40 protein-coding genes (1 of these 40 cut by a window edge) are annotated in these 57,671 nt (G+C 28.2%); 2 read left to right on the top strand and 38 right to left on the bottom strand.

Annotation, left to right across the window (positions count from 1 at the left end; genetic code table 11):
- The 6 genes from ABNT14_RS07570 to ABNT14_RS07545 form a co-directional block, all read right to left on the bottom strand.
- A protein-coding gene (locus ABNT14_RS07570) for a DUF4917 family protein (RefSeq protein ID WP_101902432.1) crosses the window boundary here: on the bottom strand, window positions 1–763 show its 5' portion. 293 nt of this gene lie to the left of the window's left edge; 763 of the gene's 1,056 nt are visible here — the first part of the coding sequence; the start codon lies at window positions 761–763; its stop codon lies beyond the left edge, outside the window.
- 1,129 nt (window positions 764–1,892) lie between these two features.
- Window positions 1,893–2,549 carry a hypothetical protein gene (locus ABNT14_RS07565; protein WP_101902733.1) on the bottom strand — a complete coding sequence of 219 codons (657 nt, stop codon included), beginning with the start codon at window positions 2,547–2,549 and terminating at the stop codon, window positions 1,893–1,895.
- A 137-nt stretch (window positions 2,550–2,686) separates the two neighbouring features.
- Complete coding sequence (locus ABNT14_RS07560; RefSeq protein WP_101902732.1) at window positions 2,687–4,516, bottom strand: AAA family ATPase; 1,830 nt, start codon at window positions 4,514–4,516, stop codon at window positions 2,687–2,689.
- Window positions 4,517–4,725: 209 nt separating this feature from the next.
- On the bottom strand, window positions 4,726–5,307 hold the full coding sequence (locus tag ABNT14_RS07555) for a cysteine hydrolase family protein (RefSeq protein WP_348719373.1): 582 nt from the start codon (window positions 5,305–5,307) through the stop codon (window positions 4,726–4,728).
- A 1,243-nt stretch (window positions 5,308–6,550) separates the two neighbouring features.
- On the bottom strand, window positions 6,551–6,907 hold the full coding sequence (locus ABNT14_RS07550; RefSeq protein ID WP_145993594.1) for a hypothetical protein: 357 nt from the start codon (window positions 6,905–6,907) through the stop codon (window positions 6,551–6,553).
- 1,885 nt (window positions 6,908–8,792) lie between these two features.
- Entirely contained in the window at window positions 8,793–9,719 is a 927-nt protein-coding gene (locus ABNT14_RS07545) for a restriction endonuclease (protein ID WP_101902170.1), read from the bottom strand.
- A gap of 158 nt (window positions 9,720–9,877) precedes the next feature.
- Here ABNT14_RS07545 and ABNT14_RS07540 point away from each other — a divergent pair, with 158 nt between their 5' ends.
- Window positions 9,878–10,057 carry a hypothetical protein gene (locus ABNT14_RS07540; protein WP_145993564.1) on the top strand — a complete coding sequence of 60 codons (180 nt, stop codon included), beginning with the start codon at window positions 9,878–9,880 and terminating at the stop codon, window positions 10,055–10,057.
- Here ABNT14_RS07540 and ABNT14_RS07535 read toward each other — a convergent pair.
- Complete coding sequence (locus tag ABNT14_RS07535; protein WP_101902172.1) at window positions 10,054–10,347, bottom strand: hypothetical protein; 294 nt, start codon at window positions 10,345–10,347, stop codon at window positions 10,054–10,056. The genes ABNT14_RS07540 and ABNT14_RS07535 overlap by 4 nt on opposite strands.
- Window positions 10,348–11,003: 656 nt before the next feature.
- Between ABNT14_RS07535 and ABNT14_RS07530 the strand changes: the two genes are divergently transcribed.
- Window positions 11,004–11,147: a hypothetical protein gene (locus ABNT14_RS07530; protein ID WP_159459519.1), complete on the top strand. Its 144-nt coding sequence runs from the start codon at window positions 11,004–11,006 to the stop codon at window positions 11,145–11,147.
- On the opposite strand, the gene ABNT14_RS07525 is transcribed toward ABNT14_RS07530, so the two are convergent.
- The 31 genes from ABNT14_RS07525 to ABNT14_RS07375 all read right to left on the bottom strand — a co-directional run bounded on the left by ABNT14_RS07525 (window position 11,144) and on the right by ABNT14_RS07375 (window position 56,891).
- A complete protein-coding gene (locus ABNT14_RS07525; protein ID WP_145993562.1) occupies window positions 11,144–11,791 on the bottom strand; it encodes a hypothetical protein in 648 nt (215 codons plus the stop codon). The two genes, ABNT14_RS07530 and ABNT14_RS07525, sit on opposite strands and share 4 nt — an antisense overlap.
- Window positions 11,792–13,339: 1,548 nt before the next feature.
- A complete protein-coding gene (locus tag ABNT14_RS07520) occupies window positions 13,340–14,047 on the bottom strand; it encodes a hypothetical protein (RefSeq protein WP_101903693.1) in 708 nt (235 codons plus the stop codon).
- Window positions 14,048–15,800: 1,753 nt separating this feature from the next.
- Entirely contained in the window at window positions 15,801–16,355 is a 555-nt protein-coding gene (locus tag ABNT14_RS07515) for a hypothetical protein (RefSeq protein ID WP_101902428.1), read from the bottom strand.
- 1,569 nt (window positions 16,356–17,924) lie between these two features.
- Window positions 17,925–18,596, bottom strand: coding sequence for a hypothetical protein (locus tag ABNT14_RS07510; protein ID WP_348719372.1), 672 nt, complete (start codon window positions 18,594–18,596; stop codon window positions 17,925–17,927).
- Between the two features lie 168 nt (window positions 18,597–18,764).
- Window positions 18,765–20,864, bottom strand: a complete 2,100-nt coding sequence (locus ABNT14_RS07505; RefSeq protein ID WP_101907599.1) for a WG repeat-containing protein — start codon at window positions 20,862–20,864, stop codon at window positions 18,765–18,767.
- Window positions 20,865–22,001: 1,137 nt separating this feature from the next.
- Window positions 22,002–23,021 (bottom strand): DUF2971 domain-containing protein, encoded by a 1,020-nt coding sequence (locus tag ABNT14_RS07500; RefSeq protein WP_101902718.1) that lies wholly within the window; start codon window positions 23,019–23,021, stop codon window positions 22,002–22,004.
- A gap of 166 nt (window positions 23,022–23,187) precedes the next feature.
- Entirely contained in the window at window positions 23,188–23,577 is a 390-nt protein-coding gene (locus tag ABNT14_RS07495; protein ID WP_200809375.1) for a hypothetical protein, read from the bottom strand.
- Window positions 23,578–24,329: 752 nt separating this feature from the next.
- Window positions 24,330–24,626 carry a hypothetical protein gene (locus tag ABNT14_RS07490; protein WP_145993563.1) on the bottom strand — a complete coding sequence of 99 codons (297 nt, stop codon included), beginning with the start codon at window positions 24,624–24,626 and terminating at the stop codon, window positions 24,330–24,332.
- Window positions 24,610–25,143 carry an HD domain-containing protein gene (locus tag ABNT14_RS07485; protein WP_101902168.1) on the bottom strand — a complete coding sequence of 178 codons (534 nt, stop codon included), beginning with the start codon at window positions 25,141–25,143 and terminating at the stop codon, window positions 24,610–24,612. Before ABNT14_RS07485 ends, ABNT14_RS07490 begins: the two co-directional genes overlap by 17 nt.
- A 159-nt stretch (window positions 25,144–25,302) precedes the next feature.
- Complete coding sequence (locus ABNT14_RS07480; RefSeq protein ID WP_101902167.1) at window positions 25,303–26,199, bottom strand: hypothetical protein; 897 nt, start codon at window positions 26,197–26,199, stop codon at window positions 25,303–25,305.
- A 1,627-nt stretch (window positions 26,200–27,826) separates the two neighbouring features.
- A complete protein-coding gene (locus ABNT14_RS07475) occupies window positions 27,827–29,476 on the bottom strand; it encodes a hypothetical protein (protein WP_101902803.1) in 1,650 nt (549 codons plus the stop codon).
- Window positions 29,477–29,777: 301 nt separating this feature from the next.
- The gene (locus ABNT14_RS07470; protein WP_145993578.1) at window positions 29,778–30,449 is read right to left on the bottom strand and encodes a hypothetical protein; all 672 of its coding nucleotides are present in this window, start codon (window positions 30,447–30,449) and stop codon (window positions 29,778–29,780) included.
- A gap of 36 nt (window positions 30,450–30,485) precedes the next feature.
- Complete coding sequence (locus ABNT14_RS07465; RefSeq protein WP_101902801.1) at window positions 30,486–31,538, bottom strand: ComEC/Rec2 family competence protein; 1,053 nt, start codon at window positions 31,536–31,538, stop codon at window positions 30,486–30,488.
- Window positions 31,539–31,693: 155 nt separating this feature from the next.
- The gene (locus ABNT14_RS07460; RefSeq protein WP_101902800.1) at window positions 31,694–32,695 is read right to left on the bottom strand and encodes a TIR domain-containing protein; all 1,002 of its coding nucleotides are present in this window, start codon (window positions 32,693–32,695) and stop codon (window positions 31,694–31,696) included.
- A gap of 1,173 nt (window positions 32,696–33,868) precedes the next feature.
- Window positions 33,869–34,381: a hypothetical protein gene (locus ABNT14_RS07455; RefSeq protein WP_348719371.1), complete on the bottom strand. Its 513-nt coding sequence runs from the start codon at window positions 34,379–34,381 to the stop codon at window positions 33,869–33,871.
- A gap of 1,052 nt (window positions 34,382–35,433) precedes the next feature.
- Entirely contained in the window at window positions 35,434–36,237 is an 804-nt protein-coding gene (locus ABNT14_RS07450) for a hypothetical protein (RefSeq protein ID WP_101902730.1), read from the bottom strand.
- 1,637 nt (window positions 36,238–37,874) lie between these two features.
- Complete coding sequence (locus ABNT14_RS07445) at window positions 37,875–38,318, bottom strand: hypothetical protein (RefSeq protein ID WP_101902161.1); 444 nt, start codon at window positions 38,316–38,318, stop codon at window positions 37,875–37,877.
- A complete protein-coding gene (locus ABNT14_RS07440; RefSeq protein WP_101902162.1) occupies window positions 38,308–38,889 on the bottom strand; it encodes a Panacea domain-containing protein in 582 nt (193 codons plus the stop codon). Before ABNT14_RS07440 ends, ABNT14_RS07445 begins: the two co-directional genes overlap by 11 nt.
- A gap of 889 nt (window positions 38,890–39,778) precedes the next feature.
- On the bottom strand, window positions 39,779–41,062 hold the full coding sequence (locus tag ABNT14_RS07435; protein ID WP_101902163.1) for a hypothetical protein: 1,284 nt from the start codon (window positions 41,060–41,062) through the stop codon (window positions 39,779–39,781).
- Window positions 41,063–41,106: 44 nt separating this feature from the next.
- A complete protein-coding gene (locus ABNT14_RS07430; RefSeq protein ID WP_101902164.1) occupies window positions 41,107–41,334 on the bottom strand; it encodes a hypothetical protein in 228 nt (75 codons plus the stop codon).
- A gap of 191 nt (window positions 41,335–41,525) precedes the next feature.
- Entirely contained in the window at window positions 41,526–42,452 is a 927-nt protein-coding gene (locus ABNT14_RS07425) for a hypothetical protein (protein ID WP_145993561.1), read from the bottom strand.
- 592 nt (window positions 42,453–43,044) lie between these two features.
- A complete protein-coding gene (locus ABNT14_RS07420) occupies window positions 43,045–43,686 on the bottom strand; it encodes a hypothetical protein (protein ID WP_348719370.1) in 642 nt (213 codons plus the stop codon).
- A 547-nt stretch (window positions 43,687–44,233) separates the two neighbouring features.
- Window positions 44,234–44,809: a hypothetical protein gene (locus ABNT14_RS07415; protein WP_214988126.1), complete on the bottom strand. Its 576-nt coding sequence runs from the start codon at window positions 44,807–44,809 to the stop codon at window positions 44,234–44,236.
- A 665-nt stretch (window positions 44,810–45,474) separates the two neighbouring features.
- On the bottom strand, window positions 45,475–47,076 hold the full coding sequence (locus ABNT14_RS07410) for a DUF4041 domain-containing protein (RefSeq protein WP_101902717.1): 1,602 nt from the start codon (window positions 47,074–47,076) through the stop codon (window positions 45,475–45,477).
- Between the two features lie 160 nt (window positions 47,077–47,236).
- Window positions 47,237–48,214, bottom strand: a complete 978-nt coding sequence (locus ABNT14_RS07405; protein ID WP_101902716.1) for a DUF3644 domain-containing protein — start codon at window positions 48,212–48,214, stop codon at window positions 47,237–47,239.
- Window positions 48,215–48,454: 240 nt separating this feature from the next.
- Window positions 48,455–48,601 (bottom strand): hypothetical protein, encoded by a 147-nt coding sequence (locus tag ABNT14_RS07400; protein ID WP_348719363.1) that lies wholly within the window; start codon window positions 48,599–48,601, stop codon window positions 48,455–48,457.
- A 2,129-nt stretch (window positions 48,602–50,730) separates the two neighbouring features.
- Window positions 50,731–51,372 (bottom strand): hypothetical protein, encoded by a 642-nt coding sequence (locus tag ABNT14_RS07395; protein WP_145993574.1) that lies wholly within the window; start codon window positions 51,370–51,372, stop codon window positions 50,731–50,733.
- Between the two features lie 330 nt (window positions 51,373–51,702).
- Complete coding sequence (locus tag ABNT14_RS07390) at window positions 51,703–51,891, bottom strand: hypothetical protein (protein WP_145993575.1); 189 nt, start codon at window positions 51,889–51,891, stop codon at window positions 51,703–51,705.
- A 627-nt stretch (window positions 51,892–52,518) separates the two neighbouring features.
- Complete coding sequence (locus tag ABNT14_RS07385) at window positions 52,519–53,451, bottom strand: hypothetical protein (protein ID WP_101902715.1); 933 nt, start codon at window positions 53,449–53,451, stop codon at window positions 52,519–52,521.
- A 1,104-nt stretch (window positions 53,452–54,555) separates the two neighbouring features.
- Window positions 54,556–55,419 (bottom strand): GIY-YIG nuclease family protein, encoded by an 864-nt coding sequence (locus ABNT14_RS07380; RefSeq protein WP_101903698.1) that lies wholly within the window; start codon window positions 55,417–55,419, stop codon window positions 54,556–54,558.
- Window positions 55,420–56,021: 602 nt separating this feature from the next.
- The gene (locus tag ABNT14_RS07375) at window positions 56,022–56,891 is read right to left on the bottom strand and encodes a hypothetical protein (RefSeq protein WP_101902754.1); all 870 of its coding nucleotides are present in this window, start codon (window positions 56,889–56,891) and stop codon (window positions 56,022–56,024) included.
- Window positions 56,892–57,671: the final 780 nt, after the last annotated feature.

The raw sequence follows: 57,671 nt of genomic DNA, 5'->3' as shown, positions 1-57,671 counted from the left end.
TTAATTTTTCTTTTCCATTTCCAGCTGTAACAAAAATAGGATAATGCTTATTATCTAATCTCTTCTTAATATTTTCAAGTAAGTATGTATTATTACTATAAACTTCTTTAATAATATCGATTCCAGAGTCAAATAGGTGTAAAGCTCCATGAACATAAAATACACTTTGTTTAGATTTATTTGCTCCCCAAGTTAATTCTGAAAATTCAGGTTCTTCACCTCTTTTAACATCTTCTTCATTTTCAAGCTCTTTTCCAAATCCGTCAATTGCATTTTTAGACGAATTTCTCATTAAAACCCAATAAAGTAACAAATCGTAATTAGTTGAAAAGACCTTTCCAGAATTATCAAGAAAGTCAGATAAATATTTAAAACAAGATTCACTTTTTTCATCTGGAACTTCGAATACGTGTTCAGGATGAAGTTCTTTAATTGCATTAATTAAACTTTCTTGTAATTCTTTGTTTGCAATTCTTAATTTTTCAGCAAATGATTTATCTGAACTAAAAGCTTCTGCCATTTGGATGAAGTTGTCAATCTGTTGCATTACAAGTTCAAAATTCTTTGTATTTATGATATTGAATAGTTTTGTTAGCACTTCATTATCTAAATTTTCTATAAAAGAGTATAATGCGTTGTATGAAAAAATTTCCGAATCGTAAGACATACTAAATCCATTTCCAAGTAGTAAATGTTTCGTTCTCTTCTTTTCTTCTAAATATTTACAAACATCTTTATATGATGGTAATTCTTCAATTTTCATTTCTTTTTCGAAGTTTTTTTGGTAATGGTATATAACGCCTAGTGTATGTGGCGTATTTTTCCGCCAGGAAAATATGCGCTCATACACTTTGTTAACGTGCGTTTTTTCTTTTTTAATTAAAATACCGTTATAAAATCACACATTTTTCAGCGTTTTTATTCGGCGTTTAACTTGTCTAAATTTTCATATAAATTTACGCTAAAAAATCTAACATCGGGGATATTCCGAACATTTTTTCATTTTTATTTTCGATTGCGTAAACGAGCTAAAAAGTCCGCCATTTTCATTTCGGAATTATAAGCAAAATCTTACGTGATATTTGTCAAAATCTACTGTTTTACGATTCCGTTTCTATTGCGTAAACGAGCTAGAAAGTCGGCTATTTTCATTACAAATAGATTCACGTAATCTTTGTCAGGATTTTACTTTTCGAAAACGCTTAATTCCGTTAATATTCCGTGTAATTTGGCTTAATGCAGGTTAACGGTTTATATATGGTTTGTTGTGTTTTTCGAGCAACTAATTTAGTAAATAAAAACGAAATAGAAAATCCCCTAAGGATTTTCGTAGGTAGGCGAGCACTAGCAATAAATTATATATTTTGTTAGCTTTTCGTTTATTTTTCCTTTTTTACAATTAAAATACCGATATAAAACTACATATTTTTCAGCATTTTTATTCGGCGTTTAACTTGTCTAAATTTTCATTCCTAATTTCGTAAACAGGCTAAAAGTCCGCCATTTTTATTTCAGAATTACAGACAGATTCTTGCGTAATATTTGTCAGAATCCCACAGTTTTTCATTTCCGATTGTATAAACAGGCTAAAGTCTGCCGTTTCCATTTCAGAATTACAGACAGATTCTTGCGTAATATTTTTCAAAATCTTCTGTGTTAAAATTCCATTTCTAATTGCGTAATATTTATCAGGATTCTACTTTAGGAAAACGCTTTATTTTTCCAATTTCACGCATTTTTTTTGTTAATGAAAGCTAACGTTTTGTATATGGTTTGTTGCGTTTTTGAAGCACTAAATTTAGTAAATAAAAACGGAATAGAAAATCCCCTAAGGATTTTCGTAAGTAGGTTAGTACTAGCAATAAATTATATACGCTGTTAGCAAATCGTTTTTATTTGTTTTTCCAAGCTCTTACAGATTCAATAATCAAATTACAATATTCTTGTTGTTTTATAGTTCTATTGTTAGGGTGGTATGCTGACAGTAAAAGTTTCTCTTTGTTTTCGTAGATGTGTAATGATTTGTTACTTTTATCTATTCTAATTTCTCCAAACATTTCAAAAAAGTCATTGTCCAAAAAATTCATTGTATTACCAAAAATAATTATGTCTGGGTTTATGAGCTGTATTTGTTCATGAATTGCATTTTTATTTTCGTTATAATAACTCTTAATTTTATTCCAGTCGGCATTGCTGTCTCCAGGGACTTTTTTTAAATTTATATAAGCAACTTTATTAAGGATTTCAATAATTGATTGGTCATTATATACACTTCCCATATCTTCCCAATTTAAATCATTCAAAATTCCATATGTTGTATATATAATTGGTGTAAAGGTATTAGCCCACCCAGATTTTATTCCTTGACCACTTTCATTTTTAAGGTCTTTTAAAGCATCTCTAAAATCCCAATCATAATCATCAATACTATTAGCTTCTTTTAAAATCCATAATATTTTGGGATTAGTCGAATTATATTCTGATATATTTACAATTCCATCAGCTACAAATTTTCCTTTAAATTTCTCTATATTTTCTTTAAATTTCATTTTTTAATGTTTGCTAACGGTTTTTGGTATGGAAAGTTGCGTTTTTGAAAACGTAATTTTCCGATGTTTAAATTTAAGTTATTTATGTTTTAGAAACATTCTATTTTATTGAATTTAGCAATTTTTTATACCAGTTGTTATGCCCTGTTAATTTTATTGTCAATTTGGTTGAATATATCTTCAAAGTTGTAAAAATCTGAATTAAGTTTTCGTGTTTCTAAAATATAAGTTTCAAATTCTCTCTTTTTTAGCTTTCTATTTCGAGATTTAACTACTCCATTTTTTAAATGCTCATCAATATCAAATATTAGGTTCTCATCTAGTTCTTCAAATATATTATCATCAAATAAATTTTCAATTCCAGAATGAATTTCTTTAATCGTATTATTCGGATTTTGTTTAAATATAAATGGAATTAATGAAGCTGTTTTATTTGTATTACAATCAGTAAAAGAACCTCTTGCATCACAATCAAATATGAAAAATATTTTGAATCTGTCAAAACCTGTTTTCACAAACAATTTAAATAACTTTTGAAGTTCATTTTTTCCTCCAGCATCCTTAATTTCAATTTCTAGTTCTGGAAAAAAGATTTCTTTAGCTCTCTCCAGATATAGATAATTAAAACCTTCTGAATAAATAATTGGTTTATCAATAGTTTCTATTTTCTCTTTAATTTTTTTTAATTGATTTCTCTTTTCTTCAAAGAGTTGATTAAGTTCTTGATTTAAATAAAAAAATCCAAGTTCTTCTTGTAGCAATTCCCAGTCAGAGTTTAAATTTGAAGAATCAAATTTGATTTTTCCGTTTGTAGTGAATTTTAATTTAGAGATTTTAGAACTTTTGGTGTATGTGTCTTTCCAAACTCTAAATAGTCCGATGTGTCTAGCTCTTAAAGATAAAAAATTGAAAGAATGTGTAGTTATAAATATTTGTGCATTATTTGAATATACATCTCTAAATTTTTCTGATAAAATTTGAGCATTTTTATACTCATATGAGTTTTCAGGTTCTTCAAAACCCCAAATGAAATATTTTTTAGCTTTATATTCTTTTTTTATACTGTTATTTGTAAACGATAATTCTTTTATAGCAATGAAATTAAGTATTTCTGGAATTAGTTTCGCTTGAAAGCCATCTCCTCTTAATGTTAAGTCTACTTTTCCAGTTTGTACAATCAATGCTTTAAATAGATTAATTAAATCCGATGGAAGTTGAAATACAGGTTCAATTGGATTCAAGTTCGTTGACCCTATAGAATTTTTGAATTCGGACATTAAAATATTTGTTTCTTCTTGTATAGCTTTTTCAAATTTATTTTTACTTCCTTCTACGTTAGAAATTTTAGTTTTCCATAGAGTTTGTTGAAGTTCTCCGTATAAATGAGAGAAATAATTAGTGTCTTTTATTGCAGGAATATAATGATATTGAATTGAATTTATTAAATCAGTTAATTGCTTTTGTAGGCTTGCCCTAGCATTTGATTTTAATGTTTTAACTCCTGTACTGTTTTCTTCTAAAAAAGAATCAAACAAATCTTTCTTTTCAGTTTCAAAATCTTTTTCTATGCTTGAAAGTTGATCAAATAAACTATATTCTGAAGTTTTTTTCCATTTTCTACTTACCCAAAATTTTTCAGGAAGATAAATATTTGATTCTTTCTCTTGATTTTTACCTTTATTTTTCGGGTTATTGAACCAAACTTTTATTGTAACAAGTTCTTCCTTAATTTCTAAATCGTCTATTGATTCTCGTTTGAAAAAATCTTTGTCAAAATCAAAGAAATTTATCAAATCTGTTTTTTTATTGAAAAATAAATTTAATGCTCTTAAAATATTCGATTTACCAGAGTCATTTGCTCCAGAAATTATATTTAGAGGTTGACATTTAGTTACCTTATATGATTCTTTTTTTCTATTTCCGAATGAACGAAAATTCTTGATTTCTATCTGTTCAATTATATTCATTAGGAGCAGTAATTTTCTTTTTCATAATATGGCATAACGGTTTATATATGGTTTGTTGCGTTTTTAAAGTACTAAATTTAGTAAATAAAAACGGAATAGAAAATCCCCTAAGGATTTTCGTAGGTAGGCGAGTACTAGCAATGAATTATATATGTTGTTGTGTGTAGTGTTTATTCAGTCAGAAATTTTTCAGATGTTAGAATAGTTGATTAATAGTAATTTAGTGCTCCTAAAAAGGCTTTTTGAACTTCTTTTGCTTTAACAGTTTCGTTATTAATTTCAATATTTTTTGTAGCACAAGCATCACTTATTACTGTACATTCAAATCCGAAATCTTTCGCAGCTCTCGTTGTAGCATCTACACACATATGTGTCATCATTCCGCATATTACTAGTTTTTCAACTCCTATTTTATTTAAATATTCTAGAAGGTCAGTCTCTCTAAAGCTATTAGGGTAGTTTTTTGTAATTACTTTCTCATTTTTATTAGGTTTAACACTTTCGTGGATTTTTACACCAAAAGTATTAGGAATAAAAAATGTTGAATTTGTTCTAGTCGAAAGGTGTTCTATATGAATAACTGGCATTTTTTTGTCTCTAAAATTCTGTAAAATTAATTGAGCTTTTTCTCCTGCTTTTTCAGGTTCAGAAAGTTCCATTTTTCCTCCTTTAAAATAATCATTTTGAATGTCAATAAGTATTAATGCTGTTTTCATTGTATCAGTATCGGTTTGAGCTTTTGCTATATTTGTTATTAAAATTAGAGTTAAAATCAATAATATTTTTTTCATTTCATTTCGTTTTTTGCATTACACACAACGCCTAGTGTATGTGGCGTATTTTTCCGCCAGGAAAATATGCGCTCATACACTTTGTTAACGTGCGTTTTTTCTTTTTTAATTAAAATACCGTTATAAAATCACACATTTTTCAGCGTTTTTATTCGGCGTTTAACTTGTCTAAATTTTCATATAAACTTACGCTAAAAAATCTAACATCGGGGATATTCCGAACATTTTTTCATTTTTATTTTCGATTGCGTAAACGAGCTAAAAAGTCCGCCATTTTCATTTCGGAATTATAAGCAAAATCTTACGTGATATTTTTCAAAACCTACTGTTTTACGATTCCGTTTCTATTGCGCAAACGAGCTAGAAAGTCCGCTATTTTCATTACAAACAGATTCACGTAATCTTTGTCAGGATTTTACTTTTCGAAAACGCTTAATTCCGTTAATATTCCGTGTAATTTGGCTTAATGCAGGTTAACGGTTTTATATATGGTTTGTTGCGTATTTCAAGTTCTAAATATATTAAATAAAAACGGAATAGAAAATCCCCTAAGGATTTTCGTAAGTAGATAAGTACTAGCAATAAATTATATATGTTGTTGCAAGTAGTGATTTTCTAACTAAATTTTTCATTTCGATATTCCTTTTGTAAATCTGTATGTTTATTAGGTTTCATATATAGTCTTATTATTATACTTAAATGTTAATAATTGAGGTACCTCAAAAGTCGGGGACCCCTATAGTTATATAAGAAAGAAAAGAGGTCCCCGACTTTTTAACCCTATTCTTGGGTTATTTTAAGGCTTTTTCTCAAGATTTAAAATCAACACGTCTGTGAAGGGTGTTTTAAGTCCTTTTAATAGGTTTTAGCTTCTCTATAGTAGAGTACTCATTTTGAGAACTTTTAAACGTTTTAAACGCCGATATTATATTATTCCTAAAAATAGAGTAGTAGTCATTTTCAATTTTTCCAGTGTAATATTATTCAATATTAATTTCTAGAAAAGATAAATCACTAATTAGGAATTTCAGGCTGAAATTCCGCCATTACTTGCAACGGTGGCGGTATGAAACCGTTGGGGATTGCGGGCTACTTTCCTGTCAAGTTACACCGAACTTGATGCGTGGCAGAATGTTTGAATAACCACTTAAACCCCAGTGTTTTATACCGCGTGTTGTGTGCCGTAATTTGTCTTTATCCTATTTCAATATCTGTCGATATAGTAGTTTATGCTTAGTCGTAATTATTGATATTGACTATTTTCTAGTGAACAACTACTGATATTTGCTTTCAACGTATCTTGTCCATTGAATACCATTATGATTGTATTTGCTGTGACATACTCCTCAGATGATGGCGATGAAGTGAAAAATATTCCGAATTTTTGATTAAATTCTTTATTGTTATTTAATTCAATTTTAGCATCATAAATTAATCCGTCTCCATAAGTCCTTATAGAAGCACTATCACCTTGGATTGTTCCTACAATAGTAACTCCTACATCAACTCCACCAATACCATTTTCTTTCAAATTCCATTTCTGACTAGTTAAATTCAATACCGCTCCATTGTCGTTATTATAAATTTCCGCACTTTTCATGCAAGTAATTTCTTTGGGAGAATCGTCCTCTTTACTACAAGAAAATAAAATAGTTAGTCCAACTAATAACACTGTGATTTTTTTCATTTCATTATATTTTTATTGTTATTAAAACTTTCAATAGAGATGCTTTTTTCTAATAATGGTTGCGTCTGCCTATTATGGCACACAACGGTTTATATATGGTTTGTTGCGTTTTTCGAGCAACTAATTTAGTAAATAAAAACGAAATAGAAAATCCCCTAAGGATTTTCGTAGGTAGGCGAGCACTAGCAATAAATTATATATTTTGTTAGCTTTTCGTTTATTTTTCCTTTTTTACAATTAAAATACCGATATAAAACCACATATTTTTCAGCGTTTTTATTCGGCGTTTAACTTGTCTAAATTTTCATTCCTAATTTCGCAAACAGGCTAAAAGTCCGCCATTTTCATTTCAGAATTACAGACAGATTCTTGCGTAATATTTGTCAGAATCCCACAGTTTTTCATTTCTGATTGCGTAAACAGGCTAAAAGTCCGCCATTTTCATTTCAGAATTACAGACAGATTCTTGCGTAATATTTGTCAGAATCCCACATTTTTTCATTTCCGATTGCATAAACAGGATAAAGTCTGCCGTTTCTATTTCATAATTGCGGACAGATTCTTACGTAATATTTATCAGGATTCTACTTTAGGAAAACGCTTTATTTTTCCAATTTCACGCATTTTTTTTGTTAATGAAAGCTAACGGTTTTATATATGGTTTGTTGCGTGTTTCAAGTTCTAAATATATTAAATAAAAACGGAATAGAAAATCCCCTAAGGATTTTCGTAAGTAGATAAGTATTAGCAATAAATTATATATGTTGTTGTAATTAGTGATTTTCTAACTAAATTTCTCATTTCTTAATTTTCAATTTTTCCGTTTTATTTCTCTTTCTTTTTTTACGTTTCTACTTAAAACTCCGCCTTAATTAATTTCCACCTATTTATTCACGCTTTATTTTCTGCGTTAAATTCTGCTTTTTTCACGTTTCCGCTTAAAACTCAGCGCTAATTAATTTCTGCCTATTTATTTACGCTTTATTTTTAAGCGTTCAATTCTGTTTTTTCTCTTTTTTAGGGTTTACTTTCTAAAAATAGAGTATAAGTCATTTTCAATTTTTCCAGCGCAATATTATTCAATATTAATTTCTAGAAAAGATAAATCACTAATTAGGAATTTCAGGCTGAAATTCCGCCATTAATTACAACGGTTTATATATGGTTTGTTGTGTTTTTCGAGCAACTAATTTAGTAAATAAAAACGAAATAGAAAATCCCCTAAGGATTTTCGTAGGTAGGCGAGCACTAGCAATAAATTATATATTTTGTTAGCTTTTCGTTTATTTTTCCTTTTTTACAATTAAAATACCGATATAAAACCACATATTTTTCAGCGTTTTTATTCGGCGTTTAACTTGTCTAAATTTTCATTCCTAATTTCGCAAACAGGCTAAAAGTCCGCCATTTTCATTTCAGAATTACAGACAGATTCTTGCGTAATATTTGTCAGAATCCCACAGTTTTTCATTTCCGATTGCATAAACAGGATAAAATTCCACCGTTTCTATTTCATAATTGCGGACAGATTCTTACGTAATATTTTTCAAAATCTTCTGCGTTAAAATTCCATTTCTAATTGCGTAATATTTATCAGGATTCTACTTTAGGAAAACGCTTTATTTTTCCAATTTCACGCATTTTTTTTGTTAATGAAAGCTAACGTTTTTGTATATTATTTGTTGCGTTTTTCGAGCAACTAATTTAGTAAATAAAAGCGGAATAGAAAATCCCCTAAGGATTTTCGTAAGTAGGCTAGTACTAGCAATAAATTATATACGATGTTACCCAACGTTTTTTAATCATTATCTTTTAATGAATCCCAATAATCGGCATCAAGTTTTTTTATTTCAATTGTTTGTTCAATTTGCATTCCTAAACCAAAATTATAGATATATTCAGCCAGTTGTTTTCCATCAATTAATACGAGAGTTGTTGAACCATTTAAGTTGTTTGCATATTCAATAGCTCCTTTTGTATAATAAGAAGTTGTTATAAAAACTCCTTTATTTGATTGTGCAACAGCTAATGCTCCAACAAATTTTTGTATTTCTTCTCTTCCAATTGAAATATCTGTTTTATACCTTTTAGCTTGAATATGAATTCTACCAAGTCCTAAAACATCTTCTTTTATTATTCCATCAATTCCTCCATCATTTGAAGCTTTAGTGACTAATCCAGAATTTTGAATTTCTCCACCATATCCCATTCTCTGCAATAAGCTAACAACTAATTTCTCAAATGCAATTGGTGTTTTAGTTAAAATCGTATTTATTATATCAGTATAAACAGATTTTTTAATATTTGAAAAAGAATTGTAAAGCTTTTCTTGAGGAGTTAATTCTGAAAAAGTGTCATCAAATTCAACTTGTTCTTCGAATTTATTTTTTTGTTTTTTAGGCTCTCTTTTTTCAATTTCGTTATTTATAAACTTATCTATTTGTTCAGGTTTTTCGATTAATTCGATTCCTTTTGTATTAATTTCATAAGTTCCTCTTTTGGGTTTATCAACAAGTCCTCCCATATTTAAATAACTTAAAGCCCAAGAAACTCTATCATAAAATATTGGTCCGTTTCCAGATTTGTACATTTGATTTAAATCCTCGTCAGTTAATTTAAAATGTTCTCCAAGTGGTTGAATAAATTCTCCAAGTTTTATTTTTCCTTTCGCCTTTAATAATTTTAAAGCTGGTAATCTTATTTCATCGTGTTTTGGTAATGTCATTAGCAATTTTTGTTAATGTTGGGTAACGCCATGTGTATGTGGCGTATTTTTCCGCCAGGAAAATATGCGCGCATACACTTTGTTGTGCCACGTTTATTCGGTAAATGGTTTTTCATTCCGCCGATTTTAAAGTGAATGAGTTATTAAATTATAATATTATGTCATTAAAAAATTCAGAAAAATTAGCAAATCGTTATGGAGAGGTTAAAATACCCGCAATTATTTCTTCCGCTCACGCATTCAATTTAATTCGCATTATTACTGAACCAAGTAAGTGTCACATGGATAAATTACCACGGATAAAAGAATTATTAAAACTTATGGATTCTGGATATTAAATTCTGGTTAGTACAAATTCAGTTTTCGAACCATCAGTATCAAAATCATCATAAATTATTTCATTAATGGAAAGCGACCTTATAATTCCAATTCCGACCGCTAAAGTAGGTATCATTATTTGTATATCGTCATATTTATTTTTATGGCTGAAAAATTTTTCTTTTTCAGAATGTGTTTCTCCAGAAGCGTCAGTAAATAAAAAATCCTCTTTTGTAGAGAAATCCAATATTCGACCATCGTCGAGTTTCCATTTTCCTATAATTATTTTGTTAAATTGTTCTATATTCATATTTTCAATTTTTCAGAGTTTGATTGGTAATGTGGTACAACGCTATGTGTATGTGGCGTATTTTTCCGCCAGGAAAATATGCGCTCATACACTTTGTTAACGTGCGTTTTTTCTTTTTTAATTAAAACACCGTTATAAAATCACATATTTTTCAGCGTTTTTATTGGGCGTTTAACTTGTCTAAATTTTGATATAAACTTACGTGAAAAAATCTAAAATCGGGGATATTCCGAACATTTTTTCATTTTTATTTTCGATTGCGTAAACGAGCTAAAAAGTCCGCCATTTTCATTTCGGAATTATAAGTAAAATCTTACGTAATATTTTTCAAAATCTGCTGTTTTACGATTCCGTTTCTATTGCGCAAAGGAGCTAGAAAGTCCGCTATTCTCATTACAAACAGATTCACGTAATCTTTGTCAGAATTTTACTTTTAGAAAACGCTTAATTACGTTAATATTCCGTGTAATTTGGCTTAATGCAGGTTAACGTTTTTGTATATTATTTGTTGCGTATTTCGAGCAACTAATTTAGTAAATAAAAACGAAATAGAAAATCCCTAAGGATTTTCGTAAGTAGACGAGTGCTAGCAATAAATTATATACAGTGTTACCACACGTTTTTTAATCAAATTATTAATTTAAAAACTAAATATTATGAAAGTCTCAATTTTAGCAATTCTCGGGATATTAGGTTCTATTATCTCTTTAATTCTATCCGTTTTTACTCTTTTTGAAGCAGGTGTAATAATTTTACTTACCTCAATACTAGATGAATTAATTTATCAAAGAAATAGTTAAATTATGCCTATATTAATTTTAACAAAATTCTTTTCTTGGAATACTCTCAGACCTTTAAAAGTTTTAGAAAACATGCCTTGGCTAAAATCTGAAATAGTAAACCCTTTTTTTTTGAGAAATTCTTCTATTAATTCTGCAAGTTGTATTGAACGAGCGTTTCCAAGCATTGCTGTGATTTTAATTTCTTTTTTAATTCGGTTGGGAATTTCATCAAATGTACTATTTACTACTAATAATATGTTTTTCTTATCTAATTCATTCAGTTTAATAGGTTTTTCATTTATATTATTAATAGTATTGTTATTTCCTAATATTCCGTTATTTGTTCCTGTGTTTATGTTGGCGGGTTTGTTATTAACTAGTACTTCTGTTTCTAAATTTTTTACTTTTATAGATTTATCTTTTTTAGGAACCTCAATATATTTAGTAACTATTTTTTCCTTATATATTGTATCAGCAGGAATTTTAATTTTTTTTTCTATAAATAAAGTATCAGGTACTCTACCTATTTTAAAATATGGAGTTTCAATTGAATATCCTTTAAATAAAATAAATATTAATGGAAATAATATAATAACTAAAAGAATATATTTAATTTTGTATAAGAACATCCATATATTCATGGGGTTTGTTTCTTTATTCATTTTTCAAATGTGTGGTAACGGTTTATATATGGTTTGTTGTGTTTTTCGGGCAACTAATTTAGTAAATAAAAACGAAATAGAAAATCCCCTAAGGATTTTCGTAGGTAGGCGAGCACTAGCAATAAATTATATATTTTGTTAGCTTTTCGTTTATTTTTCCTTTTTTACAATTAAAATACCGATATAAAACCACATATTTTTCAGCGTTTTTATTCGGCGTTTAACTTGTCTAAATTTTCATTCCTAATTTCGCAAACAGGCTAAAAGTCCGCCATTTTCATTTCAGAATTACAGACAGATTCTTGCGTAATATTTGTCAGAATCCCACAGATTTTCATTTCCGATTGCATAAACAGGATAAAGTCTGCCGTTTCTATTTCATAATTGCGGACAGATTCTTACGTAATATTTTTCAAAATCTTCTGCGTTAAAATTCCATTTCTAATTGCGTAATATTTATCAGGATTCTACTTTAGGAAAACGCTTTATTTTTCCAATTTCACGCATTTTTTTTGTTAATGAAAGCTAACGCCATGTGTATGTGGCGTATTTTTCCGCCAGGAAAATATGCGCTCATACACTTTGTTAACGTGCGTTTTTTCTTTTTTAATTAAAATACCGTTATAAAATCACACATTTTTCAGCGTTTTTATTCGGCGTTTAACTTGTCTAAATTTTCATATAAACTTACGTGAAAAAATCTAAAATCGGGAATATTCCGAACATTTTTTCATTTTTATTTTCGATTGCGTAAACGAGCTAAAAAGTCCGCCATTTTCATTTCGGAATTATAAGCAAAATCTTACGTAATATTTTTTAAAATCTGCTGTTTTACGATTCCGTTTCTATTGCGCAAACGAGCTAGAAAGTCCGCTATTTTCATTACAAACAGATTCACGTAATCTTTGTCAGGATTTTACTTTTCGAAAACGCTTAATTCCGTTAATATTCCGTGTAATTTGGCTTAATGCAGGTTAACGCCTAGTGTATGTGGCGTATTTTTCCGCCAGGAAAATATGCGCTCATACACTTTGTTAACGTGCGTTTTTTTCTTTTTTAATTAAAATACCGTTATAAAATCACATATTTTTCAGCGTTTTTATTCGGCGTTTAACTTGTCTAAATTTTCATATAAACTTACGCTAAAAAATCTAAAATTGGGAATATTCCGAACATTTTTTCATTTTTATTTTCGATTGCGTAAACGAGCTAAAAAGTCCACCATTTTCATTTCGGAATTATAAGCAAAATCTTACGTAATATTTGTCAAAATCTGCTGTTTTACGATTCCGTTTCTACTGCGTAAACGAGCTAGAAAGTCGGCTATTTTCATTACAAACAGATTCACGTAATCTTTGTCAGAATTTTACTTTTCGAAAACGCTTAATTACGTTAATATTCCGTGTAACTTGGCTTAATGCAGGTTAACGGTTTGTATATGGTTTGTTGCGTATTTAAAGCACTAAATTTAGTAAATAAAAACGGAATAGAAAATCCCCAAAGGATTTTCGTAAGTAGGCGAGTACTAGCAATAAATTATATACGGTGTTAGCAATTGTATTTTAATTCTTTTCCTAATAGTTTATTAAAAAAATCTTCTGTTACTTTTAATAAATCGTCAATCAGTAACCTGTTCTTAATTATCAATTTTGGCTCTTCTACTAATTCTCCTTTTGGACTGAAGTCAAAATATTTTAATTTATTATTAAAATCATTAAATACTTTCCAATCCTTTTCTGTTTTCTTTACAAATCCTTGAGAATGGACTAATTTATTCCTAATTCGTTTTATTTTCAAAATAAATTGCCACTCTTTATCCAAGTTTCGGAAATTTACGTTGCAAGATTTCTCCAGAAACTGTTTTGCTTTCTCAATATCATTAGTTCCTTTCAAGTCGTTAATAGAATATTTCGTTTGTTTTTCAAATTCGTAATGTTCACAAATTAATTTCAATTCGTGTTCAATAAAAGTTATTATTTGTACTAAAAACGATGCTCTGAAATTATGAGGAAATAAAGTTGCAATATCTCCACTTCTATAATAATAGTCTTTTGCTATTTGATTATATTTTTTATACTCATCTTGGTCTAATTCCGCCAGACTTTTATTATACGATTTGTCCAATGACTTTTTCTCTTTGTCTAAAAAACTCTCAATTGTAGTTTGATATTTTTTAAAATCAACCAAAGAAAATTCAATTCCGAATAATAGAAATTCTGCATAATCAATAATCGGTATTTCTGTTGGTTTGGTCATATAATTGCTAACGCCATGTGTATGTGGCGTATTTTTCCGCCAGGAAAATATGCGCTCATACACTTTGTTAACGTGCGTTTTTTCTTTTTTAATTAAAATACCGTTATAAAATCACACATTTTTCAGCGTTTTTATTCGGCGTTTAACTTGTCTAAATTTGCATATAAACTTACGCTAAAAAATCTAACATCGGGGATATTCCGAACATTTTTTCATTTTTATTTTCGATTGCGTAAACGAGCTAAAAAGTCCGCCATTTTCATTTCGGAATTATAAGCAAAATCTTACGTGATATTTTTCAAAACCTACTGTTTTACGATTCCGTTTCTATTGCGCAAACGAGCTAGAAAGTCCGCTATTTTCATTACAAACAGATTCACGTAATCTTTGTCAGGATTTTACTTTTCGAAAACGCTTAATTCCGTTAATATTCCGTGTAATTTGGCTTAATGCAGGTTAACGGTTTTATATATGGTTTGTTGCGTGTTTCAAGTTCTAAATATATTAAATAAAAACGGAATAGAAAATCCCTAAGGATTTTCGTAAGTAGATAAGCACTAGCAATAAATTATATATGTTGTTGCAAGTAGTGATTTTCTAACTAAATTTCTCATTTCTTAATTTTCAATTTTTCCGTTTTATTTCTCTCTTTTTTTACGTTTCTGCTTAAAATTCCGCTTTAATTAATTTCCGCCTATTTATTCACGCTTTATTTTCAGCGTTCAATTCTGCCTTTTTTCACGTTTCAGCTTAAAACTCCGCCTTAATTAATTTCCGCTTATTTATTCACGCTTCATTTTTCAGCATTCAATTCTGTTTTTTCTCTTTTTTAGGATTTATTTTCTAAAAATAGAGTAGTAGTCATTTTCAATTTTTCCAGCACAATATTAATTTCTAGAAAAGATAAATCACTAATTAGGAATTTCAGGCTGAAATTCCGCCATTACTTGCAACGTTTTTGTGCATGGTTTCGTTGCGGAATTATAGCACTAATATAGTTTAAAAAACTCAAACTTCTACGTGCGCGAGAATTTTCCGAAGGAAAATGAACAAGCAATGAACTATGCACGTTGTTGTAAAATGCGATTTTTTGTTTAAATACTCTTTTAAATTTTTTCTAAATTACTTTTTTTGAGTAAAACTTTAATTCGTCGTTTTAAATTCCGCGATATTTATTTTCAGTTTTATAAAACTCTAAATTTTCAATATTTTTTAAATTATTAAATTTGAAGAAAACTTTAATTCAGTGTTTTCAATTCCACGATATTTATTTTCAGCTTTTATAAAACTTCTAAATTTTCAATTTTTTCTAAATTTTTCAATTTGAGAAAAATTTTAATTCTACGTTTTCAATTCCGCGATATTTATTTCTCTATATTTAGGTAATTCTAAATTATTAAATTTGAAGAAAACTTGAATTCCACGTTTTCAATTCTGCCATATCTATTTCTCTATATTTTGGGCAATTCTGAATTTTGATTAGAAATGAGATTAATCAATTTTTCTAAAAACTTTAATTCGTATTTTAAAAACTCCGCCAGATTTTTTTTTCATATTTAAGGAAATTTCAAATATTTTCTTAAATTTTAAATTCTACCGAAATTTTTGAGTTTTTTACAACGGTTTTGTATATGGTTTGTTGCGTGTTTCAAGCAACTAATTTAGTAAATAATTACCGACCAAGAAAGTCCGCGAGGACTTTCGTAAGTAGGCGAGAAGCCAGCAATAAATTATATACGTTGTTGTACGTAGTTTATTCAATGTAAGTGTAATGTTTTGTTGATTTTTTCCATAAGTTATTTTCATTTTTTTTCATAAAATAATTGAATTCTTTATAGAAAGTAAGGTTTTTATTTTCTTTTATCTTTTCAAGATAACTTGTCCACTTGTACAAAGTATTCATTATTTGACCATATTCAAACCAGATTAATTCATAATTTAAATTTTCCAATTTGGGAGATATTAAATTAAATAACTCAATTAAATTATGAATATCTCCATTTCCACAGCCACCTTCAGAAAACATATACTCAACTGTATCTGTGTAACCATTTGAAAATTTAAATTCATTTTCTTTAACTCCTGTCAAAAAATTATTTGCTTGAAATAATTCAATAAACCTATCAATTTGCTTTTGAGTAATATGGTTTCGTAGAAAATCAATTGTTTTATATGTATTTTCTAATTTGCGTTGTTTTAAGGTGTTTTTAAAAGTCAAAATGGAAATAATTCCACCAATAAGACCAAAGATTAAAATTATCCAATATCTAATTTCTTGATAGTCTATTTCGCAAATAATTTCATTCATTATGTTCGGTATATTTTGGAATTACGTACAACGCCATGTGTATGTGGCGTATTTTTCCGCCAGGAAAATATGCGCTCATACACTTTGTTAACGTGCGTTTTTTTCTTTTTTAATTAAAATACCGTTATAAAATCACATATTTTTCAGCGTTTTTATTCGGCATTTAACTTGTCTAAATTTTCATATAAACTTACGCTAAAAAATCTAACATCGGGAATATTCCGAACATTTTTTCATTTTTATTTTCGATTGCGTAAACGAGCTAAAAAGTCCGCCATTTTCATTTCGGAATTATAAGCAAAATCTTACGTGATATTTGTCAAAATTTACTGTTTTACGATTCCGTTTCGATTGCGTAAACGAGCTAGAAAGTCGGCTATTTTCATTACAAACAGATTCACGTAATCTTTGTCAGGATTTTACTTTTCGAAAACGCTTAATTACGTTAATATTCTATGTAATTTGGCTTAATGCAGGTTAACGGTTTATATATGGTTTGTTGTGTTTTTCGAGCAACTAATTTAGTAAATAAAAACGAAATAGAAAATCCCCTAAGGATTTTCGTAGGTAGGCGAGCACTAGCAATAAATTATATATTTTGTTAGCTTTTCGTTTATTTTTCCTTTTTTACAATTAAAATACCGATATAAAACCACATATTTTTCAGCGTTTTTATTCGGCGTTTAACTTGTCTAAATTTTCATTCCTAATTTCGCAAACAGGCTAAAAGTCCGCCATTTTCATTTCAGAATTACAGACAGATTCTTGCGTAATATTTGTCAGAATCCCACAGTTTTTCATTTCCGATTGCATAAACAGGATAAAATTCCACCGTTTCTATTTCATAATTGCGGACAGATTCTTACGTAATATTTTTCAAAATCTTCTGCGTTAAAATTCCATTTCTAATTGCGTAATATTTATCAGGATTCTACTTTAGGAAAACGCTTTATTTTTCCAATTTCACGCATTTTTTTTGTTAATGAAAGCTAACGCCATGTGTATGTGGCGTATTTTTCCGCCAGGAAAATATGCGCTCATACACTTTGTTAACGTGCGTTTTTTCTTTTTTAATTAAAATACCGTTATAAAATCACATATTTTTCAGCGTTTTTATTCGGCATTTAATTTGTCTAAATTTTCATATAAACTTACGCTAAAAAATCTAACATCGGGAATATTCCGAACATTTTTTCATTTTTATTTTCTATTGCGTAAACGAACTAAAAAGTCCGCCATTTTTATTTCAGAATTATAGACAAATTCTTGCGTAATATTTTTCAAAATCTGCTATTTTACGATTCCGTTTCTATTGCGTAAACGAGCTAGAAAGTCGGCTATTTTCATTACAAACAGATTCACGTAATCTTTGTCAGGATTTTACTTTTCGAAAACGCTTAATTACGTTAATATTCCGTGTAATTTGGCTTAATGCAGGTTAACGTTTTTGTATATTATTTGTTGCGTATTTTGAGCAACTAATTTAGTAAATAAAAGCGGAATAGAAAATCCCCTAAGGATTTTCGTAAGTAGGTTAGTACTAGTAATAAATTATATACCTTGTTGCCATTAGTTTTTCTTATAAATAAATGAAGAGTTTCCTGTTTTTAATTCTAATTCTTTTCTTTTCATTTTTATTATATCATAACTAAAAACAACCCCTTGTATAATTTCTTTTCTTTCAGGGTGGTCTTTTAATATTATTTCAATTTCGTAGTTTTTATCAGGTATAATAATTAAAGGGTAGCTTTCTTGTCCTATAGCTGTAACTCTAAGAAAATAATTTGATTTTGAAAAGGGAATTTTAATTTTATTACTTCCACTTAATGACTTTATTTCTCCAGTTAAATCTGAGGTTCCTAGATGATTCCTTCTGTTACTTAAATAAGAATAAAAAAAAGGATTTTCAATTTCATCTAATACTTTTATTTTAATATTTATACTATCTTTTCTACTTGTTGCTATTGTGTTTATAATTTTATGTGAACTAGAATAATATTTAGAATTAAATTCAGTACTTTGATCTTCAAATTTTAAGTAAAGTTTTTTGTTTGTTATTTTATAATTACCTTTTCCATAAGATTCACTTACACAACCTCCAGAGAAGTATTCAAAAGTAAAATCTTTCTTAAAAAGAATAGATCTATAATCATAACTATTTCCATATGAATATTTTCCTTTTATTTGAGAGTTAATATTAAGGTTAAATATCAAAAATATTATTAGAAATTTATATTTCATAATTAATGGCAACGTTGTTGTATAAGATTAGTTGCGTATTTTAAGCACTAAAGTTAGCAAATAAATCACAGATAGAAAGTCCGCGAGGACTTTCGTAAATTGGCTAAAACTAGCAATTAATTTTATACGGTGTTGGCAATAGTTTTATTATGTCCAATCTGTTAAATATTATTCAATTAACTGTAATAGATGATTGTATTTTTTAGAGCCTATAGTATAAGTTCTTTTTCCCCCTTTATGATATTTATAACTAATTGTAGTGTAAGTCCAAGGTATTACAACTTCGTTTTTTTCATTTATTATAGTGCTTTTATTATCTTCTATTCTCCTAACTTTAGCAAAACCATCGCTAAAGCCATAAGAGCCACTAAACCTACCTCTCTTATACATAACAGGGATAGTTATTTTCCCTTTTCTGTTAATATAACCTGCTTTTCCATTACAAGTAACCATATGTAATTTTTCTAATTCTTCTTTCCAAATTGTATATTTTATGGGTAGGATAGTTTTGTTATTACTATCTACAATACCTTGTTTTCCATTTTTTGTTACAATGTATAAGTTGTTGTAAAACCTTTCTAATTTGTCATAAATTAATGGAATTGAAGGCTTGCCATTATATCCCATAAGACCATACAAATTATTTTTTTTTATTTGTAGATCTAAAAACTGGACATTATAAATATCATATATAAAGGGTGCTTTTGTTTCACCATTTCCATCTACAAAACCTATTTTATTGTTTTTAATTGCAGAAACAATAGGAGCATACTCAAAATAACTTGTTCTAATATTAGTTAAACCTTTTGTTCCTATTTCTTCTCCTTTGTTGTTTATAAATGTATATGTTCTATCTTCTTTTTGTGCAATAATATAAAACTCGTCATTGTATTTTTGTACTTCAATATTTATGTATATAAATCCTGATACATTTTCAAACTCATTATTATAAATAGCATAAAACTCATTGTCACTTTTTTCAACTTCAACAAAATTGGTTGTAAGTGCCCTAATATAAACGTCCTTTATTTTTTTAAATATTTTTGTTTTTGGATTTAAATAAAAGTATTGACTTTCATCTTCTTTATTTTTTAGATAAAATTGATTAATTTTATCAAAACCGTCAAATGTTAAGTAACTAAGATTCGTTTCAGGAATTGTAAAGAGTAATTCATTTTTAGTATTCATTACCAAAGTTTCTTTTTCCAATTGATTTAAATAAAATGTTGAAGGAAATTTATTTTTAACAATGAAATCGAAATCTAAATTCTCCCTTTCTTTTTCTATATAAAACTTTATTTTATCAATATTACCTTGAAAACTATATTGTGAACTATTGTATTTACGTTCTAATAAGATGTATTTATAAAATATTTTTTTTATTTCTTCTTTTACGATTTCGAGAGATTCTATATTTTTAATATTTTGATAGGTCTTTTCTGCTATTTTTAAACGTTCCTTATTTTCTTTTTTTAATGTATTTGGAGAATAATTTCTCTGTTCTTTTTCTTTTAATTTTTTGCCTTTATTGTTATAAGCTTCAATTTTAAAAAAATCTACATTGTCAATATTTTGAAAATGAACATAGTTATTTGTTATTTCATTTATTATAATGCCTTTTTTATTTTTAAGTATTTCTTTTTTACCAAAAACAATTGTATCATATGCTTTAGTGTAGTTAATATTAGCAGTAACTAATAAACTGTCTATATATTTTGCTTTACCATATTCTATATCAAAACGACCAAACTTGAAATATGCTTCTTTATTAAAAATAGTATCAATTTCTTTAGTATTTAAATATTTTTTCTTCAATGTATATATATCTTCAAATACTGTTCTATCTTCGTGGTAGTTTGTGATATATTGATTTTTTGTATCAAACTTAAGGTAGGTACTATCATTTTTAAAATTTTGAATTAAATAAGTGTGTTTTTTAAGAACTTCTACTTGTTTTTTTATCCCTTTTAAATATAATCTAAAAGGTAAAATATACTCTTCTTCTAAAATACTATCTTTATTAAAAACAGTTTCTTTTTCTGTATAAACTGCTTTTTTTATAGATGTAATATTTTTTTTAAATTCTTTTTTTATTTCATCTAAAGTTAAATTGTTTATGTAGTCAAGGCTTTTGTTTAACCTTGTTTCTTCTGATTCAGTAAGTTTTATTTTTGCAATATCAAAAGTGTCTTCTTTAGTTTCTTGACTGCAACTAACATTGAAAACTAAAGTAATTAATAAGGTAATTATTATTTTTATTTGTTTCATTATCTCATCTAAGTTATTGAATGGAGGAGTATCATTTTAATTATTGCCAACGCCTAGTGTATGTGGCGTATTTTTCCGCCAGGAAAATATGCGCTCATACACTTTGTTAACGTGCGTTTTTTCTTTTTTAATTAAAATACCGTTATAAAATCACACATTTTTCAGCGTTTTTATTCGGCGTTTAACTTGTCTAAATTTTGATATAAACTTACGTGAAAAAATCTAAAATCGGCAATATTCCGAACATTTTTTTATTTTCTATTGCGTAAACGAGCTAAAAAGTCCGCCATTTTCATTTCGGAATTATAGACAAATTCTTACGTGATATTTGTCAAAATCTACTGTTTTACGATTCCGTTTCTATTGCGTAAACGAGCTAGAAAGTCCGCTATTTTCATTACAAACAGATTCACGTAATCTTTGTCAGGGTTTTACTTTTCGAAAACGCTTAATTACGTTAATATTCCGTGTAATTTGGCTTAATGCAGGTTAACGGTTTATATATGGTTTGTTGTGTTTTTCGAGCAACTAATTTAGTAAATAAAAACGAAATAGAAAATCCCCTAAGGATTTTCGTAGGTAGGCGAGCACTAGCAATAAATTATATATTTTGTTAGCTTTTCGTTTATTTTTCCTTATTTACAATTAAAATACCGATATAAAACCACATATTTTTCAGCGTTTTTATTCGGCGTTTAACTTGTCTAAATTTTCATTCCTAATTTCGCAAACAGGCTAAAAGTCCGCCATTTTCATTTCAGAATTACAGACAGATTCTTGCGTAATATTTGTCAGAATCCCACAGTTTTTCATTTCCGATTGCATAAACAGGATAAAATTCCACCGTTTCTATTTCATAATTGCGGACAGATTTTACGTAATATTTTTCAAAATCTTCTGCGTTAAAATTCCATTTCTAATTGCGTAATATTTATCAGGATTCTACTTTAGGAAAACGCTTTATTTTTCCAATTTCACGCATTTTTTTTGTTAATGAAAGCTAACGATTTGTATATGGTTTGTTGCGTTTTTAAAGCACTAAATTTAGTAAATAAAAACGGAATAGAAAATCCCCTAAGGATTTTCGTAAGTAGGCTAGTACTAGCAATAAATTATATATGCTGTTGTAACTAGTTTTTATTTCTCGATTTCATTAATATAACAACTAACTTTTTCATTTATAATGTTATAAGCTCCCCAAGCATTTCCAAAAACTTGTTGTTCGTCTAAATAGTACCGAATAAAGAAATTTTTTGCATTTCCACAAGTATTTAATTTTAGGTATTCAGAAAACTTGATTAAGTTCGTTTGGCTTATTTCACTATCTAAGAGAACTTCTAAATCTCCTCTTTTAATTATTTCAGCATAATTTTTTTTGATTATTTTAAATTCAATTTTATTATTCCCAACAATATTTTTCGGTATTTGAGTTAGATATTCTGGTTCGTGGATATAAGGGTCTATAACTTGTTTTGTTTTTAGTTTATAACTTTTATGGACTTGCTCAACTTGATAATATTTCACGCCTCTTCCTTTCAATTTCTTCATAATCAAATTTTTATGGTCATTATCCATTCTTAACCCAAAATAAATCGATTTTAAAGCGTCATATTCATAGTAATATGGACCAGGAAAATTTGTAGTAATTCTATATTCTTGTTCATAATCCCACCTTTTAGATTTATATCCTGCTAGTTTTTTAATCAACTTTTGATTTTTACTTTGAATATCTTTTAATTCAATATCAGGTGGATTTTTTGTATATATAATTGGAAAGGAAAAAAAAGTTCCAGAATAACTATTTAAAAGACTATCTAAATCATATTCAATACAGAATCCTTTGTGACCATCGGCATAGTGAGCCCATAGAATTTCATCAAGTGCATTACCAGATAATGAGTAAATTCCAGCTTTTTTCAAAGCATCAAGAACATTCATTAAAGCGTCGTGTACTTTTGATAATGCACTCTTTTTTTTTTGATTAAGAAACCAACCTATAGATTTAGATTGTTTTTGGAATTTATCAGACTTGACTATCGTTTCCCAAGGGTCATTAAGTGCATCTATGCAAGAGCTCCAAAAATGATTTTCCTCGAGAGATTGAATATCTCTTTCAATTATTTCTTTTGTTCCACCTCTATATTTATAAACTAACATGACTTTTTTCTTAAAATTAGTTACAACGTTTATGTATAAGGAAAGTTGCGGTTTTGTCAGCGAGGAATTTCCGAAGGAAATTCAGAAGTTGATAAAAATGCAACTGCCTTTAATTAAGCACTAATTTAGCAATTTTTTTTATATGGTGTTGGCTGTAGTGTTTTTTTCAGGCTAAAATTTCGTAATTCAATTCAGAATTCCAGGATTTAAAGTTTTCAACATTCAAACATTTCAAACGACTAATTAAATATTCAGCCATTATTTTTTGACATTCAGTCATATTTTCAGCTTTTTGTGATAAGTCTGTAATTCCTTTTTCCTCACGAAAAATATTATTCCGACTGCAATTTACATATGGAACATATTTATTTCCATTTATTATTGGTGAGTAACCTAAAGTCAAAACTCCATAATTGAATAAAAAACTATCAAAAAATCCATAATAACTTTTATTCCGATTGCTGTTTTTAAATTCATCTTTTATAAAGTTCAATACAGGATGATTTTCGTTTGAAATTAGTCTCTTTATTTCTCGGTTAAAAACTATTGTACTCATTCTTTTTTGTTTTACAGTTTATTTCGGTTTTGCATTACAGCCAACGGTTTATATATGGTTTGTTGTGTTTTTCGGGCAACTAATTTAGTAAATAAAAACGAAATAGAAAATCCCCTAAGGATTTTCGTAGGTAGGCGAGCACTAGCAATAAATTATATATTTTGTTAGCTTTTCGTTTATTTTTCCTTTTTTACAATTAAAATACCGATATAAAACCACATATTTTTCAGCGTTTTTATTCGGCGTTTAACTTGTCTAAATTTTCATTCCTAATTTCGTAAACAGGCTAAAAGTCCGCCATTTTCATTTCAGAATTACAGACAGATTCTTGCGTAATATTTGTCAGAATCCCACATTTTTTCATTTCCGATTGCATAAACAGGATAAAGTCTGCCGTTTCTATTTCATAATTGCGGACAGATTCTTACGTAATATTTTTCAAAATCTTCTGCGTTAAAATTCCATTTCTAATTGCGTAATATTTATCAGGATTCTACTTTAGGAAAACGCTTTATTTTTCCAATTTCACGCATTTTTTTTGTTAATGAAAGCTAACGTTTAGCTATGGTTAGTAAGGGAATAGAAAGTCACGGACTTTCAATTTAACACTTAGCCAAAGCATTTTGTTTGTTTTTATTTTTTTATATCGAAAGACAAATCAAAATGATTTGGCGGACTTAGTAAATATACACTAACTTTTGGATTTAACACTTAAAACCCTTATTAATTATAGGTGTTGTTGTAGTGCGTTTTTATTTAAGCCTTTGCCTTATTAATTCCAAATGTTTATTAATTAAATCTTTGTCTGGGTCAGATTGAGTGTGTCTTAGTGCTCTAAAATAAAAGAACAAACTAATTCTTAAACTTCTTAAAGTCAGGTTTTCGTAATCATTTGAGTTGATTTTTGATTTTACTTTTTTTGATATTTCTGCTATCTTTTCAAAAGTATCAAGTTTATCTATTGAATGTGCAAATTGCCCTGCTTGAGTTAAATTATTGTTTTCTGGTATGTCAATTAATTTTAAATCACTATCAGATATTTTGTTCATATTCATTTATTTTTAATTCAAGACGTTCATTTAAATATGAATTTTTATTGTTAAGCTGTTTTAAAATTAATTTAGCTTCTTCACAATATCTTTTAATTTTATCTTTAGTCCAATGATTAGGAGGAATTTGTAAATTAGTTATTCTATCAGCTATTTTAACTATTCCAACTTCTTTTTGAAGTTTATTTATTCGATTTAAGCTATCAATCATCTTTTCTTGTTTTGACTGTAGTTTTTCGTCTTTAGTTAATGCTAGTACGGCTATTGCTATTGTCTCTCCAAATTTATTTTTAATTTCTTTAAAACTAGCGTTTGTGTCTTCAATAGTATCGTGCAGTATTGCTACTTGAATAGCAAAATCAATATCAAATGTTTTATCAGCATAGTAAGCTATTAAAATTTCCATAGCTACATTTGAAATATGTAATAAATAATTAATATTTGTCCCAGGAACTTTTTGTTCACTATGTTTTTCTCCAGCAAATTTCATTGCTTCTTGATATAATTCTTGTATCATTTCATTCTTTTTTTTATGCACTACAACGTTTTTGTATATGGTTTGTTGCGTTTTTAAAGCACTAAATTTAGTAAATAAAAACGGAATAGAAAATCCCCTAAGGATTTTCGTAAGTAGGCTAGAACTAGCAATAAATTATATACGGTGTTGGTACACGTTTCAATTAATTTTTATTTCTGGAAATATTTCTCTAGAATGTTTGCTATCGATATAATGATAAATAAATTTACCTTTATTATCAAAACCAGAAGCGATTACGTTACAATTAAATAAGTATCCTTTATTATCTTTTTGTACTTTACATATTTGAACTCCAACTAACTTTAATAAATTTTTAGCTATATATGGTCTAAAGCATACATTAATAGATTGTTTTTTCGCTATGGAAGGATAACACCAAGCATCCTGTACAGTTTTAGGAGGTAAGTCAAAATAATCTTTAGTTATTTGCTCAGAAACTTTATACAAGAATTCTGTTCCTTCTCCAACATCTCTTGTAAATTCATCTCTAAGAAAATTATTTATTATTCTCATTTTTAAATTTTCATCATCATTCAATTCAGGTATATCTTCCCATACTCCAATCATTGAGGCTTTTACTTCATCTGTTGATTCATAAACGATAAGGCAAAATCTTTCATTTTCTTCAATTTTTAATTCTTCTACCGCTATTGATGGGTCTTTAGGAGAGGTATAAAGAAGTGACTCATTAACTTTATTTAACCTTCCTCTTTTTGTAATAAATTTTTCGGGAGGATTCCAAGCATCACTCTCAAATGTCATTGCTTTTAAAGGTAGGTAAACGTCATCTTTAGCAATTTTCCGAACCCTATAGAATCTTGTGTTTACAGGATACTTAGTTATCATAGGAAACAAGATTGCTTTATTTAGTCCATTTATATTTACAGATATTGTTTTTGAAATTTCATTGAATAAATCTTTATCGCTAATTGTTTTTATATCAATATTTCGGAAGTTTTCAATCTTTTTAATTAAATCTACAGTTTTTATTTTTCTCAATAATTGCTTACATTGAGAGATGAAATTGTCTTTCATTTTGTGTTTTTTATTTAAAAATGTGTACCAACGGTTTATATATGGTTTGTTGTGTTCTTCGAGCAACTAATTTAGTAAATAAAAACGAAATAGAAAATCCCCTAAGGATTTTCGTAGGTAGGCGAGCACTAGCAATAAATTATATATTTTGTTAGCTTTTCGTTTATTTTTCCTTTTTTACAATTAAAATACCGATATAAAACCACATATTTTTCAGCGTTTTTATTCGGCGTTTAACTTGTCTAAATTTTCATTCCTAATTTCGTAAACAGGCTAAAAGTCCGCCATTTTCATTTCAGAATTACAGACAGATTCTTGCGTAATATTTGTCAGAATCCCACAGATTTTCATTTCCGATTGCATAAACAGGATAAAATTCCACCGTTTCTATTTCATAATTGCGGACAGATTCTTACGTAATATTTTTCAAAATCTTCTGCGTTAAAATTCCATTTCTAATTGCGTAATATTTATCAGGATTCTACTTTAGGAAAACGCTTTATTTTTCCAATTTCACGCATTTTTTTTGTTAATGAAAGCTAACGGTTTGTATATGAAAAGTGCTGTTTTGTGTGCGAGGATTTTCCGCAGGAAAATCAGATGTAGCAAAACGGCACTGACTTTTGTATTATGACTAAATTAAGCATTTTTTATATACTTTGTTAGCTTTTCGTTATTTTTTTTACAATTAAAATACCGATATAAAATCACATATTTTCAGCGTTTTTATTCGGCGTTTAACTTGTCTAAATTTTCATTTCTGATTGCATAAACAGGCTAAAGTCTGCCGTTTCCATTTCATAATTACAAACATATTTTTCCGTAATATTTGTCAGAATCCTACAGTTTTTCATTTCCGATTACATAAACAGGCTAAAGTCTGCCGTTTTCATTTCAGAATTACAGACAGATTCTTGCGTAATATTTATCAGGATTCTACTTTTTTAAACCGCTTTATTTTTCCAATTTTGCGTAATTTTTTGTTAATGAAAGCTAACGGTTTATATATGGTTTGTTGCGTTTTTCGAGCAACTAATTTAGTAAATAAAAACGAAATAGAAAATCCCCTAAGGATTTTCGTAGGTAGGCGAGCACTAGCAATAAATTATATATTTTGTTAGCTTTTCGTTTATTTTTCCTTTTTTACAATTAAAATACCGATATAAAACTACATATTTTTCAGCATTTTTATTCGGCGTTTAACTTGTCTAAATTTTCATTTCTGATTGCATAAACAGGCTAAAGTCTGCCGTTTCCATTTCATAATTACAGACAAATTCTTGCGTAATATTTGTCAGAATCCCACATTTTTTCATTTCCGATTGCATAAACAGGATAAAATTCCACCGTTTCTATTTCATAATTGCGGACAGATTCTTACGTAATATTTTTCAAAATCTTCTGCGTTAAAATTCCATTTCTAATTGCGTAATATTTATCAGGATTCTACTTTAGGAAAACGCTTTATTTTTCCAATTTCACGCATTTTTTTTGTTAATGAAAGCTAACGGTTACTGTATGGTTAGTGGCGTTTTAAAATGCCGAATTTTTCGATTTATAACTAGACTTAATTAAATGTTACTGAGCTTTAAATTTAGCACAATGTAGCCATTAATTATACAGCTTGTTATGCACTGTTTATTTCTTTTTCGATATTATCAAAATATGGATGCTCTATATGATAACTTTTTTTTCTGTCTTCTGCGTAAATTATAAAGTCATTAAAAGGAATCTCGTTATTCATTAATAATTGGAAATCATGTATTGTATAACACTTATATTTACTGTTAAACATATATATATTAGGTGCATTAATTATAAAAATTCCCTCAATCTTGTATTCTGTTAATTCTAAAATAATTGGGTTTTCATTTCTTAGTCTGAAATGGTTTTCAATTATTTTTTTATTTGATTTAGTCCAGTCTATTTTCCTTTTTAATTGAGCTTCATGTTTTTGTTTAAAATTAGAGTAATCCCTTTTCCAATTGCTGTAATCAAATCTTGACCTATTATGTTTACATTCTGATACATAAATTATTTTTTGAAACATGTCAATAAAAAGGATGTCTATATCTCCAATTGTATCTGTAATATTTATGTATTGTTTATTATGGGTTTTAAATCTTAAAATATCTACTTCATAAGGATGGTTATGTTCTTTGAGTTTTTCAATTATTGGATTTTGCAAAACTTTGTCGTGAGTATTATCAATTACTTGTATGAATTTTTTCAAATCATGATTGATTTTCCATTCTATAGGAAATATACCAAATGGAAAACAATTGGTATTTAATTGAGAAAGACTTTCTCCCCATTTATTAGGGCCTATTAAGTGATAAATATTTTCATCAATGTTGTATTCCAAAATAGGTTTATACATATATCTTCCAATGTCCTGATTTGTATAGAAACATTGAGCTATGTCTAAAGCATTATTTTTTGTGATTTTTAACCCGTCATAGAAACTGTCAATAAATTTATGATTTACAGGTGTGTTTTCTTTGATGTTTTTAATTATTTCAGGAAGTTTTGTAACACCAAGGCTATTAGAATTATTTGATAATATTTCAGCGATAAAATAACATAAATCATTATATTTAATAGAATATTTATCTTCAATTAAATTCTTAAAATCGTCGATACAATCAGTTAAAGTAACTTCTGAATCATGTTTTGGTAATTCATTAAATATATGAGAAAAAAATAAAGGATAAGGTTGATATGTTAAATACTGAAGTTCATTATCTTCCATTTTAACACCTATTGATTTTTGAAACAGTTGACTCTGTGCTATATATTCACTAGAAATAAAAACCCATTCTCCTACATATATCATTTCTTCTAACAAAGAGATATATTCTAATGAGTTTTTTGCTATTTCATGGTTGAAATTTGATGTTCCTTTCAAATTATACCTTGTAGATTGCTCAAGTATTATTTTTAATATTCTTCTTGAACCAGCTATTTTCTCTTTATTAATATCTAATTTCTTGCCTTTAATTAAGTTTAAATGAATGTCAATAGAATCTTCATGGATTGTATGACAAAATAAATAAAAGGAAAATCTATTCTCATTTTTAATTAAAGATTCTAGTTTATTCAGTAAGAAAGTAAAACAATCTTTTAAAATTTCTTGAACTTTTGTAGGTTCATTATATTCGTTAGAATTTTCAAAGTGTTTTTTTTTGATATACACAGAAAGTTCTGACCAATAAACTTTTTTATGTTTACTATCAGAAACAACTATTTTTTTTCCTTCTATATTATATCCTGGCATTTTAATTTTGAGTTATGTTTTTTTGTCTAAAAATAAACTTAATAATTTCTTGAAAACGTTTCCTTAAAGTAATTGGTTTTTTAGAAAATGAGTAGAATAGTGCATAACGTTTCGTGTATGGTTTAGTGCGGGAATAGAAAGTCAGGGACTTTCAATTTAGCACGAGGCAAAGCATTTTGTTTGCCTTTATCTTTTTTTGTACTAAAGTCAAATCAAAATGATTTGACGGACTTAGTAAATATACACAAAACTTTTGGTTAAGCACTAAACCCGTATTAACTATACACATTGTTGTGGTGCGTTATTTTATCTTATCAACTGTTTCAAGTAGTCTTTCGGCATATCCAAAAGCTGGTATTTTCACCCAACTTTTATTGACAATAAATATCCAGAATAACAAAAACACCAATAGAATTATTTGAGAAATAAGAGTAGAAGAATCCATATAATTAATTGTTTCATTTGATATGTAATTATTAGTCCATATACCAATTGAAAGAATAATAATTACAACAATGGAAAAAGGTTTTAACCCTAATGTATTTCTTCTAAAACCATAATTAATGTTTTCGTTGAATAAAAGGTCGTGCTTTTTTGTGTCTCTAGTTTTACTTATCAAAAACTTTGTCCACGATTGGTATACTTCATCAAATAATCCTGTAGAATTCTCTTCTTCTGATGCGGATGGTGTTATTTCGTTTGGAATTAGCTCACACATAGTTTGATGATACTTTCTTTTTGTTATTGAATTAATGGTATTATCTGAAAAACGAAAAATTTGAGTTGTTGGAGCGCCACCCCATTCAGACCATAAATCAATTTCTATCTTTTTTCCTCTATCTCGTCCAACCTGAGAAAACAGAAAAAATAGAATAGTTGTTAATCCAAGGCTACCTAATGACTGATAATAGGATTGGAACTGAATCGAGAATAATGTTCCAATAATTATAATAGGTAGTAGTGATAATATCACTGGATAGATACGAGCTTTTAAGTTATAAATATTCATTTAATCTTCAACGTTTTCAGAGAATGGTTTTGGTGTTGCTGATGACCATCCAATTCTAGTATTAGTATTTATATGATGATTTAGTCCAGTTCCCTCAGTTGTGTAGACTTTTGCACCTCTTCTAATATAAGCATTAATCACTTTTTTTGCAGGGTGTTTAGGAGCATCTTTAGAAGCTGATACATATGCAGTTTTACATTTTATAGAATTTAGAATACTAGGTGAAATGTTCCTTTTACTTCCGTGGTGAGGTACTTGCATAAATTTCACATTTGAAATATCAATTCCTTTATTATTGCAGTAGTCAATAATTCTTTTCAGAGCTGGAATTCCAGTATCTCCAGTAAATAAATATTTATCTCCGTCCAGTTCAAGAAGAACAACAGCACTAGAATTATTTTCTGCAGAAGTTTCACCATCTTCACTTAAAGTCTCTATTTGCATTGATTCTCTAACCCAATTGACAGCTTCTTTTACAGCACTAAATGACTTTTGAAGACTTGTTTCTTTAGCTTTAGGACTTTTTGCAAAATCTGGAAGTAATGATAAATAATAATTCTTATCTGGACCAAGAACTCTAATGATTTTATTATCATATGATAAACCACTAAATGGTTCGTATATTTTAATTCCTCTACGTTCTGCAATCTCTACACACTCGTAAGCGAAATTATAAGCTTCTTTAAGCCTTTCAGATAAACTATTTGATGTAATCCGTCCATCGTGAAATAAATCTTTAATCTCTTTAGAGTGTTCCCAAGGCTTATGTATTATTAAGGATTTAATTGTTAATTCTTCATCACCAAGAACTTCTCTTAAGCCAGATGCGTGGTCACCATCCGGATGAGTACAAATAACTATATCAATTATGTATGTCTTGTATGTTTCTTTTATAAGCTTACATAACTCTTTTCCTGATTCTTTTGTGCCTCCATCAATTATAATAACTTTCTGTTCCGATGGATTGGAAAAATTACCATACCTAAAAGCAATAGCATCTCCGCTCTTTTCTCCATTTCCGACAGGTAAAAAATCTATTTCTAAACTATTCATTTATTTCATATCGTTTTTTTGTAATGCACCACAACGGTTTGTGTATGATTTGTTGCGTTATTTAAGCAACTAATTTACTAAATAAAACACGAACGGCAGAAATTCCGAAGGAATTTCCAAAGTGAGCTAAAACTAGCAATTAATTATACACGGTGTTAGCTGTTGTATTTTATAAATTTTCCTTTAGCTAATTCACTGTTTTTTTCAATGTCAACTATTAAATAATTTTTTTTGATGTAATCAAGAAGTTCTTTAAATGTTACATTAATTTCTGAAGACTTAACTGTCATCTTTTTAAAATCTAATTCGTCTTGTTTTTTTTCAAAAACATCAAATTTTAAATTCAATATCAAGTCTTTATTAAAATTATTTGAAGTAAATAAATTGTCATATCGGATGATTGAAATCCAATTTTTATAAAAATTATATAATTTTATTTTTAGGTCATCATCATAAATAAAGAAGTTACTACTTTCAAATAATTTTCTTACCAAATCAAAATAGAAGAACATATCGTTTTTAATCATAGTGGGTAAATTCTGAATAAAAATATCAATTGTTTCTATGTGTATTGAAGATAAAAATTGATTGAGAATAACAATGTCTCTATCTCTTTTTACGCTATTATTTTCAATCTTGTATGGTTTTGAAGGGTTTAAATTAATAATCGATTCAATTCCTGTTTTGAGTATAGATGTTAAATTCCCTTTTCCAGATTTATCATTTTTATCATCAATTTTAAATTCTGAAACTCTTCTTTTTTCTAAATCAAATGGTAATTCATCTTTAAAGTTACCATATTTTTTATTGAATACCATAATAATTCTCTCCCATCCTAACATAGACACAGCATATCCTAACTCGAAAACAACATTTGGATTAGGAGATTTACGGTTATTACAATTGCAACTACTATTTATCGTTGTAAGGTCACAAATAAAAATATCTGATTTTTCTATTTTCTCAATTATTGTTTTAGGTATTTCAGGGCTACCTGATTTGTTTCTTATAGCTTCATCAATTGAAATATCAATTTCATTGTTGTCTTTTTTTATTTTGAGTTTAGCTTCTTCAATGCAAATACTAATGGCTTTTTGATTAGTATCTGAAGGGCAGTCACTCTGCCAAGAGTAAAATATACTTACTTTATTGTTCATATTTCTTGTATAACAGCTAACGTTTTGGGTATGAAATTTATGTGACTGTTAAGTGACTAAGCTAATAAATAAACACTAAACACATAGTAAACAATGGACTTTCTTATGTGACTAAAAACACATATTTTTTATAACCGTTGTTATTGTGCGTTTTAATGCACTCTAACGGTTTATATATGGTTTGTTGCGTTTTTCGAGCAACTAATTTAGTAAATAAAAACGAAATAGAAAATCCCCTAAGGATTTTCGTAGGTAGGCGAGCACTAGCAATAAATTATATATTTTGTTAGCTTTTCGTTTATTTTTCCTTTTTTACAATTAAAATACCGATATAAAACCACATATTTTTCAGCGTTTTTATTCGGCGTTTAACTTGTCTAAATTTTCATTCATAATTTCGCAAACAAGCTAAAAGTCCGCCATTTTCATTTCAGAATTACAGACAGATTCTTGCGTAATATTTGTCAGAATCCCACAGTTTTTCATTTCCGATTGCATAAACAGGATAAAATTCCACCGTTTCTATTTCATAATTGCGGACAGATTCTTACGTAATATTTTTCAAAATCTTCTGCGTTAAAATTCCATTTCTAATTGCGTAATATTTATCAGGATTCTACTTTAGGAAAACGCTTTATTTTTCCAATTTCACGCATTTTTTTTGTTAATGAAAGCTAACGCCATGTGTATGTGGCGTATTTTTCCGCCAGGAAAATATGCGCTCATACACTTTGTTAACGTGCGTTTTTTCTTTTTTAATTAAAATACCGTTATAAAATCACACATTTTTCAGCGTTTTTATTCGGCGTTTAACTTGTCTAAATTTTCATATAAACTTACGCTAAAAAATCTAAAATCGGGGATATTCCGAACATTTTTTCATTTTTATTTTCGATTGCGTAAACGAGCTAAAAAGTCGGCTATTTTCATTACAAACAGATTCACGTAATCTTTGTCAGGATTTTACTTTTCGAAAACGCTTAATTCCGTTAATATTCCGTGTAATTTGGCTTAATGCAGGTTAACGTGTTTGTGTATGATTAGTTGCGTGTTTCAAGCACTAAAGTTAGTAAATAAATCACAGATAGAAAGTCCGCGAGGATTTTCGTAAATTAGCTAAAACCAGCAATTAATTATACATGGTGTTGTAAAATGTTTTTTATTCATTATCTTTTAATCGATTATTATTAAATCTGTCAAATTTGTGAAATTATCTTTATTAGTTATTCTTCCAGATATTGCAAATTGTAAAGAATCGTTTTCGGGAACTGCTGAAAATTTATAGGTATGAGATATTGAAGAATTATTATTTATTTCGGTTGAATATGTTCCACCAAGTCCATCTTGTCCCAAAAGTAATTCATTCACATTACTACCAGCAGGATAGTTGTCGTTGAAATCATAAATTGTGATTATATTTAGTGAATCTATTTGATTTGTATATATAACATCAGTTCGTCCGCAACCATCTCCCATTTCCATTCTGTTTGTTATTGAGTCCGCAGAAACTCCAATCCCTAATTCATTTGGATTAAATTCATCTAAATAAGGATATATTCCGTTTTCATCATAAGAATATATAAATCCACGAACAGATTCGATAGTATTTATACTTACGTCTTCGTCTCCGTTACAACAAGAATTGATAATTAGAAGTATCAATGTAAACAATATTATTTTCTTCATTTTTATTGGTTTCAAATGTTTTACAACGCCATGTGTATGTGGCGTATTTTTCCGCCAGGAAAATATGCGCTCATACACTTTGTTAACGTGCGTTTTTTCTTTTTTAATTAAAATACCGTTATAAAATCACATATTTTTCAGCGTTTTTATTGGGCGTTTAACTTGTCTAAATTTTGATATAAACTTACGTGAAAAAATCTAAAATCGGCAATATTCCGAACATTTTTTTATTTTCTATTGCGTAAACGAGCTAAAAAGTCCGCCATTTTCATTTCGGAATTATAGACAAATTCTTACGTGATATTTGTCAAAATCTACTGTTTTACGATTCCGTTTCTATTGCGTAAACGAGCTAGAAAGTCCGCTATTTTCATTACAAACAGATTCACGTAATCTTTGTCAGGATTTTACTTTTCGAAAACGCTTAATTACGTTAATATTCTGTGTAATTTGGCTTAATGCAGGTTAACGCCTAGTGTATGTTGCGTATTTTTCCGCCAGGAAAATATGCGCTCATACACTTTGTTAACGTGCGTTTTTTCTTTTTTAATTAAAATACCGTTATAAAATCACACATTTTTCAGCGTTTTTATTCGGCGTTTAACTTGTCTAAATTTTCATATAAACTTACGCTAAAAAATCTAAAATCGGGAATATTCCGAACATTTTTTCATTTTTATTTTCGATTGCGTAAACGAGCTAAAAAATCTACGGTTTCATTTCGGAATTATAAGCAAAATCTTACGTGATATTTGTCAAAATCTACTGTTTTACGATTCCGTTTCTATTGCGCAAAGGAGCTAGAAAGTCGGCTATTTTCATTACAAACAGATTCACGTAATCTTTGTCAGAATTTTACTTTTCGAAAACGCTTAATTACGTTAATATTCCGTGTAATTTGGCTTAATGCAGGTTAACGTTTTGTATATGGTTTGTTGCGTATTTCAAGCAAATAATTTAGTAAATAATTACCAACCAAGAAAGTCCACGAGGACTTTCGTAAGTAGGCGAGAAGCTAGCAATAAATTATATATGGTGTTGTAAATAGTTTTTTATTCTCTTATTCCTGTTATAAACCAATATTCATTTCTATTTACTAACTCTATAACAATTTCTTCTTGTTTTTTCTGTTCAGATTCTTTAGATATTATAGAAGTCAATACAAAAGCTTTATTTTTCTCTATTCTAACATTTTTCACATTGATATTTATTTTTTCAGTTAAGGCTTTAAACTCTTTATACTTTTCATTCAATGATTTAGTGTTTCTATAACTATTGTAATTATTAGAGTTGTTTAATTTATAGTTTGTAGATTTAGGTAAATAAGAAAAAATCATAAATAATTTGTTTTCTTCATCAAACTTTATAAGATATGGATCCATAAAGTATTTCCACTCTGAAAATCTTGCTTTTTGGAAAGATGAAAATAAATACTCAACAACTCCTTTTGGAGATTTTTGTAAATCATAAACTAATATTTTTTTACTGTCTTTAGATTCAAAGAACTTATTCATTTCTTTTTTAAGTAGTAAAAAATTTTCTCTTTCTTTTTTTGCTTTAATTATTTTTTTTTCGCTTTCTACTGTATTTCCATATCTATTGTTGTAATTAAGTGCATTTTTTTCTTTTTTGTTTGTTTCTTTATCTATTTTAGTAAGTACATTGTTCAAAAAAGAGTTCCTTTTATCAAGACCGTCTTGCAGAAAATATTTTTCTAATTTATTAGTTAAATCTAATTTATCGGTATCAACTTTTATTTCATTTTTTTTGGTTTCTTTTTCATCACTTGTTTGAGATTTTATCTCGCTTTTACAACTTAATATTGTTACTACAATTATTAATAATAATTTTTTCATATTTTTTTTTAAATTATTTACAACGCCTAGTGTATGTGGCGTATTTTTCCGCCAGGAAAATATGCGCTCATACACTTTGTTAACGTGCGTTTTTTCTTTTTTAATTAAAATACCGTTATAAAATCACATATTTTTCAGCGTTTTTATTCGGCGTTTAACTTGTCTAAATTTTCATATAAACTTACGTGAAAAAATCTAAAATCGGGAATATTCCGAACATTTTTTCATTTTTATTTTCGATTGCGTAAACGAGCTAAAAATTCCGCCATTTTCATTTCGGAATTATAAGCAAAATCTTACGTGATATTTGTCAAAATCTGCTGTTTTACGATTCCGTTTCTATTGCGCAAACGAGCTAGAAAGTCGGCTATTTTCATTACAAACAGATTCACGTAATCTTTGTCAGGATTTTACTTTTCGAAAACGCTTAATTCCGTTAATATTCCGTGTAATTTGGCTTAATGCAGGTTAACGGTTTATATATGGTTTGTTGTGTTTTTCGAGCAACTAATTTAGTAAATAAAAACGAAATAGAAAATCCCCTAAGGATTTTCGTAGGTAGGCGAGCACTAGCAATAAATTATATATTTTGTTAGCTTTTCGTTTATTTTTCCTTTTTTACAATTAAAATACCGATATAAAACTACATATTTTTCAGCATTTTTATTCGGCGTTTAACTTGTCTAAATTTTCATTCCTAATTTCGTAAACAGGCTAAAAGTCCGCCATTTTTATTTCAGAATTACAGACAGATTCTTGCGTAATATTTGTCAGAATCCCACAGTTTTTCATTTCCGATTGTATAAACAGGCTAAAGTCTGCCGTTTCCATTTCAGAATTACAGACAGATTCTTGCGTAATATTTTTCAAAATCTTCTGTGTTAAAATTCCATTTCTAATTGCGTAATATTTATCAGGATTCTACTTTAGGAAAACGCTTTATTTTTCCAATTTCACGCATTTTTTTTGTTAATGAAAGCTAACGCCATGTGTATGTGGCGTATTTTTCCGCCAGGAAAATATGCGCTCATACACTTTGTTAACGTGCGTTTTTTCTTTTTTAATTAAAATACCGTTATAAAATCACATATTTTTCAGCGTTTTTATTCGGCGTTTAACTTGTATAAATTTTGATATAAACTTACGCTAAAAAATCTAAAATTGGGAATATTCCGAACATTTTTTCATTTTTATTTTCTATTGCGTAAACGAGCTAAAAAGTCCGCCATTTTCATTTCGGAATTATAAGCAAAATCTTACGTAATATTTGTCAAAATCTGCTGTTTTACGATTCCGTTTCTATTGCGCAAAGGAGCTAGAAAGTCGGCTATTTTCATTACAAACAGATTCACGTAATCTTTGTCAGGATTTTACTTTTCGAAAACGCTTAATTCCGTTAATATTCCGTGTAATTTGGCTTAATGCAGGTTAACGTTTTTGTATATGCTTTGTAGCGTTTCTAAATCACTAAAATAGTAAATAAAACCCAGATTAAAGGTAGGCGAGTATTTTCGTAAATAAGCACTAAAAAAGCTATAAAGTATATACGGTGTTGCCAATAGTACGTTTGCCAATTACAAAAGTTCATTGACATTACGAAACTTTTTATTTTTTTTAAGCGTGGGTAAAATTACTTTCTAGAGAATTTTTTTAATCTTTCTTTTTAAGTCGTGACTATTTTTTAAACAATTAACTAAGTTAGTTTTATAAGGTTCTGATATAGTTCCTTTAATTATGTAGTCAATACCTTTTACTGGATAATGTTCTGATAATTTAGACAAACTATAAGTGTCAATATAATTCGCATAGATAAAAGTGTCTTTCAAAAACTTAAATGAAGTATCATTACATATTACTTTGTCTTTGTAAAAACAAAAACAACTTATAAATCTGTCAGGACATTCTATACATCCTTCTACTTTTATACTGTCAGGAACAAAGTCTTGAGATGAAGGCAAGCTTACAACCATAATTTCATTATCAACGTTTTTTAAAGTAATAAAAAACTTTGCTTTTGGTTTAGCACCATTTTTAAAAATGAAATTTGGAAAATATAATATTTCAAAAGGATTACATTGCATAAGTCCTACTAATCTCTTTTGATTCTATGTAGATATTATACATTTCTTGTTTGTCTTCTGAAAGTAATTCATTTAAATTAATTTTGAAATCAGTTGTTCTTCTTGATTTATTCTCAAAACTTTCTAATAAATTATTTTCTTTTGCTACTTTATACCACAAAGTGTGTGGTAAATGCGTTTGGTTAATTAACTCTGTAGCGTTAAAATGACCAAGATTTTCAATTAAAGTGTCCATTAATTGGATGTCAGAATCAGAAAATTCGTCATCAACAAAATTATGTTTTGGTTCAATAAAACAACCATCTAATCCATTTATATGAGAATGTTTGATGTGTTCATTCAATATATATGGTTCGTTTATTTCAGCATATAAATCTTCTGAAACAGGGCCTAAATGCCATACTTCCCATTCTAAACCTAAAAAAGGTCTTCCATATTTTTTAATAGAGAATTCTTCTAAAAAATAAAGTAATTTTATAGTTTTTGTTTTAGATATACTATCTCCTATTTTTTCTTGAAGATAAATAATAGTATTTCCTATTTTATCTATTTCTGATTTAGTATAACTCATTTTTTATTTTATTTAAATAAATAATATTCTTTTCTATTTAAAGCGTGCAAATGTACGATAAATTTTTAATCATTGTACAATTTATAAACATAACTCATTAACAACACTAAACTTACAAAAATTAAATGAATAAAATTAATATTTCGTATATTAATTCCGAAAACGAGCTAAAAAATCAGTGGCAAAAAATAAAGACTTTTAGTAATAATTTATATTAAAAATAACGTTTCCAAAGTATTATTGGCAACGGTTTATATATGGTTTGTTGTGTTTTTCGAGCAACTAATTTAGTAAATAAAAACGAAATAGAAAATCCCCTAAGGATTTTCGTAAGTAGGCGAGCACTAGCAATAAATTATATATTTTGTTAGCTTTTCGTTTATTTTTCCTTTTTTACAATTAAAATACCGATATAAAACCACATATTTTTCAGCGTTTTTATTCGGTGTTTAACTTGTCTAAATTTTTATTCCTAATTTCGCAAACAGGCTAAAAGTCCGCCATTTTCATTTCAGAATTACAGACAGATTCTTGCGTAATATTTGTCAGAATCCCACAGTTTTTCATTTCCGATTGCATAAACAGGCTAAAGTCTGCCGTTTCTATTTCATAATTGCGGACAGATTCTTACGTAATATTTTTCAAAATCTTCTGCGTTAAAATTCCATTTCTAATTGCGTAATATTTATCAGGATTCTACTTTTTTAAACCGCTTTATTTTTCCAATTTCACGCATTTTTTTGTTAATGAAAGCTAACGTGTTTGTATATGGTTTGTTGCGTGGTTAAGCACGTAATTTAGCAAATAAAAACCGAATAGAAAATCCGCGAGGATTTTCGTAAGTAGGCTAGAACTAGCAATAAATTATATACGGTGTTAGCAATAGTTATTATTCCATATATAATTCGGAATTCCCATTTCTATTGTCGATTATTATCGTTTTATTTTCTTTGAAAGGTTCAATCACATTTTCATATGTTGAAGTTATTGATTTAATTTTCTTGTTTCTTTCTGTTGCAAATGTTTTAAATTGTTTGTCAAGATTTTTCTTGATTTCAGTTATTTCATTTGTATTAAACCAAGTTTTATCCTTTGCAGTATCTAACCAACCTAAAGTTTCTTTTCTAATTTCATTATACAGGGTTTTTGTTTTATGGAATGAAATGTTATCTGAATTAAATTCTGTTATTGATTTTAGTTGGTCGCTTATGAGATTTATTCTATTTATATCAGGATTTTTATAACATAAATTCATATGGAATTCTGTTAATTTCGCTAAATGAAATAATTCATCAGCGATTAATGAAGTTTTCATTTTAAATATAAACCCTGTTTTTTCAAAATCTTTTTCTTTCTTTTTAGCTTCTTTGAGTGAATTGACAGAAGTATATTCGTTATTTTTCTTTATTTCACTAACAGAATCTTCTAACATTAAAAAATATTCCTCTCTAACATTAGTAAGTTCTGAAATTATAGATTTGAGTAAAACAAAATCCTCAATTACAAAGTTTTTTTTGTTTAAATATTCAGTTAGAAACTTAAAAGACTTAATTAGTTTAGCTTGTCTTTCTATATGAAATAAGTTTAAAAGTTCGTCTAATTTTTCTTGTACAGAATTTAATTGTTTGGCAATATTATCCATATAATATTGACCAGTAGCAATTGATGCAATTTGAAATGCTACCATTGGTGTAAACATTGTGCTACCTTGTTGAATAAAACCAGCTTGTTGTGTTATTTTTCCACCTTCAGTTACAGCAGATGCAACTCCGCCACTTGAAAGTTTCATTAAAGTACTTGGGTCTGCTGTAGCTTTGAAAAGTCCATAAGTTGCAGATGTAGTAATTGCCGTATTTGTTGCACCACCAACAATATTTGATAATGTTCCTGAAATCGTTTCTTGACTTTCTTTGTTCAAGTATATCTTTGGTAAACTATTTATAAATTGTTTTTCATCAATAGCATCAAACTTTATTTCGGTTAATCCATTTTTGATTTTAAAACCATTAATGATATTAACTGTTTCGTCTTGAATTGGTGTGTTGTCTGAATTTGTAACTAAACTAATTCGATTGTTTAAATGATTGAATTGTTCCAGAGTTTTGGCATTATTTTTTATAATAATTTCGCTTATTTCGTCAAGTCCAAATAATTTCCTAATCCAATTTTTCATTCATTTCTGTTAAGTTGATTAATAATATTTTTTTCATTCAATTTCTACCAAGGTTCCATATCATTATCTTTTCCTTTTCTATTAAACAAATCAAGAAGTTTACTGATGCTACTTTTTTCATCTCCGTAACTACTATCTTTTGCATCTTGTAATTCATTTCTTTTGTCCCAAAATTTTTCAAGAAAGGATTGTCCTCTACTATTATCAGAACCAGAGTCCATTTCGTCAATCATTTTATTCGCACTTTTCATTAAATCATCTAAAAATCCCATATTTTATTTTACTTGTTTTTTTGTTGTTACGATGCTCGTTTTTAATTATTGCTAACGTGTTTGTATATGGTTTGTTGCGTGTTTCAAGCAATTAATTTAGTAAATAATTACCGACCAAGAAAGTCCACGAGGACTTTCGTAAGTAAGCAAAAAGCCAGCAATAAATTATATACGGTGTTGGCATTTCGTACTTATTCAGCACTTTCTGTAAATATATAAGTTGGTTCAGTTTCTTTTAATCCAAAATACCATCTTTTCCTTTCTTTTTTGTCGACTGTTGTAAGTAACATTTTAAATCCTTGTTTTTTCTCCAAATAATTAAATTCAAGATTTTTATTATTCAATTCTGCTATGTTAGAATAAATTACTTTCTTTAAATTAATTGTCGCTTTATCTGTGAAATCGGGTTGTATATTTTTTTCTTTAGAACCAATTTCATTGTACCAAACTGAAAATTCCCTTTCGTATATTTTACCATAACCCGGAAATAATTCATTGTCTCCAAATCCTAATTCTTTCCATTTTGTTGTTTTTCTTCTAACTAATTCCCAACCTTCAGGAATTTCAATAGGTTCAGGAATATATTCGCTTTCAATATCTTCTTTTTCAATTTCTCTTTCAACTTCAATCCAAGTAGGAATTGTATTTACAAGTGCGAAATACCATCTTTTTCTATTTTTATTATCTAAACCAGAAAAAAGAGCTTCATACCCTTTTGTTTTTTCAAGTCTTTCTAAATGAACATTTTCTCCAGTAATTTCAGAACTATTATTTGGCGTATAATTCAGAGGGAATTTATCATTAAATTTTTGAATATCCTTTTTTTCTTTTGAACCAACATCAGAATACCAAACTTCAAATTCTCTCTCAAATAATTTTCCGTAACCTGGAAATAATTCTCCGCTTTGAAATCCAAGTTCATTCCATCTTTCGGAATTTCTGTAAACTATTTCCCATTTAGAGGAATTTATTTCTTTTTTTGAAGAATTAATTCTCTTTTTTGATACTTTTTTTTCAGCTTTGGCAGATGAGTTATTTTTCTTTTTTTCATCTTTATCTCCGATGAAATACATTATTATAAAAAATAAAACTACTCCGATTATTATGTAAAATGTCATTTTTAGTGAATGTTTATTTGTATGAATGCCAACGCCATGTGTATGTGGCGTATTTTTCCGCCAGGAAAATATGCGCTCATACACTTTGTTAACGTGCGTTTTTTTCTTTTTTAATTAAAATACCGTTATAAAATCACATATTTTTCAGCGTTTTTATTCGGCATTTAACTTGTCTAAATTTTCATATAAACTTACGCTAAAAAATCTAACATCGGGAATATTCCGAACATTTTTTCATTTTTATTTTCGATTGCGTAAACGAGCTAAAAAGTCCGCCATTTTCATTTCGGAATTATAAGTAAAATCTTACGTAATATTTTTCAAAATCTGCTGTTTTACGATTCCGTTTCTATTGCGCAAAGGAGCTAGAAAGTCCGCTATTCTCATTACAAACAGATTCACGTAATCTTTGTCAGAATTTTACTTTTAGAAAACGCTTAATTACGTTAATATTCCGTGTAATTTGGCTTAATGCAGGTTAACGGTTTTGTATAATAATAGTGCGGTTTTGTGTGCGAGGATTTTCCGAAGGAAAATCAGACGTAACAAAAGTGCACAGGTTTTTAATTAAGCACTAAATTAAGCATTATTTTTATACGTTGTTGGGTACAGTTATTTTTATCGCTTTAATATTTTCATAAGGTTCTTTTTTATTTGCGTATTGTAAATTGTCAAAAGCAATCGCAGATTTTCCTTTTTCTATTTCAGAATTAATTAAATTCTCTAAAAACTTAATTCCCATTGCATCGACTCCATAATAATCTAAAAGAATATAATCGTTTTTTTCAAAATAGGCTTTTATAATTAGTGCTTTTTTGTTTTTGAAACTTAAATATTCAAATTTTTCATTTAAACTAATTCCGATTTCCTCTGCGATTATTTTTGCGGTCAATTTGTCAATAGACATTTTATTAATCAAGTATTTATTTACAGTCAAAGGACTTAAAAACTCTATAAGACTATTTTGTCGGTAGTTTTTTGCCCAAGGAAAATCAGTCTTTTGATTTTGGAATCGTTTTATTAATTCGATAGTCAAGTCAAAACCTAAAGGTAAGTTTTCAAAATTGAAATTTGGAATATAAATTCTAATTAGGTTTCCGCTTTTTAATTTAAATTCAGGTACATAAATTCCATTTATTTCAAATTTTTTGTTGTGGAAAATGTTGTTTTTCATAATTGTACCCAACGCCATGTGTATGTGGCGTATTTTTCCGCCAGGAAAATATGCGCTCATACACTTTGTTAACGTGCGTTTTTTCTTTTTTAATTAAAATACCGTTATAAAATCATACATTTTTCAGCGTTTTTATTCGGCGTTTAACTTGTCTAAATTTTCATATAAACTTACGTGAAAAAATCTAAAATCGGGAATATTCCGAACATTTTTTCATTTTTATTTTCGATTGCGTAAACGAGCTAAAAAGTCCGCCATTTTCATTTCGGAATTATAAGTAAAATCTTACGTAATATTTTTTAAAATCTGCTGTTTTACGATTCCGTTTCTATTGCGCAAACGAGCTAGAAAGTCCGCTATTTTCATTACAAACAGATTCACGTAATCTTTGTCAGGATTTTACTTTTCGAAAACGCTTAATTCCGTTAATATTCCGTGTAATTTGGCTTAATGCAGGTTAACGGTCTCGGCTATGATTTCGTTGTGGAAAATATCGGAGATTTTTCCGCTTATGAAATCAGCCGATTGGATTGTAAAAATATCAAATTTTGTTCAAATGCCACAATGAATTATAGCCATTGTTGTAACACGTTATTTTTGCAAATTATTATTTTCTTTTAATCGTAGGTCTTCCTTTGATATGGTTGTCTATCATCTCATATTCAAAATCATTAATTCTCTTTTTAGCTTTTTCTTTTTCTATGATTTCTCTTATTTCTGTCCAATATTTAGTTTGTGAATGTCTAAAAATAATCCAAGTTGAAACATTTTCTTTACATTCAAGAGTGTTTTCTGTTATCCAACCCTTTTCTTTAACTATGTCAATCAATAATTCCGTATTATGGTTATCAATTTCGATTTGTAATCTCATTAACGAATCTTGCTTGTGTTTACTCGTTTGAGATATTTTATCAGATATTTCTCTTGCTTTTTTCCCCCATTCTAATTGTTGCTCTCTACTTAAATTAGCATAGTCTTTCACTTCAATATTATTTACTTTTCTCAAAGAATCTAAAACACTAAAAAAAGGGTCTTCCATTTCAGGTAATCCGCGATATTTTTGGTCACTTTCAATAATTCCAACAATTATTTTACATAATTCATCCTTGTTCTCAAAATTTTTTTTCTCTTGGCAGGAACTTAAAATTATTAAAGAAAAAAGGAATGTTAATGTCTTGTTCATATCTTTAATTCAGGGTGTTTTTTATTAATGTGTTACAACGGTTTGTATATGAAAAGTGCTGTTTTGTGTACGAGGATTTTCCGCAGGAAAATCAGATGTAGCAAAACGGCACTGACTTTTGTATTATGACTAAATTAAGCATTTTTTATATATTTTGTTAGCTTTTCGTTATTTTTTTACAATTAAAATACTGTTATAAAATCACATATTTTCAGCATTTTTATTCGGCGTTTAACTTGTCTAAATTTTCATTTCTGATTGCATAAACAGGCTAAAAGTCCGCCGTTTTCATTTCAGAATTACAGACGGATTCTTGCGTAATATTTGTCAGAATCCTATAGTTTTTCATTTCCGATTGCATAAACAGGCTAAAAGTCCGCCGTTTTCATTTCATAATTACAAACAAATTCTTGCGTAATATTTGTCAAAATTTACAGCTTTACGATTCCATTTCTAATTGCGTAATATTTATCAGGATTCTACTTTTTTAAACCGCTTTATTTTTTCAATTTTTGCGTATTTTTTGTTAATGAAAGCTAACGGTTTGTATATGGTTTGTTGCGTTTTTAAAGCACTAAATTTAGTAAATAAAAACGGAATAGAAAATCCCTAAGGATTTTCGTAAGTAGGCTAGTACTAGCAATAAATTATATACGTTGTTGGGGCTAGTTATTTGTTTTTTCTAGCAGTCTTTTCTTCATTTCTAAACTCTCTCTGTATTCCAAAGCTTCTGATTTCATTGTCCAATGTGTTTCTAATTTAAATGTATCGACTTTAGCCTTGATTTCACTAATTGGCATAGCGAAAAATTCCTTTCTGTAATTTACTTTATTTACTCTTTCAGAATCGAAAGTTCTATGTAATTCTTTTTCTAATTTCGGAGCATCTTCTGAATGAATCATTGCGTGAACGTCAAATGTAAATGGAACAGAAGCATCTCCTAATTCTTTAACTCTGTCTAAAGGTTCTAACCTTCTTGTTAGTCCAATTTTATATACGTTTTCTCCAAATGAACCAACATTAGAAATTATGTAAACGTGTCCTCTTTTTGTTTGTTGAGCCATTGACATTGCTCTTTGTCCTTTCTCTTCTGCTATAAATAGTTTTTGCTTAATATTTTCTAGTTCTTGCTCAAATTTAGCTCTATCTTCGTCAGCAACTTTTAGTAATTTTGCCTCAATTTCTTTCCTTGCTTTTTCAAGCATTTTTTCTTCTTTTTCAGCTTCTTTTCTAGCTTTTTCAAAATCTCTTCTTGCTTTTTCTTCTTCTCTAATAGCTTCTCGTATTTCTCTTTGCTCTTGTAAATCTTGTTTCTTTATTTCGTGAACTGTAACTGCTAATTTTAATTGTTCTAAAACGGTTTCATAATATCTATTTGTAATTTTTGCATTTCTAAAGGCTTTACCATTATGATTTACCAGACGAAAAGCATCTTTTAAAGATTGTTGAAGTTTGCCATAATTGTCATATTTAACTTTAGCCATTATAGTATCAACTTTTCCATTAAAGGCATCTAGGACAAATTCAATTGCTGTTGTTTTTCTATGAACTTCAACATAATCACATTCTGCAACTTCATTATTTTTAATCATAGACTTTATAAGTGTTCTAATTTGTGCAAGTTCTTGACCAGCTTTTTTATGATTATATTCTTCTGCTAAATCGTCTAGAAGTGAATGGTTAGGTATTAAATATTCGTCTCCATAACCTTTAATGATATTTTTCATAGCTTTTACAGTTTTTTGATACTGTTCAGCATTATTCTTTGCTTCCCAAGCTTCTCCGGCTATACTTTCAGCTTTTGAATTAGCTTCATTTTCAATTTTTGTTGCAATTTTATGAGCATTTTCTAATATAATTTCAGCTCTATTTTTTGTTTCAGTTGCCTTTTCTCTTGCTTCTTTTCTTATTGTATTTACTTCTGATTTTGAACTTTGAATAATCTCTTCAACTTCAATTTTAGTTTTTTCTAACCTTTGCTCAATTTCATTAGAAATTTTTTTTAATTCATTATCAATATCTTTTATTGGCTCATATTTTTTTAAGTATTCAGTAGATTTTTGGTATTCTGAAAAATTATTTTTCTCCTTTTTAAATTTTTCATTTAAATCAGATATTTCCTTTTCTTTATTATCTCTTTCTTTTTTTAATTCATCATTTAAATCAGATATTTCTTTTCCTTTATTATCTCTTTCTTTTTTTATTGAAGAATTTTTAGATAATAAAACGATAATAATTATTATACAAATAGTAAGTAAAAATGTCATTTCTTTCTTTTTTTAATTAGCCCCAACGTTTTTATATATGGTTTGTTGCGTGTTTCAAGTTCTAAATATATTAAATAAAAACGGAATAGAAAATCCCTAAGGATTTTCGTAAGTAGATAAACACTAGCAATAAATTATATATGTTGTTGTGCGTTCGTACTTATTTTCTCGTATATTGATTATCAAATTCTTTCCAAATATTAGAATTGTAAAAATTTTTTGTTTGAGACTTTGGGTTTTTCGGGTCTAATTTTCGATTATGTGCAAGTTTTTTATCTTGTTTTATAATTCTCATTAATGAATGAAAGGCTGTATTTACTTTAAAATTCGAATATTTTTTATTTGCGGTATTTGTAACGTCAGAATATGAAAGAGGATATTTTAAAGTAATGTCTTCTTCGCTGATTTTTACAGGAACTCCATCTTTATCATATCTCATTCCAATTCCATCGATTGTTTTAGATTTTTTAAAACTGATATCAATTCCTATAGCTACACTAAATTTATCATCTAATGAATCTGTTTCCGAAACTTTCTTTTTTATAAAATTTAAGTAATTTTTTACTTCTTCGGTTAAAACAGAAGTTGAATCAACTTTTGAGTCAACATAAGCTAAAGGCATTAAGTAAAAATTGTATTTTGATAAATCAACTCTTGATTCCCAATATTGAATTAATTCCATATAGTTTTTAATACAAGCAAATCCTAATTCTTGAATTTCCTTAGAAATATCGGATGCGTTATGAAAATGTATAGAATTGTCTCTTAACTCTATAAGAGCGAAAAGACTTTTAACTAAATTTAAACTTATTTTTTCCTCGTGTTTTCTTAATCTTAGCATTGATTCCGCAAGACTTATGGTCATTGGATTTCGTGCTCTATTGAGTTTTGGTGTTAATACTTTAGATTTTTCACCATTTTTCTTTTTTTTATTTTCCATTACATAAATGGAATTCATATTGTATTTTGATAGTTTTAATATTCGAGCCTTGAACAATAATTCCCACGCATTTATTGAAAGTATAGAAAATGTTTCCTCACGGTATTTAAAATCAGGTTTATTATAAATCTCAATTGCTGATAGCATAGAATTGATAGATTTATCTAATAAACTTTGGTAAGTTTTATTAATTTTCATTTGTTTTGAGTGAGTTTTTGTATGACGCACAACGCCTAGTGTATGTGGCGTATTTTTCCGCCAGGAAAATATGCGCTCATACACTTTGTTAACGTGCGTTTTTTTCTTTTTTAATTAAAATACCGTTATAAAATCACATATTTTTCAGCGTTTTTATTCGGCGTTTAACTTGTCTAAATTTTCATATAAACTTACGCTAAAAAATCTAAAATTGGGAATATTCAGAACATTTTTTCATTTTTATTTTCGATTGCGTAAACGAGCTAAAAAGTCCGCCATTTTCATTTCGGAATTATAGACAAATTCTTGCGTGATATTTTTCAAAATCTGCTGTTTTACAATTCCGTTTTGATTGCGCAAATAAGCTAGGAAATCCGCTGTTTTCATTACAAACAGATTCACGTAATCTTTGTCAGAATTTTACTTTTCGAAAATGTTTAATTACGTTAATATTTCGTGTAATTTGGCTTAATGCAGGTTAACGCCTAGTGTATGTGGCGTATTTTTCCGCCAGGAAAATATGCGCTCATACACTTTGTTAACGTGCGTTTTTTCTTTTTTAATTAAAATACCGTTATAAAATCACACATTTTTCAGCGTTTTTATTCGGCGTTTAACTTGTCTAAATTTTCATATAAATTTACGCTAAAAAATCTAACATCGGGGATATTCCGAACATTTTTTCATTTTTATTTTCGATTGCGTAAACGAGCTAAAAAATCTACGGTTTTATTTTCGGAATTATAAGCAAAATCTTACGTAATATTTTTTAAAATCTGCTGTTTTACGATTCCGTTTCTATTGCGCAAACGAGCTAGAAAGTCCGCTGTTTTCATTACAAACAGATTCACGTAATCTTTGTCAGGATTTTACTTTTCGAAAACGCTTAATTACGTTAATATTCCGTGTAATTTGGCTTAATGCAGGTTAACGGTTAGTATATGAAAAGTGCTGTTTTGTGTACGAGGATTTTCCGCAGGAAAATCAGATGTAGCAAAACGGCACTGACTTTTGTATTATGACTAAATTAAGCATTTTTTATATACGTTGTTAGCTTTTCGTTAATTTTTTTTACAATTAAAATACTGTTATAAAATCACATATTTTCAGCGTTTTTATTCGGCGTTTAACTTGTCTAAATTTTCATTCCTAATTTCGCAAACAGGCTAAAAGTCCGCCATTTTCATTTCAGAATTACAGACAGATTCTTGCGTAATATTTGTCAGAATCCCACAGTTTTTCATTTCCGATTGCATAAACAGGCTAAAGTCTGCCGTTTCTATTTCATAATTGCGGACAGATTCTTACGTAATATTTTTCAAAATATTCTGCGTTAAAATTCCATTTCTAATTGCGTAATATTTATCAGGATTCTACTTTTTTAAACCGCTTTATTTTTTCAATTTTTGCGTATTTTTTGTTAATGAAAGCTAACGGTTTGTATATGAAAAGTGCTGTTTTGTGTACGAGGATTTTCCGCAGGAAAATCAGATGTAGCAAAACGGCACTGACTTTTGTGTTATGACGAAATTAAGCATTTTTTATATACTTTGTTAGCTTTTCGTTATTTTTTTACAATTAAAATACTGTTATAAAATCACATATTTTCAGCGTTTTTATTCAGTGTTTAACTTGTCTAAATTTTCATTTCCGATTGCATAAATAGGCTAAAAGTCCGCTGTTTCCATTTCAGAATTACAGACGGATTCTTGCGTAATATTTGTCAGAATCCTATAGTTTTTCATTTCCGATTGCATAAACAGGCTAAAAGTCCGCCGTTTTCATTTCATAATTACAAACAAATTCTTGCGTAATATTTGTCAAAATTTACAGCTTTACGATTCCATTTCTAATTGCGTAATATTTATCAGGATTCTACTTTTTTAAACCGCTTTATTTTTTCAATTTTTGCGTATTTTTTGTTAATGAAAGCTAACGCCATGTGTATGTGGCGTATTTTTCCGCCAGGAAAATATGCGCTCATACACTTTGTTAACGTGCGTTTTTTTCTTTTTTAATTAAAATATCGTTATAAAATCACATATTTTTCAGCGTTTTTATTCGGCGTTTAACTTGTCTAAATTTTGATATAAACTTACGCTAAAAAATCTAAAATTGGGAATATTCCGAACATTTTTTCATTTTTATTTTCTATTGCGTAAACGAGCTAAAAAGTCCGCCATTTTCATTTCGGAATTATAAGCAAAATCTTACGTAATATTTTTCAAAATCTGCTGTTTTACGATTCCGTTTCTACTGCGTAAACGAGCTAGAAAGTCGGCTATTTTCATTACAAACAGATTCACGTAATCTTTGTCAGAATTTTACTTTTCGAAAACGCTTAATTACGTTAATATTCCGTGTAATTTGGCTTAATGCAGGTTAACGGTTTTGTGTATGATTAGAGGCGTGTTTTATGCAACTAATTTAGCAAATAAAAACCGAATAGAAAATCCGCGAGGATTTTCGTAAGTAGGCTTGAACTAGCCATTAATTATACACGGTGTTACCAAAAGTTATTTTTTTACTTTTTTAAATCTGTCCCAAAAGTTTGTTCCAGTTTTAAATTCATTATCATTCACTTTTTCCCATTTCCAAGAAATTTCCTTATCAGAAATGACTTTTGCTTGAGCAGGAAATAAATCAATTTCAATTATTTTATCATAACTGTTGTCAATTTCCAATTCAAGTGTTTCATAACCAATAAATTCAATTTTGTAGTTTGCTTTTGGGCTATTTTTATCGACTAAAAAAACTTTGTTTAGTTCATCAAAGAAGAAGTGTTTGCGGTCAGATGTTCGTATGACATTAGCTGGAATTTCAATTCCATTTTCGTCTTTAACTTTAAATTTAACTTTAATTTCTTTTTCAGATTTCGCTTTAGATTCCGTTATTTTAATTTCACTTTTTGAAACCTGTTCAGCTTTGTCAAAAACCAAGTTTAGTTTTTCGTCTTTCAATTCAAATTTTCCACTACCAATTGCCGAAACTCCTAAACATCCAGAAACGAAATAATCAAATCGATTATTTTCTTTAAAATCAATACACGTTACATCTGATTCACCAATTGGAATCGAACAATATTTTCCGATTAATTTTTCTTGTGAAAAAGTTGTAATCGTAATCAGAAGCATTATTGTTTGCAGTATGATTTTCATAATTTTTGGTAACGTTTTTGTGTAAGATTAGTTGCGTGTTTTAAGCACTAAAGTTAGCAAATAAATCACAAATAGAAAGTCCGGAAGGACTTTCGTAAATTGGCAAAAACCAGCAATTAATTTTATACGGTGTTGGCATTTCGTTGTTTTTATTCAGACTTTTAATTATTCGGGTTAATTCCGTTTATATTTTTTCAAACGTTTTAGCGAATTCGGTAAGCGACTTATTCTGCAAACTTGTTCAATTTCGTTTGAGTGAGTAATTCCTCAACTTGCTAAATTTCGCTTTCAATTTGATTTTTACAAATTTGCTTAAATTCCGTAATTGTTTTAATTCACTTTCTTTTTGTTAAGTCCATCGTAAAACATTTTAATAGTAATTAAACTCCAAAAAAGTCTATAAATCCAGACGTTGATTTCATATCCAAAAAATTCTGTTGAATCTGAATATTTCCAAAAACTATAGATTACGTTTCCTAAAGCAATTATTCCGAATATTATTGATGCAATTTTATTCATATGTATTTATTTTTTTAGTAGTTTATGTTAATGAATGCCAACGCCATGTGTATGTGGCGTATTTTTCCGCCAGGAAAATATGCGCTCATACACTTTGTTAACGTGCGTTTTTTCTTTTTTAATTAAAATACCGTTATAAAATCACATATTTTTCAGCATTTTTATTCTGTGTTTAACTTGTCTAAATTTTCATATAAACTTACGCTAAAAAATCTAAAATCGGGAATATTCCGAACATTTTTTCATTTTTATTTTCGATTGCGTAAACGAGCTAAAAAGTCTACGGTTTTATTTCGGAATTATAAGCAAAATCTTACGTAATATTTTTCAAAATCTGCTGTTTTACGATTCCGTTTCTATTGCGAAAACGAGCTAGAAAGTCGGCTATTTTCATTACAAACAGATTCACGTAATCTTTGTCAGGATTTTACTTTTCGAAAACGCTTAATTCCGTTAATATTCCGTGTAATTTGGCTTAATGCAGGTTAATGTGTTTGTATATGGTTTGTTGCGTGGTTTAAGCAACTAATTTAGTAAATAATTACCGACCAAGAAAGTCCGCGAGGACTTTCGTAAGTAAGCGAGAAGCCAGCAATAAATTATATACGGTGTTGTGCAACGTATTTTTTATGTCAGGTCTAATTCAAATTCTTTATTGTAAAAATCCATTCTTTCTTTCGGTTGATTTATTTCGGTGCTCCACAAAATTTCTTTGTTATTAAAATCTTTACAATGACTTAAACCATATTGTAATAATCCGCCTCCACCATCACTTGGGTCTTTCACTACTATTGATTCTGAAACTTCATCTATTTCAAAGTATTTATCAAATACATCTGCTTTCAAAGCCACATTTTCAAATGATAGTTTTTCTTTTACGCTTGGATATAAAATTCCTTCTATTGTTCCTCCGTCAAGTTCGTTCAGAAGTTTGTTAGCAAAAAATGCACTAAAAATATAATCTCTATCATTATCTGGATTAACATTTTTACTAAAATGAAAGGCTATAAATTTTGTCAAATTAATAACTGCTTCTTTTGTTTTTCCTTTAAAGTTCTTATTGACATCTTCGTAAAAACTTTGTTCCATTTCAAAACTATGTGGATTCATTGTTCCATTTGTAGGTTGAATATGGAATATTGGACAGATTTTAAAAGTATGTTTTTCTTTTACTTTCCAAATTGACTTTGTCACTAACTCTCCAACTTTTGGACGCATTTCAGATAATGCTGTTGTAATCATCGGTGCTCCATAAAAAATACTTTCCTTTTTTAAGTTGCATCTTCCATATCTGTTTACTTTTTCCGCTGGCGGATATTTTAGAAAATCAATATTTCTTATTCTTTTGTTAGTTCCTAAAATCCTCTTATTTACAGTTATTCGTTCTAACTTCTTAAAATCATAAAAGGCAACTAAATGTGTGAATAATGGTAAATATTTAGGTAAATTTCTTAAAATCCATTTTTCCCATTGTTCATCTATTCCACGCATTGAAATTTGATTGCAAGTATTAAGCAATAAATTAAATTCATTAATTTCAATTTGTGTTAGTTCTCTCATATGTTGCACAACGCCTAGTGTATGTGGCGTATTTTTCCGCCAGGAAAATATGCGCTCATACACTTTGTTAACGTGCGTTTTTTCTTTTTTAATTAAAATACCGTTATAAAATCACACATTTTTCAGCGTTTTTATTCGGCGTTTAACTTGTCTAAATTTTGATATAAACTTACGCTAAAAAATCTAAAATCGGGAATATTCCGAACATTTTTTCATTTTTATTTTCTATTGCGTAAACGAGCTAAAAAGTCCGCCATTTTCATTTCGGAATTATAAGCAAAATCTTACGTGATATTTGTCAAAACCTACTGTTTTACGATTCCGTTTCTATTGCGCAAACGAGCTAGAAAGTCCGCTATTTTCATTACAAACAGATTCACGTAATCTTTGTCAGGATTTTACTTTTCGAAAACGCTTAATTTCGTTAATATTCCGTGTAATTTGGCTTAATGCAGGTTAACGGTTTTATATATGGTTTGTTGCGTGTTTGAAGCAACTAATTTAGTAAATAAAAACGGAATAGAAAATCCCTAAGGATTTTCGTAAGTAGATAAGCACTAGCAATAAATTATATATGTTGTTGTAATTAGTGATTTTCTAACTAAATTTCTCATTTCTTAATTTTCAATTTTCCGTTTTATTTCTCTTTCTTTTTTTTACGTTTCTACTTAAAACTCCACTTTAATTAATTTCCGCCTATTTATTCACGCTTTATTTTCAGCGTTAACTTCTGCTTTTTTCACGTTTCTGCTTAAAACTCCGTTTTAATTAATTTCCACCGATTTATTCACGCTTCACTTTTCAGAGTTTAATTCTGTTTTTTTCTCTTTTTTAGGATTTACTTTCTAAAAATAGAGTAGCAGTCATTTTCAATTTTTCCAGCGTAATATTATTCAATATTAATTTCTAGAAAAGATAAATCACTAATTAGGAATTTCAGGCTGAAATTCCGCCATTAATTACAACGTTTTTATATATGGTTTGTTGCGTATTTCAAGTTCTAAATATATTAAATAAAAACGGAATAGAAAATCCCCTAAGGATTTTCGTAAGTAGATAAGTATTAGCAATAAATTATATATGGTGTTGCCACCAGTACTTTTTTCATTTGTTATCTTTTCGGTTTAATATTGAACTGTTTTTTCTAATTAAATACTCTTCTAATTCAAATCTACCAAATGAAATAGGTAGAGTTTTAATTGAACAATTTTTTAGAAATTCAGTTATTTTTTTGTCCTCAATATCTGAAAAATATCTTTTCCTACCATTTATTGTTTGTAACTTAAATCCTAAAATCGTTTCTCCTAAATTTCTTCTCAAAGCAGAGAAATATGTTCTTACAGAATGAGTTTGGTATCTTTTATTTATATCAGAACTTTCTCCAATATAAATTAATCCTTTTGTTTTATGTTCAACCCAATAAAGTCCTGCACTTGATTCTATTTGAGCAGAAAACCAATTGTATGCTTTAGCTTTTTTTAATTCTTTTTCTCCTTGTTCAATAATTTGGCTTTTGTTCGATTGAATCTCAAACCATAATTTTCTGTTTGTCTTTTCTTTAAATAAATTTCTTTTTCCAAGTTGGAATTTATTTAAGTTGGTTGGAATATTTACAATTCCAAACTCTTCTAATTCTTTTCTGCCAATTTCTGTGTTTATTGTCCTAATTTCAAAATCCGAAATATTCAAAAGTTTTTTTGAATCCCTTTTTTGTTTTTCAGATTTCAAGTAATTCTTAAAAAACGTTGAAGTTTTTTCTCTTGAATGTTGTTTTAATCTTTTAGATAAACTTTTCGATTCTCCTGTATAATTCCATAGATTCTTTTTGTCCGAAATTAGATAATTTCCATATCCATTTTCAAAGTCAGATTCAAAGTTTTTCCGTTTGCTTTTTTTCAGTTCGGTTAAGCCTGAAATTAAAATTAAATCAGAATTATTTTGACAGTATTTCCATTCTTTTGCGGTCATTTTCGGTATTGTTGGCAACGCCTAGTGTATGTTGCGTATTTTTCCGCCAGGAAAATATGCGCTCATACACTTTGTTAACGTGCGTTTTTTCTTTTTTAATTAAAATACCGTTATAAAATCACATATTTTTCAGCATTTTTATTCGGTGTTTAACTTGTCTAAATTTTCATATAAACTTACGCTAAAAAATCTAAAATCGGGAATATTCCGAACATTTTTTCATTTTTATTTTCTATTGCGTAAACGAGCTAAAAAGTCCGCCATTTTCATTTCGGAATTATAGACAAATTCTTACGTGATATTTTTTAAAATCTGCTGTTTTACGATTCCGTTTCTATTGCGTAAACGAGCTAGAAAGTCCGCTGTTTTCATTACAAACAGATTCACGTAATCTTTGTCAGGATTTTACTTTTCGAAAACGCTTAATTACGTTAATATTCCGTGTAACTTGGCTTAATGCAGGTTAACGTTTTTGTATATGGTTTGTTGCGTGTTTCAAGCATTAAATATAGTAAATAAAAGCGGAATAGAAAATCCCCTAAGGATTTTCGTAAGTAGGCGAGTACTAGCAATGAATTATATACGTTGTTAGGCACTTTTTTTTAATATTCTTTATTAACTTCAATTAATAATTCACAATTGGTTTTATAATCTATTATTTTTAAATCTGGATATTTTTTAATCATTTCGCCATTTTGATCTTCATGATATTCACAATCTTTCATTTGATCAAAAAATTTTTTCATTTCATCTCTTTCTGTTTCTAGTTCTTTATCGAATTTTATTAAATAAATCGAACTTGGTTTCAATAATTCAGCAAATAAATAAGGATTTGGAAATTCTAAATTTTGATTCTCATTTTGAACATCAGGGATTGCATGAACAGAAAATAATTTAGATAGTTGATTAATTTTATAAATTATATCTTCTTTATCATTTAGGTTTTTTGAATAATATTTATCATTTCTTAAATAGTGATTTAAAATATATAAAGCACCTAATGAATGAATTAAATTCTCAATATTCGCATAATGAAAATATTTATTTCTGTCATGCTTTATCTTATTATAAGCAAAATACCATTTCCAATTATTTATATCTTTATCACCATCTTTAAAACTATCAATTCTAAATGGGGATAAAAAACTAGAATCAAAAGTTCTTTTATCGCAGTTTTCAAAATCAAAATTGACTTCTTTCCGTTTTAAATTATACAATTTATCAAGTTCATCTATATATTCTTTAAACTTGACAAATGTTCTAATTTTATCATTTTTATCTCTAAATTCTATATTTTCAATTTTACATAATTCTAAAGCAATATTTTCACATTCTGAACAAGTTCTTAGAATTAAATCAGCTAGACGTATTGAAAATGTTTTTAATTGATTTTCATTTATATAAATTGAGTAACTTAATTCAATAAATTCTTCTTCTAGTTTTTTATATACAGAAAAGAATAAGTTTTCCATTTTTTTTTTTTAATTGTGCCTAACGGTTTGTATAAGATTAGTTGCGTATTTTAAGCACTAAAGTTAGTAAATAAATCACAGATAGAAAGTCTGCGAGAACTTTCGTAAATAGGCTAAAACCAGCAATTAATTTTATATGGTGTTAGCAATAGTTTGTTATTTCAAATTCCTCTTTTCCTCCTTTAATACTTTAATATATTCTTTGTAATATCCCGAACTCGCTTTTTTGGTTTTTACAAAAACCTCTCTCAAAACGTTTAAAAGTTCTCAAAATGAGTTACTATACTAGAGAGAAGTTAAAGTCCCTTAAAAGGGTTTAAAATGCCCTTTACAGGCATGCTGATTTTAAATCTTGAGAAAAAGCCTTAAAATAGCCCAAGAATAGGGTTAAAAAGTCGGGGACCTCTTTTCTTTCTTATATAACTATAGAGGTCCCCGACTTTTGAGGTACCTAAGATTTTATTTTCGTCCATCCCGAAACGCAAGATTTTGCAAGAACAAAAAATAAAATCATAAATACAATTTTATAAAGTACAGATTTTATATTTTCAAATTTTTCAAACATATTTTTTCTCATTTTTGGGTTTAATTATTGCTAACGCCATGTGTATGTGGCGTATTTTTCCGCTAGGAAAATATGCGCTCATACACTTTGTTAACGTGCGTTTTTTCTTTTTTAATTAAAATACCGTTATAAAATCACATATTTTTCAGCGTTTTTATTCGGCGTTTAACTTGTCTAAATTTTGATATAAACTTACGCTAAAAAATCTAAAATTG

It is taken from the genome of Tenacibaculum dicentrarchi (assembly GCF_964036635.1).
Taxonomy (GTDB): Bacteria; Bacteroidota; Bacteroidia; order Flavobacteriales; family Flavobacteriaceae; genus Polaribacter; species Polaribacter dicentrarchi.
Note: the sequence above shows the minus strand (reverse complement) of the source record. Positions and strands in the feature narration are given on the sequence as shown.

What these genes read in the sequence shown, in the direction of transcription:
- ABNT14_RS07410 (WP_101902717.1), bottom strand. Translation starts at nt 47,076, where the DNA reads ATGACATTTTTACTTACTATTTGTATAATAATTATTATCGTTTTATTA.
- ABNT14_RS07420 (WP_348719370.1), bottom strand. Translation starts at nt 43,686, where the DNA reads ATGAGCGCATATTTTCCTGGCGGAAAAATACGCCACATACACATGGCG.
- ABNT14_RS07395 (WP_145993574.1), bottom strand. Translation starts at nt 51,372, where the DNA reads ATGAAAATCATACTGCAAACAATAATGCTTCTGATTACGATTACAACT.
- ABNT14_RS07555 (WP_348719373.1), bottom strand. Translation starts at nt 5,307, where the DNA reads ATGAAAAAAATATTATTGATTTTAACTCTAATTTTAATAACAAATATA.
- ABNT14_RS07440 (WP_101902162.1), bottom strand. Translation starts at nt 38,889, where the DNA reads ATGAGTTATACTAAATCAGAAATAGATAAAATAGGAAATACTATTATT.
- ABNT14_RS07485 (WP_101902168.1), bottom strand. Translation starts at nt 25,143, where the DNA reads ATGATACAAGAATTATATCAAGAAGCAATGAAATTTGCTGGAGAAAAA.
- ABNT14_RS07375 (WP_101902754.1), bottom strand. Translation starts at nt 56,891, where the DNA reads ATGGAAAACTTATTCTTTTCTGTATATAAAAAACTAGAAGAAGAATTT.
- ABNT14_RS07435 (WP_101902163.1), bottom strand. Translation starts at nt 41,062, where the DNA reads ATGAAAAATTGGATTAGGAAATTATTTGGACTTGACGAAATAAGCGAA.
- ABNT14_RS07385 (WP_101902715.1), bottom strand. Translation starts at nt 53,451, where the DNA reads ATGAGAGAACTAACACAAATTGAAATTAATGAATTTAATTTATTGCTT.
- ABNT14_RS07480 (WP_101902167.1), bottom strand. Translation starts at nt 26,199, where the DNA reads ATGAAAGACAATTTCATCTCTCAATGTAAGCAATTATTGAGAAAAATA.
- ABNT14_RS07465 (WP_101902801.1), bottom strand. Translation starts at nt 31,538, where the DNA reads ATGAATAGTTTAGAAATAGATTTTTTACCTGTCGGAAATGGAGAAAAG.
- ABNT14_RS07490 (WP_145993563.1), bottom strand. Translation starts at nt 24,626, where the DNA reads ATGAACAAAATATCTGATAGTGATTTAAAATTAATTGACATACCAGAA.
- ABNT14_RS07475 (WP_101902803.1), bottom strand. Translation starts at nt 29,476, where the DNA reads ATGCCAGGATATAATATAGAAGGAAAAAAAATAGTTGTTTCTGATAGT.
- ABNT14_RS07500 (WP_101902718.1), bottom strand. Translation starts at nt 23,021, where the DNA reads ATGTTAGTTTATAAATATAGAGGTGGAACAAAAGAAATAATTGAAAGA.
- ABNT14_RS07550 (WP_145993594.1), bottom strand. Translation starts at nt 6,907, where the DNA reads ATGAAAAGTGCGGAAATTTATAATAACGACAATGGAGCGGTATTGAAT.
- ABNT14_RS07450 (WP_101902730.1), bottom strand. Translation starts at nt 36,237, where the DNA reads ATGAAAAAATTATTATTAATAATTGTAGTAACAATATTAAGTTGTAAA.
- ABNT14_RS07460 (WP_101902800.1), bottom strand. Translation starts at nt 32,695, where the DNA reads ATGAACAATAAAGTAAGTATATTTTACTCTTGGCAGAGTGACTGCCCT.
- ABNT14_RS07405 (WP_101902716.1), bottom strand. Translation starts at nt 48,214, where the DNA reads ATGAAAATTAATAAAACTTACCAAAGTTTATTAGATAAATCTATCAAT.
- ABNT14_RS07510 (WP_348719372.1), bottom strand. Translation starts at nt 18,596, where the DNA reads ATGAAATATAAATTTCTAATAATATTTTTGATATTTAACCTTAATATT.
- ABNT14_RS07560 (WP_101902732.1), bottom strand. Translation starts at nt 4,516, where the DNA reads ATGAATATAATTGAACAGATAGAAATCAAGAATTTTCGTTCATTCGGA.
- ABNT14_RS07415 (WP_214988126.1), bottom strand. Translation starts at nt 44,809, where the DNA reads ATGAACAAGACATTAACATTCCTTTTTTCTTTAATAATTTTAAGTTCC.
- ABNT14_RS07455 (WP_348719371.1), bottom strand. Translation starts at nt 34,381, where the DNA reads ATGAAGAAAATAATATTGTTTACATTGATACTTCTAATTATCAATTCT.
- ABNT14_RS07530 (WP_159459519.1), top strand. Translation starts at nt 11,004, where the DNA reads ATGAAAGTCTCAATTTTAGCAATTCTCGGGATATTAGGTTCTATTATC.
- ABNT14_RS07390 (WP_145993575.1), bottom strand. Translation starts at nt 51,891, where the DNA reads ATGAATAAAATTGCATCAATAATATTCGGAATAATTGCTTTAGGAAAC.
- ABNT14_RS07545 (WP_101902170.1), bottom strand. Translation starts at nt 9,719, where the DNA reads ATGACATTACCAAAACACGATGAAATAAGATTACCAGCTTTAAAATTA.
- ABNT14_RS07520 (WP_101903693.1), bottom strand. Translation starts at nt 14,047, where the DNA reads ATGACCAAACCAACAGAAATACCGATTATTGATTATGCAGAATTTCTA.
- ABNT14_RS07540 (WP_145993564.1), top strand. Translation starts at nt 9,878, where the DNA reads ATGTCATTAAAAAATTCAGAAAAATTAGCAAATCGTTATGGAGAGGTT.
- ABNT14_RS07505 (WP_101907599.1), bottom strand. Translation starts at nt 20,864, where the DNA reads ATGAAACAAATAAAAATAATAATTACCTTATTAATTACTTTAGTTTTC.
- ABNT14_RS07535 (WP_101902172.1), bottom strand. Translation starts at nt 10,347, where the DNA reads ATGAATATAGAACAATTTAACAAAATAATTATAGGAAAATGGAAACTC.
- ABNT14_RS07515 (WP_101902428.1), bottom strand. Translation starts at nt 16,355, where the DNA reads ATGAATGAAATTATTTGCGAAATAGACTATCAAGAAATTAGATATTGG.
- ABNT14_RS07425 (WP_145993561.1), bottom strand. Translation starts at nt 42,452, where the DNA reads ATGACATTTTACATAATAATCGGAGTAGTTTTATTTTTTATAATAATG.
- ABNT14_RS07495 (WP_200809375.1), bottom strand. Translation starts at nt 23,577, where the DNA reads ATGAGTACAATAGTTTTTAACCGAGAAATAAAGAGACTAATTTCAAAC.
- ABNT14_RS07525 (WP_145993562.1), bottom strand. Translation starts at nt 11,791, where the DNA reads ATGAATAAAGAAACAAACCCCATGAATATATGGATGTTCTTATACAAA.
- ABNT14_RS07430 (WP_101902164.1), bottom strand. Translation starts at nt 41,334, where the DNA reads ATGGGATTTTTAGATGATTTAATGAAAAGTGCGAATAAAATGATTGAC.
- ABNT14_RS07380 (WP_101903698.1), bottom strand. Translation starts at nt 55,419, where the DNA reads ATGACCGCAAAAGAATGGAAATACTGTCAAAATAATTCTGATTTAATT.
- ABNT14_RS07565 (WP_101902733.1), bottom strand. Translation starts at nt 2,549, where the DNA reads ATGAAATTTAAAGAAAATATAGAGAAATTTAAAGGAAAATTTGTAGCT.
- ABNT14_RS07445 (WP_101902161.1), bottom strand. Translation starts at nt 38,318, where the DNA reads ATGCAATGTAATCCTTTTGAAATATTATATTTTCCAAATTTCATTTTT.
- ABNT14_RS07400 (WP_348719363.1), bottom strand. Translation starts at nt 48,601, where the DNA reads ATGAAAACAGCGGATTTCCTAGCTTATTTGCGCAATCAAAACGGAATT.